Source organism: Mycobacterium ahvazicum (assembly GCF_900176255.2).
GTDB lineage: Bacteria > Actinomycetota > Actinomycetes > Mycobacteriales > Mycobacteriaceae > Mycobacterium > Mycobacterium ahvazicum.
The window spans coordinates 452,581-508,593 of sequence record NZ_FXEG02000003.1 but is presented as its reverse complement, the minus strand read 5'-3'; the positions used below and the strand labels follow the sequence as shown (position 1 = coordinate 508,593).

The window sequence follows — 56,013 nt, the reverse complement described above, 5'->3', positions numbered from 1 at the left end:
TCGTCGCCTCGGTCAACGCCGCCGTGCCGGGGCGGACCTCTTCGACGCTGACACCGATCCCGTGCAGCTGTCGCAGCAGTGGCACATCGGTGGGTGGGCGGGTTTGCTCGGTGCTGACGATTGCGCTGTCCAAGTCGAGGATCACGGCGTCGTGGTAGCGCCTGTCGATCGTGACGGGCCATTGGGTCACGTTTGTGACGATGCCACAGCACCGGTGCGGGTCAAGCCTATTCGCTCGTTGAAGGTCTCTCGTCCATCCAGTTGGGGACGAAAGTCTCATGACCGATGAGTGTTTGGACCATAGCGTTCTCGATGAACGAAGGAGAAGACATGTCAGCGTCCGAGAAGCGTTACGGAATCGTCGTCGGGGTCGACGGATCACCCGCATCGGATTTCGCGGTCTGCTGGGGTGCGCGGGACGCGACGCTGCGTGGTGTTCGGCTGACCCTGGTCCACATGGTGAACCTGGCCGCTCCGGTGTGGCCCCCGATGCCACTCACCGCAGATACTCCGATATGGCAGGAAGACTATGGCCGTCGGATCCTCGAAGAGGCGGAGAAGATCGCCGAAGATGCGTCGAAGCCCCACGGCCGCATCGATATTGCAACAGAGCTGATGTTTGCGGCACCGGTTGCCGCGCTGGTCGAACTGTCCGACGAGGCAGAGATGGTCGTCGTGGGCAGCAACGGACGCGGAGCACTGGCCCGGACCTTCCTCGGTTCGGTCAGCTCGGGCGTCGTGCGCAGCGCAAGGTGCCCGGTCGCGGTCATCCGAGACGAAGATCCGTTGATGCCGAACCCGCTTGACGCCCCTGTGCTGGTGGGCATCGACGGCTCGGCGGCTTCGGAACTGGCGACGGCGATTGCTTTCGACGAAGCGTCCCGGCGCGGCGTCGACCTGACGGCCTTGCATGCGTGGAGCGACGTCGGACTGTTCGAACTTCCAAAGCCGGAGTGGACCGCGGTGCGGGCCCAGGCCGAGGAGATCCTGGCCGAGCGTCTTGCCGGTTGGCAAGAACGCTATCCCGATGTCACGGTGCATCGACTTGTCGTGTGCGACCAACCCGCTCGGCGGCTGATCGAGCAGTCGGAGTCGGCCCAGTTGGTGGTCGTCGGCAGCCACGGCCGAGGTGGATTGGCCGGCGCGCTGTTGGGCTCGGTCAGCAACGCGGTCCTGCATGGGGTCTTTGTGCCGGTGATCGTCGCGCGGCCGGCTGCCGGCCACGTAGATCGGGACTAAAGCCTCATGATCGACGACCGCGCAGGCAATAGCGTTCTCAGTGACTGGAGGAGGACGAAATGACGGCATTTGAGAAGCGCTACGGGATCGTCGTCGGAGTCGACGGATCGGCCGCATCGAATGCCGCTGTGGTCTGGGCAGCACGTGACGCGGCGTTGCGCAATCTCTCGTTGAACCTCGTCCACATGTTCGAGACATTCGTGCGAACTTTCCCGCAGGTACCGATGCCGAGCGGAGTCGCGCTGTGGCAGCTCGACGACGGGCGCCAGGCTCTCGAGCAGGCCGTCAAGATCGCCCAGGACGCCGTGCAAACAGACCGGAAGCTTGTCATCACGAGCGAAGTGAAACCGTCGCCCGCGGTGCCGACGCTGATTGAAATGTCCGAAGATGCGCAGCTGGTGGTCGTCGGCTCCAACGGGCACGGCGCGATGGAGCGGGTCCTGCTCGGTTCGGTGAGTTCGGGCGTGGTGCGCGGCGCGAAGTGTCCGGTAGCGGTCATTCGCGCTGAATCCGGGTCACTTCCGAGCGCCCAGCGCACTCCGGTGCTGGTAGGAATCGACGGGTCGCCGGCGTCAGAGCTGGCGACGGCCATTGCGTTCGATGAGGCGTCGCGACGCGATGTCGAACTGGTAGCCCTGCACGCGTCCAGTGATACCGAGTTCTTGGAACTTCCCGGATATGACTGGACAACGGTCAGGGCCGAAGCGGAGCGAAATCTGGCTGAGTGTCTGGCGGGGTGGCAAGAACGCTTCCCGGATGTGCCGGTGCAGCGGCTCGTCGTCAGAGACCGGCCCGCCCGGCACCTTATCGAGCACTCGGAGTCGGCCCAACTGGTGGTTGTGGGCAGCCACGGCCGCGGCACGTTGTCGGGCGCGATGCTGGGGTCGGTGAGCAACGCCGTCGTTCACTCGATTCACACGCCGGTGATTGTGGCGCGTCCTTCATGAGCCCGAGGAATTCCCGAATCGACAGGACTGTGGAGAGTCATGAACATGACGATTGCCGCTGACCCGCCTAGCACAGCGTCGGTGGCAGTCGCATTGCCCTACATCGATGTCCACGAAACCCACACCGGCATCGTGGTGCTCGCCGGGGATCGCGCCTTCAAGGCAAAGAAACCGATCGCGACCCACTTTCTCGACTTCCGCACAGCCGAACTGCGCGAGCGGGCGTGCCTGCGCGAGGTCGAGCTCAACAGCCGATTGTCACCCGAAAGCTACCTTGGTGTCGCGCATCTCACCGACCCCTGCGGGGGGCCGGCCGAGCCGATCGTCGTGATGCGGCGCTACCGCGAAGAAGATCGCCTGACGGCCTTGATAGCCCGAGGCCCCAACGAAACCGTACGCGACATCTTGGACACCATCGCTGGCGTGCTGGCTCGATTTCACGAACGCGCCGACCGCAGCCCCGAGATCGACGCCGAGGGTAAGTTGTGTGCGGTCGACGGCCGCTGGCGCGAGAATCTGTCGGAACTGAACAGTTTTGTGGGCGAACCACTTTCGGAGATTTCTTTCAAACTGTTGGCACGTGTCCAACGCCTTGCCGCTGAATTCGTTTCGGGTCGGGCCCCGTTGTTTGCCCGACGGGTCGAAGAAGGATGCCTCGTCGACGGCCATGGCGATCTGCTCGCCGACGACATATTTTGGGCTGACGGCAAACTGGCGTTGCTCGACTGCCTCGAGTTCGACGACAAGCTGCGCCATATCGACCGCATCGACGATGCGGCCTTCTTGGCAATGGACCTGGAGTTCCTGGGCCGCAAAGACCTTGGTGACTATTTCGTCCAACGTTACATCGTCCATTCGGGTGACAGGGCTCCGTCATCGTTGTGGGACTTCTACATCGCGTATCGCGCCGTGGTGAGGGCCAAGGTTGACTGCATTCGGCACTCACAAGGCGACGCGGCGGCCGCCAGAGACGCGGGCCGGCACCTGGCCATCGCCGTCCAGCATCTAGAACACGGCAGCGTCCGCATGGCGCTGGTCGGTGGGAACCCAGGAACTGGCAAGTCGACCGTCGCACACGCGCTCGCCGAAACGGTGGGAGCGCAGGTGATCTCAACCGATGACGTACGGAAGGAGCTGGCAGATTCGGGCGTCATCACCGGCGGCACGGGCATCCTCAATGGGGGCTTGTACCGGCCCAGGAACGTCAGGCGCGTCTACGAGCTGGCTCTGGACCGGGCCCGCGCGCTGCTCGGCGATGGCTACTCAGTCATCCTTGACGGGACCTGGCGAGATCCGCATCTACGCACCTACGCCCATTTGCTGGCATCCGAGATGTACTCGGCTGTGGTGGAACTCATGTGCGTCGCGGGCGTCGAGACCGCCGCCAAGCGAATACTGACCCGCCGGCCAGGCAACTCCGAAGTGACGCCGGAAATCGCGGCAGCGCTGGCGCGCGAACAGAACGGCTGGGACACCGCATGTGCCTTGGACACGTCGCAGCCGGTCGAGCAAACCATTCAACAAGCGCATGCCACGTGGCGTCGGTCGATCTACCCGCCCGGGTTGCACCGCGGCATTCCATCCTGATTGATGAGGAGTTATCGTGTCGACGAATATTCTTGCAAGTCAATATGTCTCAGATATCGCTGATCTGCGGCTCTCTGATTCGGAGGAGGCGGGCGGCAAAGGCGCGAACATGGGCGAATTGGTCGCTGCCGGGCTTCCAGTTCCCCCGGGGTTCGTCTTGATGCGAAGCAGCTACTTGACTTCGATGCAGGCAGGTGGAGTCGAGGCGGAATTGGCGGCGTTGCACGCCGAGGCGCTGGCAGAGGTCAGCAACAATTCGCGACTGTCCGAACTCTGCCAGCGCATGCAGAATCTGGTCCTCAAGGCCGGCCTCAGCGAGGAGGTGCGCGGCCCATTGCTCGATTCCTACCGTGCACTGGGGCCGAGCTGCACTGTGGCGGTCCGATCTTCGGCCACTGGGGAGGATGGCCGCGACGCATCGTTCGCGGGAATGAATCAGACACTGACGAACGTGTCGGGTGAAACGATGTTGGTGGACGCCGTCAAGGCATGCTGGGCATCGCTTTTCAGTCCTCGCGTGATCACCTATCGAGCCAGCCGGGGCTTCCTCGCGACGCCCGCAATGGCTGTCGTGGTGCAGCAGATGATCGCCTCCGAGCGGTCAGGGGTCGCGTTCACCTGCGATCCCAGCACCGGGGAGCGCGACCATCTGGTCATCGAAGCCGCTCTTGGACTGGGCGAGGTCGTGGTATCCGGAAAGGTCCAGCCTGATACCTACGTCGTCGACAAGAAGACGCTGGAAGTGCTTGATGTCAAGATCGGCTATCAGGCGTTCAAGATCGAACGTGGCCCTGACGGCCGCGACGTGGTGGTGGATTTGGACCCCGAGCAGGCTCAGGCGCGGGTGCTCGACGACGCGTCCTTGCGGCGTATCGCGGAGCTGGCCATTGCGGTCGAAGCACACCACGGGTGTCCCCAGGATGTTGAGTGGGCGATCGCGTCTGGCGAGAGCTGGCTGGTGCAAGCAAGGCCGATTACGACCCTGCAAACCCACACATCTGATGATCCGGGAACAGACGGCGTCCTGGTTCGCGGGTTGCCCGCGGCACCGGGCTCGGCGTCCGGCCGGGTGCGGGTCCTGCACACGCCGGACGAAGGTAATCGGTTGCTCGACAACGAGATTCTGGTGGCTCCGATGACCAACCCGGATTGGCTCCCGGCGATCCGTCGCTCGACCGCGCTGGTGACCGAAACCGGCGGTATGACGTGCCATGCGGCGATCGTGGCGCGCGAACTCGGCGTCCCGTGCGTGGTGGGAGCCCGCAATGCGACCACCATTCTGCACGACGGTCAGACGGTCACGGTCGACGGCGGGCATGGAAATGTCAGTGCTGGAGGGCAGGGCCAGCAGGTGCGGGCGACGACGGCCGAGCCACCCGCCAGCGCGCCGGAACGCAGCGAGACGACGGGCACCAAAATTTACGTCAACCTGGCGATGCCTGACTCTGCGGAAGCGGTTGCAGCCCAGGACGTCGATGGAGTGGGACTGCTTCGCGCGGAATTCCTACTTACTCAGGCACTTTCGGGAAGACATCCACGTGATCTCATCGCGCGTGGCGAGCAGGCAGATCTCGTGGACGCGATGGTTGCCTCCATCGGGCGGATAGCCGCCGCGTTCGGGACTCGGCCGGTCGTCTACCGGGCCACCGATTTCCGTAGCAACGAATTCCGCGGCTTGCGTGGTGGTGAAGCCTACGAGCCAGTCGAGCACAATCCGATGATCGGGTACCGGGGGTGCTACCGATACGTTAAGGAACCTGACCTGTTCGGCCTGGAGCTCCAGGCCTTGGCCAGGGTGCGCGAACGGAACCCGAACGTGCACTTGATGATTCCATTCGTTCGGACGCGCTGGGAACTGGAAACATGCCTATCCCTGATCGATGTGAGCCCGCTGGGTGCTCAACGAGGTTTGCATCGCTGGGTGATGGCCGAGGTGCCATCGGTGATGTATTGGCTTCCCGAGTACATCGGGCTGGGCGTGGACGGTGTATCGATTGGTAGCAACGACCTGACCCAACTGATTCTGGGTGTCGATCGGGACTCCGACATCTGTGCCGAGCTGTTCGACGAATCCGACGGCGCTGTGCTCGACGCGATCGGACGCATCGTTTCGATTGCTCGCAAGCACGGAATCACCTCCTCGTTGTGCGGTCAGGCGCCATCGACCAATCCCGCTTTCGCTGAGCATCTTGTGCGCATGGGCATCACGTCAGTGTCGGTCAACCCCGACGCGGTTTCCGCGACTCGGCGTATTGTTGCCGCCGCGGAACGGCGGTTGCTGCTGGAATCAGCGCGTGGCCGTGAATAACTGGGCACCCATTCACCCGCAGGAGTAAGGCTGATGGCTCGGCATTGGTTGGTGATGGAGGCATCCGGCGACGGGCCTCCGGCACCGTTCGTCGCCCGGCTGGCGGCTGCCGGCCGCCATCTGCCCGAAACCCACCTGACCACAGACGAACTGATGGCGACCACGCGCCACCGTACCCACATCGATCTGGAACGATTGACCGGAATTCACGAACGGCGCGTTTCGGTGGGGGACGAGGATTCCTACACCCTGGCCACCTCGGCGGCACTGAATTGCCTCGCCACCGCGCAACAGGATCCGGCATCCCTTGACGTGGTTATCAGCTGTAGCATCACGAAACTCCGGGGCGGCCTGACCCAATGGCTCGAGCCGTCGATGAGCGGTGCGATCGCTCGTGGGATCGGGGCACCGCAGGCAATGACGTTCGATGTGTCGAATGCGTGCGCCGGAATGCTCACCGGGGTAACGATTTTGAACAACTGGATCCGGCAGGGCATTGTCGAGCGTGGGCTCGTGGTCAGCGGCGAGTACATCTCCCAACTCGGCCACAACGCAGCCCGGCACATTCGCAACATCATGAGCAAAGAGCTTGCGTGCCTGACTCTCGGGGATGCCGGCGCGGCGCTGCTGTTGGAGCGCGCGCCCGCCGGCTCAGCCGGTATCAGCCTGGCCGGATTCACTACCGTCGCCGATTACAGTAGGCTCTGCCTGGCCTATCCAAAAGGCCATGATCCGGGTGCGCGGATGTTCACCAATTCCCGCGCGATTCAGAAGGCCGCGATCGCCAACACTCCGCTGTTACTGCATGAAGTGCTCGACACCGTCGGTATTTCGATTCACGACATCGACCATGTGATCACCCACCAGACTTCGGCGCGCGCTATTCGCAAAGGAATGGCCCGAATGTCGGAGGCGTTCGGCGACAGTCCCCGGCACGACGCCGTGATCACCGTCGACCGGTATGGCAACACGGCCTCGACGACTCACACGGTGGCCCTCGTCGAGGAACTCGAAGCGGGACGCATCGAGGCCGGAGAAAGGGTCGCGCTGCTTGCCCTGGCTTCGGGACTCGAGATCGGTGTGGTCTTACTGACCCTGGATGAGGATTTGGTGAGCCGTTATGGGCACCGTCATTGAACAAGTCGATATCTCCCAGGCACGGTGGCGTGACCGGCACAGCGCGCTGCGCCTCGCGGTCAGTGCCGCCGAGGATTGCCTGCTGCACGCTGGTTGCGAGCCAAGTGAATTGGATCTCGTGGTCAATGCCGGTATTTACCGTGACCGCAATCTGGGGGAGCCCGCGCTGGCTGCGCTGATTCAGGACGACATCGGCGCCAACCCCGAGGACCCGCACGGTGATGCGCACGGCACTTTTTCCTTCGACATCGCCAACGGTGCCTGCGGGGTGCTGACGGCGCTGCAGATCGTCGACGGATTCCTGCGAACGCACAGCATTCGGCGCGCCCTTATCGTGGCCAGCGACGCCGATCCGGGCCATGGCATGAGCGAACACTTTCCATTCTCGGCCGCCGGTGCCGCGTTGCTCTGCGGATGGACTGACGACAGCTATGGTCTGAGCAACGTGTCCTGGGTTAACGACAGCGGCGCACCATATGAAGACGAAATATTCTCTGCGACAGTAGGATTCGCTGACGCGCGTAATGTTCTTCGATTCAGCCAGTCCGCCGCGCTCGATGAGCGATTCGCTGCGGTTGCCGCAGCGGCGGTGCACGCCTGCCTGGCCGCGCAGTCCGTCCGGCTTTCCGACATCGACGTGATCGTCGCCGCACCCGCGCGGCAGGAATACCGCACCGCGCTGAGCAACCGGTTTGGGCTGCCGGTCGACAGGATCAGCATCGCCGACGACCAACGGATGCATACCGCCGCGCTGGCGGCAGCATTCGAGCGACAGGTTGACCGACTGCCTGGCGGCGCACAGGTGCTGTTCGTTGCCGCCGGTGCCGGGATCACGGCCGGTGCCGCGGTCTACCGTCAGCCGCCGCCAGAAGGGACTGTGTCGCAGTGGAGCATTTGAGCGCTTTCGATGCCACCTTCCTCGAGGTCGAAGACTCCGATCCGCACGTGAGTCTGGCGATCGGCAGCGTCTCGATCATCGAAGGCCCCGCTCCGAGTTACGAGGAGTTCGTTTCGACCTTTGCCGAACGGGCACCGCAGATTCCGCGCTGCAGGCAGGTCCTGCGGACGCATCCGCTAGATCTTGGCTCACCCGAATGGGCCGACGACCCGCACTTCGACGTCTCACGGCACCTGCATCGTCTCGCGCTGCCGCACCCGGGCGACGATGCCGCGTTATTCGAGATGGTCGCGTCGGTGATGGAGCGACGGCTCGATCGTGAGCGCCCACTCTGGGAGTGCTGGATTTTCGAGGGGCTGAGCGAGGACCGGTGGGCCGTGCTGACCAAGGTCCATCACTGCATGGCGGATGGGATCGCGACGACGCAGATCCTGGCAAAGTTCAGCGATAGCGGCGGCGGCGACAGCTTTGCGACCGCCATTCGTGCGGCCAAGGAGCCGGTCCGTCATGGGTTGGACTTTCCGAAGATCAGTTTGAACCCGGCGAACTGGGTCGGCGGGATAGGGCGAAGCGCGTTTGCCGCGGCGGCCGCGCTCGAGCACATGGTGATGGGTGCGGCCGAGCTGACTGCCGGTGTGCTCAGCGCGGCGCCCGATTCGTCGCTGAACGGACCGGTTAAGTCGTTGCGCCGCTACAGTGTGGCCCGGGTTCGGTTGGCTGACCTGCAGAAGGTTGCTCGGGCATTCGGCGTGACGCTCAACGACGTAGCGCTGGCGGCGATCACCGACAGTTACCGCAAGATCTTGCTGGAGCGCGGGGAGCGGCCCGGCCACAACTCGCTGCGCACACTCGTTCCGGTTTCGGTCCGCGCGACGAACCACTTCAATATGGCCGACAATCAGGTCTCGGCAATGCTGCCGTTGTTACCCGTCGACGAGGCGGACCCGCTGAAGCAGCTGCAACTGGTGCACAGTCGGCTCACGCGGGCCAAGGCGAGCGGTCAACGCGAAGGAGGCACGGCGCTGACCGCGGCGGCCAAGAATGTCCCATTCGCGTTCACGGCATGGGCCATCCGTTTGCTGTCCCGACTGCCCCAGAAGGCAGTGGTCGCGGTGGCGACCAACGTTCCCGGTCCCCGGTACGGGCAGAAACTGATGGGCCGGCGGGTGCTGGAGATCCTTCCGATCCCGCCGATCGCGCTCAATGTGCGTACCGCCGTCGCGATGCTCAGTTACGCCGACCAGTTCATCTTCGGCATCACCGCCGACTACGACACTGCGCCCGACATCGACGCACTGGCCGCGGGAATCGAGGATGGGGTCGCGCACCTCGTCGAGGCCAGCGGCACGCATCGAGGCAGCGCGCGCTCCTGATCACGGTGCAGCTGACGAAAGTCCTCCGCGCTAGCGACTTCGGGCCCTTTTCAGGGGGTCTCGTGAATTGCTGAGATCAGAGTCATGAGCATGGCCTTGGGCCATTTTCGCCGGTAGAGGAGTAGCCAATGATGGCTCGCGTTGCAGGGGCGAAAGTAATTGTCCTCGAGTCACACCCGGCTTGGATCTCCGCTCAACAGCTTGCGCGCGAACGTAGCGAATCGATGCGCCGCCATCCCTCATTCCAGTCCCGGGCGAGCGTGGCGATTGACGAGTATCGCCGTCATACACGCACACATATATGTATGGTGACGACTGGTCCAGAGTAGCGTGCCTCGGCTGCAGCCTATTCGGACCCGGATGACGCACCACATGACAGGAGAACACGGTGGCAGAACGGTTGGCGGGCAAGGTGGCGCTGATTAGTGGGGGTGCCCGGGGGATGGGTGCCTCGCATGTGCGGATGCTGGTGGACGAGGGAGCCAAGGTCGTGTTCGGCGACATCCTCGACGACGAAGGCAAGGCAGTGGCGGCCGAGGTGGGCGACTCGGCTCGCTACCTGCACCTCGATGTGACGAAGCCCGACGACTGGGATGCCGCGGTGGCCACCGCGCTGCACGAGTTCGGCAGCATCGACGTGCTGGTGAACAACGCCGGCATCATCAACATCGGCACCTTCGAGGACTACGCGCTCACGGAATGGCAGCGGATCCTCGACATCAATTTGACCGGTGTGTTTCTCGGCATCCGCGCCGTGGTGAAACCGATGAAGGAAGCCGGACGAGGCTCGATCATCAACATCTCTTCGATCGAAGGTATCGCCGGCACGATCGCCTGCCATGGTTACACGGCAACGAAATTCGCTGTCCGGGGGCTGACCAAGTCGGCGGCGCTGGAGCTCGGGCCCAGCGGAATCCGGGTGAACTCGATCCATCCCGGCCTGATCAAGACCCCGATGACCGAGTGGGTTCCTGACGACATCTTCCAGACCGCGCTCGGCCGGGCTGCCGATCCTAAGGAGGTCTCCAGCCTGGTGGTCTATCTGGCCAGCGACGAGTCCAGCTATTCCACGGGTTCGGAGTTCGTGGTCGACGGCGGCACCACCGCCGGCCTGGGGCACAAAGACTTCTCCGCCGTCCAGACGGACGCGCAGCCCGAGTGGGTTACGTAGCGGCGGTTACCGATTCGGGTTCGGTGGCCGGCTTCGGCCATGGCGATGGCACCGGGCGTTGTCGCACCCGTTGCGGCCACCAGAACCACTTGCCCAACAGCGCCGCGATGGACGGCGTCATCAGCGACCGCACGATCAGCGTGTCGAAGAGCAAGCCCAGGCCGATCGTAGTACCCACCTGTCCGATGACGGTCAGCTCGCTGACCGCCATGGTCATCATGGTGAAGGCGAAGACGAGCCCCGCCGAGGTGACGACGGAACCGGTGCCGCCCATCGACCGGATGATTCCGGTGTTCAGGCCGGCGTGAATCTCTTCTTTGAACCGCGCCACCAGCAGCAAGTTGTAGTCGGCGCCCACGGCAAGCAGGATGATGACCGACATCGCCAACACCATCCAGTGCAGCTCGATGCCGATGATGTGTTGCCAGATCAGCACCGACAGTCCGAACGACGCGCCCAGTGAAAGCAGGACGGTTCCGACGATGACCGCCGAGGCCACCACACCTCGGGTGATGATCAGCATGATGATGAAAATCAAGCAGAGTGAGGCTATTCCGGCGATCAGCAAGTCATAGGTGTTGCCGTCACTGAGGTCCTTGTAAATTGCCGCGGTGCCTCCGAGATAGATCTTGGAGCCCTCCAGTGGTGTGCCCTTGAGCGCTTCGTAGGCGGCCTTCTTGATCGCCGCGATATGCGCGATGCCTTCCGCCGACATCGGATCGCCGTCGTGACTGATGATGAAACGCACGGCGTGGCCATCGGGGGAGATGAAGTTCTTCATGCCTTTCTTGAACTCGTTGTTGTTGAAGATCTCCGGCGGCAGATAGAACGAGTCGTCATTCTTGGACGCGTCGAACGCCTTGCCCATCGCGTTGCCGTTCTTCTGGGCCTCGTTCTGCTGATCCTGCAGACCCTTCTGGGTCGAATACATGGTCAGCATCGTCGTTTTCATGGCCTTCATGTTCTCGATCATCGACGGCATCAGCGCCACCATCTGAGGCATCAGGGTGTCGAGATGGTCCATGATCGGAAGCAGGCTCTCGATGTCATCGGTCATCGTGTCAATGCCGTCGAGGCCGTCGAAGACCGAGCGCAGTGACCAGCACACCGGGATGTCGAAGCAGTGCTTTTCCCAGTAGAGGTAACTGCGGATCGGCCGGAAGAAGTCCTCGAAATCGGCCATGTGGTTACGTAATTCGTTGATGTCGATCGTCATGTCGTGCATCTTCTTGACCATCTGATGCATATCGTTGGACATCTGCACGGTGATGCTCTGCATCTTGGTCATGCTGTCGATCGTCGTCTGCATCATGTCGGCCTGCTTGAGCATGTCGGCCATCTGGTCTTCTTGGTACTTCTGATTCATCTGCTGGGTGACGCCCTGCATGCTCATCTGGAACGGGATCGAGGTGTGCTCGATCGGCGTGCCCTCGGGCCTGGTGATGGCCTGCACGCGACCGATTCCCGGCACCCGGAAGATCGTCTTGGCGATCTTGTCGATGACCAAGAAGTCCGCGGAGTTGCGCAGATCGTGGTCGCTTTCGATCATCAGCACTTCGGGATTCATGCGTGCATGCGAAAAGTGCCGATCGGCGGCGGCGTATCCCTCGTTGGCCGGCAGATCGTCGGGCAGATAATTGCGGTCGTTGTAGTTGGTGCGGTACCCGGGCAGTGTCAGCAGGCCGACGAGTGCGATGCCGATCGTCATGACCAGGATCGGCCCGGGCCACCGCACGATAACTGCGCCGATCTTGCGCCACATCCGAATACGCTGCGTGCGCTTGGGTTCGAGCGTCTTACCGAAGCGCGTTGCCACCGTGATGACCGCGGGCCCGAGTGTCAACGCGGCCAGGACCACGACCACCATGCCGATGGCCAACGGGATGCCCAGCGTCTGGAAGTACGGCAGGTTGGTGAAGTGCAGACAGAACGTCGCACCGGCGATGGTCAGGCCCGAGCCGAGCACCACATGCGCGGTGCCATGGAACATGTCGTAATAGGCGTCTTCGCGGGAATCGCCCTTACCTCGGGCTTCCTGATATCGGCCGATCAAAAAGATCGCGTAGTCCGTGGCGGCTGCGATCGCCAACGTGACGATCAGGTTGGTCGCGAAGGTCGACAGCCCAATGATGTTGTAGTAGCCCAGGAACGCGACCATTCCGCGTGCGGCCGACAGTTCCAGTACCACCATCACCAGCGTGAGCAGCACTGTGACGATGGAACGGTAGACCAGCAACATCATCGCGATGATCACGGTGAACGTGCACATCGTGATGATTTGCACGCTGCGGTCACCGGCCACATGCTGGTCGGCTGAGAGCGCGGCGGGTCCGGTGACGTACGCCTTCACCCCGTTGGGTGGAGGCACACTTTTGACGATGTTCTGAACCGACTCGACGGACTCGTTCGCCAGCGACTCGCCTTGGTTTCCGGCGAGATAGACCTGGACATAGGCGGCCTTGCCGTCGTTGCTCTGCGCACCCGCCCCGGTCAGTGGGTCACTCCACATGTCCTGAACGTGCTCAACGTGTTTGGTGTCGGCGTCGAGCTTCTGAACGATTTTGTCGTAGTAGGCGTGGGCATCGGCGCCGAGCGGCTGTTGCCCCTCGAGAACGATCATGATCGAGCTGTTGGACTTGTACTCCTTGAACTCAGCGCCCATGCGCTTTGTCGCGACCACCGATTGCGCATCGTCGGGGGCCATCGAGACCGAGCGCATCTTCCCGACCGTGTCCAGGTCGGGGACGATCGTGCTGAGCACCGCGATCAGTGCGATCCAACCCAGGATGATCAGTACGGCGAATTTCCGGATGAAGCGCGGGATCTTCTCCCGCACCGGCGCTGCGGCGGTCGGGAGCGCGTCGGTGCGGGCGTCGTTAAACGTTGTACTCATGCGGATTTCACCAGGCAGAAGGTCAGGGCGTGCACGCCGGTGGTTATCTTCTCGTCTTTGATTTCGTCATCGATGGTGATGCGGCACCCGAGGTAGTCACCGTCGCTTTGCGCCGAAAGATTTGGGAAGACCGACGGAGCGGTGGTCTTGAGGACCATCGTCCAGGGCAACGGCGCACCGTCGATCCGCTGCGGGTCGGCCGACAGATCCAGGTAGTTCACGTTCGCGTGGCTCGCCGAGCCGAAGACTTCGTACTTGACGACCTTGGGTTTGAACGGCTTGGAGTCGTCGAGCCGCGGACTCGTCAGGACGCCGGTGTCGTTGGCGCCGAAGAAGGACTTGACCCGGACCACGGCGAAACCACCGACCACCACCACCGCCACGATCAAGAGCGGCAACCAGGCGTTGCGCACAATCTTCGATAGCAACAACTACGTGAGTCCTTTTCTCGTCACCATCGTGTGGCCACCGCCCGCATGACTCGCGGACCCTCGAGCGCACCGGCCGCTTGAGTCAGCATCGGGGTCGGCCCTTGCCGGGGAGCGTCCCCGAACACCGCCACCAGCGCATACTACATGATCTGCATATCTTGCAGATCATGCAAGATTTGCCCGCGGTGTTTCAGATCACTCGGTGAAGATGCTGTTCACCAGCGCGGCGGCCCGCTCGACATACGGCATCGGCGTGTCGTCGGGATCCACCGGTTCGCTACTTGCCCACTTTTCGAGGCCGGAACGTACCGCGGTCAGTGCCAGCGCGGAAATCAAGGCGGCCATCTCGTCGTCCGGCTTCATGTCCTGGCGGCGCACGATGATGTCGGTCAGCTGAAGCTGAAAGCGCTCCAGGTCCGCGAGGAACGCGGCCAACACCGCGGGGGAGGTTTTGGCGAGTTCGAGCATGTGGGCCGCCTGCTCGCGCAGTGGCGGCACGTCGCGCAGATGGTGCGCTGCCAGGGTGATCAGCTCGGCCAGCACGACGGAGTAGCGGGCGGGACCGGCCGCGACGAAATCCGCGACCAACTCGGCTGGAATGTCCGAGGGGCCATAGGCGATGGCGGACTCTTTATTCGGGAAGTAGTTGAAGAACGTGCGCGTCGAGATTCCGGCTTCGGCGCAGATTTCCTCGATGGTCACCTTGTCGAAGCCGCGCTCGAGGGCCAACCGCACCGCGGCGTCGCGGATGTCTGCGCTGGTTTCGCGGCGACGCCGCTCACGCAGTCCCATCGGGTTGGCCATACCCCCATAGTTGCACGTTCTGCACATTTTGCAGTCAACTAGCTCGTTAAGAGGCGCGCTTAGCCCGGCTAATCCTCGGCCGGCGACGCCAAAGCGGCCCAGAGATGATCGCGCTGGCTGGCGAAGAACTTCGCCGAGATCGGCGCCTTCTCCACGATGTTGTCGAACGCGTGAAACGCGCCGGGGGCGATTTCCTCGTGGACGGGTACGCCCGCCTCGCGCAACCGCCGCGCGTAATCGAGGCACTCCTGATAGAAGAGGTCCAACGTCCCAACGCCGATCCACGCCGGCGGTAGCCCGGACAGGTCCGTTCGACGCCCCGGGGCCGCCACGATGGGATCCGCTCCGTCGAGGTACCACCGCCACGCCTGCTGGTTATCGTCTTCGGTCCACATGATGCGCTTGCGGCCGTCCCCATTCGCGCCGGTGCGATCGTCGAGCATGGGATAGACCAGCATCTGGTAGGCGATTTTGACGTCGCTGCGGTCGTGTGCGCGTTGGGCCAGTGCTGCGGCGAAATGTCCACCGGCGCTTGCGCCGCCGACAGCGATTCGCTCGGGGTTGACCCACGGCTGGCGGGCGAGCCACCGCAGCGCCGCATAGCAGTCGTCGACCGGTGTCGGGTACGGGTGCTCGGGTGCGAGGCGGTATTTGACGGCTGCCACCGCGACGCCGGTGAGACGAGATAGCTTGCGGCAGAACTTGTCATCCTGGACGGGCGTTCCCATGATGGTGCCGCCGCCATGGATCCACAGCAGCGCGGGTGCCCGCTCGGGGAGGCCCGCCGGACGATGCATGCGGACTTTGACGTGTTTGTTGACCGCGACCACCGGTACATCGCGGAGCCGGCCGGCGTTGCCCAGGACACCCATGACGGCTCGCTGAACCTTGTACCCGCGATGCAGGGCGTATCCCCGGGGCAGCAGGCGGGCCACCTTACGCAGATCGGGATCCACGGCTTGTGGTCCGGTGAAGGCATCCTCGGGCAGGGCATTCGCCATGGGTGTTCTCTGTCCCCTTACGCCGGCAGGCCATTTTGACCATACACAGCGGGAACGTTGTTGCCCCGGGGGGCTAGCGGGCCGCGTCATCAATCTGAACGGGGTATCCGGCGCGCAAGATTCGCACTGTGGACGGCGGGGTGAGCACCGTGGCCTGACCGCTTACGGGCCGAAGTAACTTGTGCCGGTACGTGTTGTCTTGGTCCCAGGCCGCGAGGTGACCGCCGACGACGACGGCTGGACCGGAATCTGTGGCGACGAATGCCCCGTCGGGCAGATCGATCCAACGGGCGCGGTGGCCGGTCTTGTCGCGCCGTTCTCGGTGTAGCTGGGTGTCCATTTCTTTGGCATAAGGTTTTGTCCCGCAACGTGTTTCGACCCATAACGATCGATAGGTCAGGTAGTCGCGTTGCCGGCATTCGCCGCACGGGCGATGTCCGGCAGCCAGCGCCACCGCCTCGTCGAGGAAGAACAGCGGCGTGTAGCGGTTGGGTTCCCACTGCGCCACTCGGCGGCCCCGGAACGACAGCACACAGGTAATCCAGGTCTTGTGCTGATGGTTGCGAACGACGTCGCGGCTGGCGCGGCCTTCGTGCAGACGCCCGCGGTTGCCCATCCAGGCGCCCCGGCCGGGAACGGCGATGATCACGCCCACCGGTGAGACGCGGTTGCGCGCCGGTCCTGCCGTCGTCATCCCCGGTGCTCAAGGTCGAGCAGCAGGCGTTTGGCGACGGGTCCGCCGCGGTAGGCCCCCGCGGCACCGTCGGATCGGATCACCCGATGACACGGCACCACGATCGGGATGGGGTTGGTCGCGCACGCGGTGCCCACCGCGCGCACCGCGTTGGGAGAGCCGGCGAGTCGCGCCAGCGTGGCGTAGCTGGCCGTGGTGCCGTAGCTGACGTCGGTGTTGAGGTGCTCTAGCACCGTGCGCCGAAACCCGCGCGACAGTGACCAGTCCAGCGTGACGTCGAAGGTGTGCCGGCGGCCGGCAAAGTATTCGTCCAGCTGTCGCACGATCGGATCCAGCCGCGCCGGCGCCTCAAGCATCCGCGGACTGATCCGTTCGGAGAGCGTCAGCAGCACGCCGTCTCGGTCCTCGTTCGCGAAAGCCACCCTGACCAGTCCCAGCGGGGTGGCGGCCAGCAGCAGCGGCCCGACTGCGGAATCCATTGTGCGATAGGCGATGTCGAGCAGATCTCCAGCCTGTGCATCCCGTTCCAGGCGGGTGCGCAGGCGTCGCAGATGATTCGCATCGACGGGGTAGAGGTGAGTGAGGTCAGTCGAGGCCATGATGATTCCTTGCGTTGTCGAGAAGGGGATAGGTGCGCCGCAGGGTGGCGATGCCATCGGCTGCGGCCCGGCGGGCAGCGTCGACGCTGCTGTCGAGGATCGTTGCGATCTCGGCGTAGGGCAGGCCCGCCAGATAGTGGTAGGCCACGGCGTGACGTTGCTTGGGCGGCAGTGCACCCACGGCCGCATCCAGGTCGAGGTCGTGTCCATCGGCTCGTTCCCCGGCGGGGGAGTCGGGGGTATCGGCGACCGGGATGGCCCGCCTTGCCGCCGCCCGAGTGATGTCGATGGCCTTGCGGTGAGCAATGGTGACCAGCCACGCCTCGACATTGGCCCCGACCGGCAGTTGCGGGTAGGCCTTCAAGGCGGCCAGGAAGGTGTCCGACCAAGCGTCGTCGGCGTCGCTGTGCCCGACCACGGCGCGCACCACCCGCAACACTGTCGCGCCGTGCTGTGCCACGACGGCCTCAAACGGCATCTTCACCTGGTTGGCCTGCACGGCGATGTCACCGGTTGGTATGGCTGATCATGCGATCTCCTCTTGCTCCCGATGGGAAGACGTCGGCGGATCGTGAAATGTGAGAAATCAATTCGCATCCCATCTCACGCCGCCGGACCGGTCAACGTCTACAGGAATAAAGGAGGTTCAACGATGACAGCACGACACACGATGATCGACAGCCCGTTGGGCGAGCTGACCCTGGTCGCTGACGGCGACGCCTTGACAGGGGTTTATTTTCGGCAGCACTGGCACCCGCCGGCCGCGAATGCTCTGGGCGAGTGCGTCGGATCGGCTGCCGACGATCTGCTCGGTCGCACCGCCGAGCAGCTGAATGAGTATCTCGCCGGAGAGCGCACTCGATTCGATCTTCCGATCGCGTTGGTGGGAGAAATGCGTCGGCGCCGAATCTGGGATCGGCTTGTCGGGATCGGGTACGGCCAGACGAAGACATACGGTGAGCTGGCCGAGGAACTGGCCGACGGCACCACCGCTTATGAAGTAGGCCAGGCGGTCGGGCGCAATCCGCTGAGCATCGTCGTTCCGTGCCATCGTGTCGTCGGAAAGGACGGCGCACTAACGGGTTACGCGGGCGGCCTGAAACGCAAACGATTCTTGCTGGAGCTGGAGGCGCCGGCACCCGCGTTGGCTGGCAAGCTGTTCTGATGGTCTCGACCTGGCGCCAGCGCGTCGATGCCGCCGATTGGGAGCAGTGCACCGCCGACATGAACGACGTCGGCGGTGCACTGCTCCCGGAGCTGATCACGCCTGCCGAGTGCGCCTCGGTCATCGATTTGTACGCCGACGCCAGTCGTTTTCGCGCAATCGTCGACATGGGCCGGCACCGCTACGGGCAAGGCGAGTATCGCTATTTCAAACAGCCCTACCCCGGTCCGATCGAAGATCTGAAACAGGCGCTCTACCCGCGGCTGTTGCCGATCGCCCGGGACTGGTGGACGAAGCTTGGGCGACAGGCTCCGTGGCCCGACACTCTCGACGAATGGCTGGACACGTGCCATCGCGCCGGCCAGACCAAGCCCACGGCACTGCTGCTCAACTACGGCCCGGGTGATTGGAATGCGCTGCACCGAGACCTCTACGGAGAGCTCATCTTTCCGCTGCAGGTCGTCATCAATCTCAACGAGCCGGGCGTCGCGCACACCGGAGGCGAATTCCTGCTCGTCGAGCAGCGGGCCCGGGCGCAATCACGGGGGACGGCCACAACATTGCCGCGCGGACACGGCTATGTCTTCACCGCCAGAGAACGGCCGGTGCGGTCGACCCGAGGATGGTCGGCGGCCCCGGTACGCCATGGGGTGTCCGCCGTCCGCTCCGGCCGGCGCTACACGCTGGGATTGATCTTCCACGACGCGGCCTGAACACGGCTGTCGCCGGTTGCGGCACGATGGTGGGCATGGAGTTGTACGACGCTATGCGTTCTACCGCGGCAGTGCGCGAATTCACCGACGACCCGCTTCCCGATGACGTTCTCGAACGCATCCTGGATAACGCGCGCTTCGCACCGACCGGCGGCAACCGGCAAGGCGTGCGCGTCATCGTGCTGCGCGACCAGGACACCCGGGCTGCGTTGGCTGATCTCGGGCTTACCGCGGCCCGCCGCTATACCGCCCAGCTCGCCAACGGCGAGTCACCATGGAACCCGTTGCAGCCGACCAGCTTAGATGCGGCCACGATCGAGGCGGCGCAGGTGCCTGCTCAGATGTCGGCGCCGTTTCGTGAGGCGCCGGTCGTGTTGATGTTCCTGGTCAATCTCGGCGTTGTCGCCGCGACCGACCAGGATCTCGATCGCATCGCGGTGGTACCCGGTGCCTCGGTGTACCCGTTCGTGTGGAACGTGTTGCTGGCCGCGCGCAATGAAGGATTTGGCGGAGTGCTGACAACGATGGTTGTCGCCGAGGAGCCACGGGCGAAAGATCTTCTCGGCATCCCCGACTCGTATGCCATTGCCGCACTGGTGCCGTTGGGCAAGCCGGTACGTCAAGTTTCGAAGTTGCGACGCCGGCCGGTCTCGGAGTTCGCTACCTGTGACCGGTTCGACGGAGCCCCCTTCGTCGGCTAGTCGGTTGTTCTCTCAAGAGAAAGGGCAACCGGGATTTGGGGCAGGTTGTTGCCTGCCGGCTATTAGGCTGCGACCACCACGTCGTCGCCTCCGCGGATGTATCGTTGCTCAATCGCGAAGTCCGTCAATAGCTTTCGCATGTTTTTGCGCCCTCGGTGGATGCGAGACATGACTGAACCCAGTGGTATGTTCAGGATTTCGCCGATTTCCTTGTACCGGAAGCCTTCGACGTCGGCGTAGTAAACAGCCAGCTGCTGCGATTCTGGAAGCTGCTGAAGTGCCTGGCGGACCTCGGGATCGCCGATCGAATCGAGCACTACGGTCTCAGTCGACAATCGTCCCGCCATCGACTGTGCGGGTCCCGCGGGAAGCAGAAAGTCGCTGATGTCGCCGGCCAGCCACTCCGTTGGACGACGTTTGGCGGTGCGGTAGTGATTGATTCGCGTGTGGTTCATGATCGTGAAGAGCCATGCGCGTAGGTTCGTGCCTTCCCTGAAGGATCCAAATCCGACATATGCCTTGATCATGGTTTCCTGGACGAGGTCCTCGGCGTCGGCGTGGCTTTGGGTATACCTGCGTGCCGCACGGAATAGCTGATCCCGCAGCGGAATGACGTCGCGTTCGAATCGCGTTGCGAGATTATCGAGCTGGGGGCTTCGCGGCGACGGCGACATGATCATCAACCTCGTAATCTCTGAGCTCGGTTGTGTCTCTTCATCAGAGCAACCAAGGATCATCGTGTCCAATGAATGGTTATGATCCGACCCATCAAAATTGGAGATGACGGTTCGAGCAGCCTACGGAAAAGCGAATAGGACCGCTGGCTAAGGCAATTGGGCTGCCGACTGCTGGCCTGGTCGCGCTGCCGACGCCAGGATCAGCTCGGCGAGCTTAGCGGCGGCCGGCGAGACCCGCGTCGGCCCGCTCATGGCGAGATAAATCGGCCACACGATCTCTGGCTGCAGCGGCACCGCCCGGAGGTCCGGAAAGCGGCCGGCGTCGCTGGCGGGCATGAACATGGTGCCCAATCCGTGCTGCACCAAACTGGATGCGACCCCGTAGTTGACCGCCGCTTCGTATCGGGTGCGCGCCGCGATGCCGGCCGCCGTGAATGCGTTCTCCACGATGCGGCGCAGGCCGAATTCGGCGGGGAAACCGATCAGGTTCTCGTGGGCAAGCTCAATGATGCCGACGCGGTCGCGCTGTGCCAAATGATGATCGGCCCTGCAGACAAAGACCATCGGCTCCTCGGCCAGCAGCCGCATGTCAATACCCGTCGGGAAGCGGTCCGGAGCGGAAACGAAGGCAAGGTCGAGCGTGCCGTCGGAGATAGCGGAGAGATGCGGCATCGAACCCGATGGGCTCAGTCGCAGAATGATCTGCACCTGGGGATAGGTGCGGTGAAATTCCCCCAGTACCCGCGGGACGTCCAGCGCCCCAAAGGATACGAGTGAACCCACTTCCACGGTGCCGGACAGCTCACCGAGGTAGTCGTTGATTGAGTCCTTGGCGAGCCGGGCGCTGTGGACGATGCGGCGTGCATGCTCGCGAAACAGCTCGCCCGCCGGCGTCAGTTTGATCTGTTGCTTGGACCGATTGAACAGCTCTACGCCGAGTTCCCGCTCCAGCTTGCTGACTGACGTGGACAGGGCGGATTGGACGACGTGGACCCGCTGTGCCGCGCGCGAGAAGTTCATTTCGTCCGCCACAGCGATGAAGTACTCGAGCTGACGTAGTTCCATCCCGCACACCCTGTCAATGGAGTTGAGGAACATGTCAGTTGTCATCGGTCGGCCTGACGCTGTGCGCATGCTCCAACGAGATGTAACACTCGTCAAGCTGCATTGCGTGCGCTGCCGATCCTTCGGGATTCCTGCCGAAGCGATGATTGACGCTGGCTGGCGGAATGGCGATACTCCAGGGGCCCAGACAGGTGCACATAGGAGACGATGCAGTGACGCGAATCGCGCCTTCCGCAGCCTTTGCCGAGATGCCGACTGAAGACCTCGGTCAAGGGGATCGGATCAACCTCGGCGTTGCCTCCATCGTCAGTCGCCTGCCCGCGGCCGCCGAGGCCCTGGGCGCGTTGACCGCTGCGCTGCGCAGCAACGGGAGTTTGTCGCCGCGGCTCCTTGAATTGGTGCGGCTGCGGATCGCGTTTTTCAACCAGTGCCGAAGCTGCATCGCGGTGCGCTACCAAAGCGCCATCGATGACGGGCTCGACGAGGACGCGGTCTGCTCGCTGGAGCGGCCCGCCGACGCGGACAATCTTTCGGACGCCGAGCGATCGGCTCTGCGCTTCGCCGAGTTGTTCGCGACCAACCACCTCGCCATCGATGACGTGGTCTACGACGAGTTGCGCAAGCACTTCAGCGAAGATCAGTTGGTCGAACTCGGTCTGCACTGCGCAATTGCGCTGGGAGTGGGGCGGCTCTCCGCGACGTGGGACGTCAGTGACGATCTGCCGGAATCGAACGGATCGTCCGAGCGCTTGGCGCCCTGGAACTCCGCGTCCGTCGTCGCGACTGGTTAGACTATAAACGTCACTGTGACGTAATACGTTGGGGCGCTGGCTTTTTCACTGTCACAGGCTGCGTCGGCGATACAGCCTGAGGCGGTGAATATCGGCAAGAGCCGCCGGGCCGGTGACCGGTCGCAGCGCGATCTCAAGCCGAGCTCGGACAGCATCGGTGTCCAGGCCGAGTCCGATCGCCACGAGGCAGTTGGGTGATGCGCCGGGCGGTGCTTTCGCGATGTGGATCGACGTGCCGACCAGATTGACCGCAAAGATGGGTGTGGATTTTCCGCAACTCATGACCACCGCGCCCTTGATTCGATAGGCCCCGGCAGGCGGATCCTCAAGTAAGTCGATCAGCGCGCCGGGGTCGATTTCGCCCTGGCTCGTCGCGGTGACCGACTCGGCGTGCGAGCTGTCGTGGCCATGGGCGACAGGGTCGGTCGTGGCATCGACGAATAGATCGCGCAACGATAGCTGGCCCGTCACCTCGGGCGTTTCCGCTACGTCATACAGCAGTGCGGGATCGACTCGGCCACCGACTGCTCCGACGACGGTCGCACGTGGGTTACGTTCTCGCACGCGGCGTTCCACCCGCTCGATGGTCGCGGCTCGATCTTCGCGGGGGAGTCGGTCGAGTTTGTTGACGACGACGAGAGAGGCTACCCCGTAGCGGGCCGGTGAGGTATGGCCGACGTCGACGGTTTCGAAGTGGGTCACGGCGTCGACGACATCGACAAGTCCGCCGTAGCGCACCCCAGGGACTTCGCTGAAGCCGATAATCCGCGCGACCGACACGGGCTCAGCCAGACCGCTGGCCTCGACGATGACCGCGTCCAGATTCAGCCGGGGGTCGGCGAGCTTGGTCAAAGCCTCGTCGATACCGCCGTCATCCGGCAGGCAGCAGATGCAGCCGCCGGCGATCGAGGCGGGCTCGTCGATCTGCCCGGTCACCAGCATGGCATCGACGTTGAGCTCACCGAAGTCATTGATAATGACCCCGATTCGCGCTCCGGGACTGCGGAGCACGTGATTGAGCAGACTCGTCTTGCCGGCGCCGAGATGGCCCGTCAAGCAGATCACAGGGATCGCTCGCACATTGTCCTTCCGGTCCCACGATCGCATCGTTTAAGCGTAATGCTAATGATTTTCAATAAGCCGTCACGAGGCGGGCCCGGCCGATTGGGTGGACGCTCCGAATTGCGTTGCCGCCCAAATATATTCGTCACAGTGACGTATTGCCGGCACCCAGCGGGGAAGGGGTGGGACCGGCTGCGGGGCCCGCTACTGGGCCGAGACGTCGGCTCCCGGCTATCGGTTGTAGCAATGGGCCGTGGGGGCAGTGTCGCATCCGTGGCTCAGCGACGCTGCCTACGGACGGAAGAATTCGTCACAGTGACGTTTCGGGGGGGTGATCTCTCGTCCGGACGGGGCAATGGGTAACCCGGCTGCGGAGTGTGGCGCTGGCAGCACATGAGTCATCTCAGCGTCGGCCATCCGCTGCGCCGCTAGCCGCCATCGATCGTCCGTGGGCTGGGTAGCGCCGACCGTCGAGGGGCCTTCATGGGGAACCTCGAGCCCGGCCCTCGGCGACGATCCCAGTCGAGCTCGGCCGATGGCTTATGCCGATAAGCGACATTATGTCAAGTCGGGTACGCCCGTATTACCCGCATCGGCCACCTTGACTCTGCAGTCATTGTTTGGTCGGCGCGTCCAGGTCGGGCGCCCACAACGCACCGTTGATGTGGCTGCCGCCATCGACGAAGAGGGTGTTCCCGGTGAGATATCTGGATTCGTCGCTGGCCAAAAAGACTGCTACAGGGGCGATATCGTCGTAAGAATCGCCTAGTCGACCCATGGGATTGGCGGAATCTGCGAGCGCTTCTATCTCAGGGTTGTGATCAATAGCGCGGAAGAATGCCTGGCTCTTGGCCGCCGGGCACAACGCGTTTACCGTCACGCCGGTAGGTGCCCATTCCCGCGCCGCAGTTCGGGTAAGGGCACGCAACGCTTCTTTGGCGGCGTTGTATTCCAGAGTGCCCATGTGAGCGTTGACGCCGTTAAGGCTGCACATATTGATGATGCGACCCCATCCGGCTGATTTCATGTGCGGATAGACGGACCGCATCGCCCAGAACGGCCCGTAGTACCCCACCGCGATACCGAGCATCAATTGTTCGTCGGTTTTCTTCTCGACTCTGCCGATTGCGCCACCACCCCAGGCGTTGTTCACCAAGATGTCGACCGCTCCGAATTCGCTCACCGTGTGCTGCACCGCCTTCTCCACGTCCGCCTTGTTAGAGACGTCGGTTCGTACGAAGACGCCGTTGATTGCGCTGGCGACGCGGCGGCCTGCGTTCTCGTCAAGGTCGGCGACGACGACCCTAGCGCCCTGGTCGGCGAAACGTCGGGCCACGCCCTCGCCGATGCCAGCACCGGCGCCCGTCACCAGCGCCACCCTGCCGTCCAACGGGTTGCTCATTCCCCCATCACCCCGCTGGCGAGCAGTGTTCTGGGCTCTGCCGTCCCGTCGACCGCCTTGGTGACTCGCTGCGTTATCTGCCAGCGATTGTCGATGCGCCGCAGACGAAAATGGTTCGCACCCGCCCGCATGACCGCGAAGCGCTCACCGGTGTGCACGATCAGGATCGATTCGCATACCGCCACTGCGCGGTCGCCACGGAGGGTGACCACTGCGGGCCCCAGGAAGTGGCAACAACCTCGATTGACCAAATTCTGGTGCTGTTCGGACCGCACCATGGCGGCGACGTCCTCACGGCAGCGCATCTGCCAGCCTTCGACCTCATAACTTCCTTCGACAGCCCAGAGTCGTGCTGTCGCTTCGGCTTCGGCGGAGTCGACGAGTGGGCCGTAGGAAGCGATGAGTCGCTCGATTGCCCGCTCATCTTCAATTTTTACCAGTCGGTCATGCAGGTCGACGTGCATTCGGTCTGTCACCAGTTCTGTTTAGCCGGTGTACGGCCTGTTGGGCTATTGCGTCTCGAACAACGGAACAACTACAGTCCAGTAGAATCAATTCTACCTACGGAGAGGCGCCATGTCGGTGGTCGATCGCTTCACCTCAATCATCGACGTGTTCGACGACAGCACCGTGGGTCTGACGCTCGATGAGGTTGCCGTCCGAGCGGAGTTGCCGCGGTCCACTACATACCGCTTCCTGCACCAACTAATCCGCCAGGATTGGGTCACATACTCCGAACGCGCTTACCGACTCGGCGGCCGAGCTCTGAACTGGGGAGCTGGCGCCGCAGCTGACCTCAATCTGCGGTCGGCCGCGGCACCGGTACTTCACAGTCTGCAGGTTGGCACCGGTGCCGTGGTCCAACTCGGGGTGCTACACGGCCGACATATCATCCACATCGATAAGCTCGGTGGCCCCAGTGTGTCCACCGGCGTCGGATCCCGTTTACTTGCAACAGATTCTGCTCTTGGGCTTGCAATTATCGCCGGACGCGCCTGGGACCAAGCAGATTACATGCCGGGGGTTGACCTGCTGCAGATTCGACGCGATGGCGTGGTGGCCTGCCGCGAGAGCCGCGACCCTAGCTTCGTCTCAATTGCGGCAGCTGTCGACCATCGGTCAGCGATCGGTCTGGTTGTCACCCATCCGGCATCACCTCGCCGATATCGCGGAGTGCTCCTGCGTGCCGCCGCCACAATCCGCGGCGCCCTAACCTCGTCGGTCGACGGTGTCAGCGGTCTGAGCCGGGGCTCGAGCCGGTGATCATCGGTGAGCGCATCACACTCGCACCAGTCGATCGCCTGTTCGCTATCGAAGAGATCAAGCGGGTTTTCGCAGATCGCCTTACGGAACTACCACGCATCGGCGGGTGTTCTCCCCGACGCCAGGACCATGCATGACTCGTCAGCTGTCGTGCGATGAACTCATAAGTCGTGACATCATCCGGTGCGCGCCCAACACGACTTTCGTTCGGTCCATGCCGTTGCGGCGTTCGACATCCGCTGCGTTGTCACCGGCGATGTGCACCGGTCCGCGCGCTAGATTCTCCAAGCCTTCGCGAGCTACCACGGCGGGATCGGCGACGCGCAGGCCCGGGACGTCGAAGTTCAATCCGACGCGCTCCATCGCCGGGGTTCGTGTGACGCCCAGAACCAACTCGAGTACGTGAACGTTGTGTTCGCGCAACTCCAGCCAGAGGCTCTCGGCGAAGATTCGGCCGAATGCTTTGACACCCCCATAGACGCTGTGACGCATCGAGCCGACATAGCCCGCCATCGAGCCGACTAGCAGGATTCCACCCCGCCGATGGGCACGCATGGGCCGCCCGAAATGCTGAACCAGAGCCATCATCGTACGGATGTTGAGATCGATCACCTGGGCGAAGTCAGACAGGTCGCCGTCGAGCAGGTCCGCGCTGCAGGTATTGGCGCCGGCGTTGTAGATGAGCAATCCCACTTCGCATTCTGCGGCGGTCTCGGCGATTCGCGTAGGAGCTTCAGTGGAGGTCAGATCGATTGCCAGGGTCCGCACTTCAACCCCGAGGTCTCGGCAAGTCTGCGCCGCGCACTCGAGCGGCCCATGCTTTCGTGCGATTAACACCAGATTAATGCCCTCGCCGGCCAGTAGTCGCGCGAACTCCGCCCCGACTCCTTCGGAGCCGCCTGCGATCACTGCCCAGGGACCGTACATTTCGAGCCGATTCACAGGTCGATACTGGCCGACTAGGCGACGATTGCAAGCTTCGTCTCGTATACCGACATAGCCGCGACTGTCCCACTGGGTGCTTTCATACTTGAGGCATGCCACGCATCGGCCAGCCGCGCCTACCTGTTGCGCCTGTTAACAGCGAGCAAGTCGCTCGCCGTGACGCGATCTTGTCTGCCGGAGCACGCCTCGCTCGATCCAAGGACCTCGATTGCATCAGCGCCCAGGAAATAGCCGCCGAAGCGGGGGTGGCGCTGCGTACGCTGTATCGGTATTACCCGTCGAAGTACCACGTATTCGCCGAACTGCTCACCACCCAGATTGACACGATCAAGCTGCCCGAAAGCAGATCCGGCTCAGCGGTAGCGGAGTTTATGGCCGAAGCGTGCCGAAACATGCTCAGGCACAAACATCTTGCGGGTGCAATGATCATCTCCACGCAGGCCGTACGCGCACAAAGCAAGGCCTCGGGGTATCACGCTATGCGGGATGTCATTCTTCAGGTCGCTGGAGTGCGAGTCCCCACAGAGGACCAGATTCAAGCTGCACGACTCGTCGAGCAAGTGACCTTCGGCGTGCTCATGTGGACGGTGGGCGGAGAACTCGACACCGAGCAAGCTATCGCCGATGTCCGTTTGGCCTGCCGACTGCTTGTTGCTGATGTGTTTCCGGAGCAAGAATCATGATCAGGCCCAAGCCGATGACGATAGAAGGCTTGGCTCCATGCCGATGATGTTGCAAGCCTGTCTTGGGTCGGCTCCCGGGTGGCATCGCTTAGCGATTCCCGACAGGCGATACGCGATGCCGACTATGTCCGATCAGTCATCATGTCCGTCAAGGCTGGCCGCAGCATCGGGATGAGAGTCGACGCGGCAAACCGCTCCCCGATGAGCCGATGTGTGGTCGCGTCCGGATGGAGCTGATCAGGTAGCGGATGAATTGCTTCGTCAGCCGGTCCGTAGAGCGTCAAACCGTTGACATAGTGGATCAACGAGTCGTCGTCACGTCTTCGCGCGACGATGGCGGCGAGCTGGTCACGGATGTGGCGCAGGGTCAATCGGCCCAAGCCGTCCAATCGCGTTGCCTCGGCCGGATCGCCCGTCGCGATGAACCGAACCCTGCCGTGCGCCAGCGCTTCGACATCGAAAGCGCCTGGGCCCGGGGTTATTTCGTGGATCGGGCAGTACAGTGGGCCGACGACGACGAGCGGCGTCCGGGGATGCCCGTCGCGAATGGTGTCGAGGAATCCATGCACAACAGGCCCAAACGCCCGCTGCCGCATCAGGTCGGCATTGACAAGATTGATGCCCAGTTTCACGGATACGACGTCCGCGGATTGGTCGCGAATGGTCCTGGCGACAAACGGATCGAGCAGCGCGCTACCGGAGAGTCCGAGGTTCGTCAGTTCCACACCGGCCAGCGCCGCAGCGATCGCCGGCCACGTGGTACTCGGGCTAGCGGCATTCGAGCCCTGGCTGATCGAACTGCCGTAGTGCACCCAGCGTTTCCGGGAGCTGGACAAGGGCTCGACCGCTGCGTCGGTGCGCAGCGCGACCAGCTCGATCCTCTCGTAGTGCGGCAACCAGATCTCGACGTCTTTCGCGCGAGGAGCTAGGCCGCCGAAACGGATGGTCGCGGTCGGACCCGATTCCCGTCGGCTCGCGCCGGTCACCGGGTCGAACCGCACCGTGTCGCCCTCGTACGTCGGCGCCTGAGCTGTCAGTCGATCGTCGATGACGAGATCAACGGTGCCGTCGGGCCGCTCGGGAACGCCGCTCAAAACGACTCGCGTGCGATGCAATTCGAGCTCGATCGCGGACGCAGCCGTCCGGAATGCCACCCGCACTCCGGAGGGCTGCGACTCGGCCCCGAGTAGCTGTGGGTCGTCACACTGCGCACGGGCACGAGCCGGGAGTCTGTGCGGCAACCAGCCCCGCCGGGTGCGCTCGAGCTCAGCGAGCCCGCGCAATAGCTCAGCCCCAATCTCATGGTGAATCAGTAGAGCACCTCAACCATCCCGTTCGATCCTATTTTCCTGTGGGCCAATGGCTTTGATGCATGGTCGACGCCGGCGCGGTACTTCTCCCCCGTTGTTGCGCGGATCGCACAGCGTCACCTGGCCATAGCCAAGGTATTACCGGCACAAGAGCCATTCGGCCAGCGGGTGCACGAAATAGCGCAACGAGAACGCCTCGTACACCGCGCCGACGACGAGCAAGGCCAGGGCCGGCATTGCCAGCCAGCCGAGGTCCTGCAGCCCGCGCAGGTAGCCCTGCCGGCGGTTTTCGGCTCCGACGGTCCGTGGGCCGACCCAGGACTTGCCGAGCAGGTAGGCACCCAACAGCAGCAGTATGTAGGCCTGGAACTCGACGAGCAGCGTCAACGAGTGCGGGATAAGGGCCACCCAGCCGATGTCGTTCGGCGGGACGAGCGTCATCCCCGTCGTCAACGCCCAGTAGGCGAACAGTGCGATGCCCGCGAACGGCACGATCATCGACGGCACGACGATGGTCAGTGCACCCATCTTCAGCGTGTTCACCCCGAGAATCGTCACTGCGAACAGCCAGGGATGTGTGATCAGTGATTGGACGAGATCGGCTGTGCCGTCCCGCTGTAACCGCGTGTGCTGGGCCTGGCTCAGTTGCGGGAAGAACAGACCGAGGCAGAAGCCGACTAGAAACAAGCCGTAGGCAGCCGCATTGGCCACCAGGTAGACCTTGGCGTTCGCGCCGACGATACGAAACGGACGCCACCGTCGGACGGGCATGCCGACCTTTCTCGTGAGATGTTCAGACGCCAGTACGCCGCGAGCGGACAGGGCGCTGACGGTGGTGTGCCGGCAATGGCTGTTTATCGGCTGGCGGTTCGTGGTCAGCTGCCCCTGCTGCTGATTACCGTCGGGTTGGGGCGATCGCCGCAGGGCCGCCGCCACACCTCAAAAACGGATGACTGCTAGCCCATTGTCAAGATCGCGACCGCGGCGACGCTGATCACCGCCATCAGGGCCACCAGAATCACCGTGATCGACGCGCGCACGATCTCTTCTTCGGTGAGTCGCCAGCGCGGCTTTAGTTCGACCACAACGGAATCCCCAAAACCTGCCTTCGCGTTCACTTTTGCGACTGCCAAAAGGACATCGGCATGCGCGTCGTCCGGATCTATCTCGACTCGGTCGTACGCGGCGATTGCGGTCGTCATATCAGTCCCCCGGGCTTGCGGACGCCATAGGCGTTATTGCAGGGCCGAAAGCTTCGGCCTTCTTGTATATCCAAAGATAAGAGTGCGAGATCACGTTTCCGGTAACGATCCCTAACGGTCACGGCACACGGTCGATCAGTCGTGGATGGCCTCGTATCTCAGCAGGACCGTGCCGCCCGGGAAGGTGCGGTTCTCCAATAGTCGCAGCGAAGTCCACGACGGCAGCCTTGGGAAGAACGGGGTGCCGCCGCCCACGGCCGAGGGCGCCACCACGATCCGGTACTCGTCCACCAGTCCGGCCTGCACGATCGGTGCGGCTAGCGTCGCGCCGCCCACCTCCAGCGTGCCGGGGGTTTCGGCTTTCAGTTTCGTTACCACCTCGACCGGGTCGCCGCGTTCCAGGCGGGAGTTCCAGTCGACGGATTCCAGGGTGCGCGAAAACACGACCTTGGGCATTTCGCGCCAGATGTGGGCGAAGTCGACGATCAGCGGGGTGGCGTCCGGCGCCTTGTCCGCGGTCGGCCAGTACGCGGACATCAGTTCGTAGAGCCGGCGACCGTAGAACGATAGGGCGGTCTCCCGCTCGAAATCGTTCCAATACTGGTGCAATTCTTCGCTCGGCTCAGACCAGTCGATATTGCCCTGCGCGTCGGCGATGTACCCGTCCACCGACACGTTGAAGCCATAGATGAGTTTGCCCATGCGGATAAGACTGCACCGGAGGGTGAAACTCATCGCGACACCAACAGTTTTCAGATGTCGAGGCTCAAGCGCAGGGCACACTGAGGAACACCCATCCGACACTTGGAGGACCGATGCCGGAATGAGCCCGGTTGCCGAATTTGACTTCATCATCGTGGGAGCAGGCAGTGCGGGTTGCCTGCTCGCCAATCGGCTCAGCGCCGACCCCGATCGCCGTGTGCTCCTCATTGAGGCCGGCGGTGAAGATGACTGGTTCTGGATCAAGATCCCGGTGGGCTATCTGTACACAATGGCCAACCCGCGCACCGATTGGTGTTTGACGACCGAGCCCGAGCCAGGTCTGGCCGGCCGCAGCATTCTCTACGCGCGGGGCCGGGTGATCGGCGGCTGCTCGTCGATCAACGCGATGATCCACATGCGCGGACAAGCCAGCGATTACGAGCTGTGGGCGCAGGCTACCGGCGACGAGAGATGGCTTTGGGGTGGCGCGGACCGTCCGGGCCAGACGCTGGCGATCTACAAAGAGTTGGAAAACTACTTCGGTGGCGCCGACGAGTGGCACGGCGCAAGTGGTGAGATCCGCGTCGAGCGGCCGCGGGTGAGCTGGAAGATCTTGAACGCCTGGCAGGCCGCTGCCGCGCAGGTGGGCATCTTTCCAATCGAGGAGTTCAACCGGGGCGACAACGCCGGCAGTGCGTACTTTCATGTCAACCAACGGCGCGGCCGTCGCTGGTCTATGGCTGATGCTTTCCTGCATCCCATCACCCATCGACCCAATCTCACCGTCTATACACGGACCCAGGCTTTGCGGCTTCTGATGGACAACCAGGTCGACGTCGATCAGCGTCGCGGTGCCTGGACCACGGCGCAGCGTCGAGTCACGGGAGTGCAGTTGCTCCGGGGCGGCCAACTCGTCGACGTCCGAGCGTGCCGGGAGGTGATCCTGAGCGCCGGAGCTGTCGGCTCACCGCACCTGATGCAAGTCTCGGGTCTGGGCCCGGGCGGCCTGCTTGCCCAGCATCAAGTGCCGGTGGCGGTCGACCTGCCGGGCGTGGGCGAAAACCTGCAGGACCACCTGCAGCTGCGATCGGTCTACCGGATCCGGGGTGCCCCGACCGTCAACACGCTGTACCGGAATTGGATCACCCGCGCGGGCATGGGACTTCAGTACCTGCTGCTGCGATCGGGACCCATGACCATGCCGCCTTCCACCTTGGGGGCCTTCACCAAGAGTGACCCCACGCTAGGCAGTCCCGATCTGGAGTGGCATGTGCAGCCCTTGTCTTTGGCGAAGTTCGGCGAGCCCCTGCACCCGTTCGCAGCGATCACTCCCTCGGTCTGCAATCTGCGACCCAGCTCGCGTGGCCAGGTGCGTATGGCCAGTGCAGATCCATTGACCAATCCGAAGATTCTCTGCAATTACCTGTCGACTGACGCCGATCGCAAAACCGCCTTGACCGGCCTGCGGATGACCCGGCAGATCATGGCGGCGCCTGCTCTGGCGCGCTACGGCCCGCAGGAGTTGCTTCCCGGCCCGCAACTGGTCAGCGACGAAGAGCTGCAGCAGGCGGCCGGTGAACTCGGTACAACGATTTTCCACCCGGTGGGCACTTGCGCGATGGGAGCCTTTGACGCACAAGGCCGGCCGCGGTCGGCAGCCACGGTGCTCGACACCGACTGCCGGGTGTATCGCGTCGCCGGCCTTCGAGTGGTCGATGCTTCGGCTATGCCCACCATCACTTCCGGTAACACAAACGCGCCGGTGATGCTCATTGCCGAGCGTGCGGCGCGGGCGATCGTGGGGTAAGCCTTTCCGCCGCATGCCCTTTCGTGGGGATAGCCAAATGGTCACCGGTTGGTATCTATTTGGGAATGCACCCGCGTTTCGGCTGGCGCAGGTCTATCCGTAACAACAATCACATCGTTAACATCGCGCGGTGCACATTTTGCCCCCGACGGCCAGTACCGTGCGACCGCGTGTCGTTTCCCGGCGCGACGCGCTGCGCTACGCTGCCGCGGTGGCCGGCGTGGCTGCCGCATCAGTCGCCTGCGGCCTGCCCACGGCAGCTGCCGCCGCTCCCCCGCAACTGATTGACTTTGCCGCGCACCAGATTCCGGCGCAGCAGATTCGCGCTGCCGGCTATAGCGGGGTGGTCAACTACGTTTCGACGTCGCGTCCCGGCTCATCGTTTGGCGCCAAGCCGATCACTCGGTCCTATGCCGACTCGTTGAAAGCCGCAGGTCTGGTGATCGTCAGCAACTACCAATACGGCAAGCCGGGTAGCTCGGCACCGTCGGACTTCACGCGGGGCTATGCCGGCGGCATTGCGGACGGGCGCACCGCCTGGCAGCTGCACACCGCCGCGGGCGGCGGCGAGAGTGCGCCGATTTTCTTCACCATCGACGAGGACATCAATCGCGACACCTGGAATCACACCGCGCTGCAATGGTTTCGCGGAATCAACTCGGTTCTCGGCGTCCAACGCACCGGCGTCTACGGAGGCGTCAGGGTGTGTCAGTGGGCCGCGGACGACGGCGTCGTCGGGTCTTCGAGCACACCTGGCCGCCGGTGGCTCTGGCAAACTCGAGCCTGGTCCGGCAGTCAGGTTCACCCCGCCGCTGTTCTCTACCAGCGCGTGGTGAGTACCGCCTCCAATCCCGGGCCGAAGGTCGGCGGACTCGAAGTCGACGTCAACGACGTCCTGGCCCCCGACTGCGGACAGTGGAACCTCCACGCGGGTCGACCAAGCGGCGACGTGCGGTAGGCGCGAGACCGCAGACCGCGATTCGAATTAGAGCCCGGACGGTACGACCTTGCCGTTGACCGTCACTTCGACCTGACCGGTTGTGGGGTTGTACTCGATCTTGCCGTGCTCGAAGGTCGAGACGAGCAGATCGCCGACGGTGTTCACGTCGCTGGTCGGTAAACCGAGCGGACCCGCCGAACCGTTCGTGCCGGTGGTCGCGGGTGCGCCGTCGGGGTCGCGCGGGATATTCCAGGCCTCCCGGATCTTGCCCGTGGTGATGTACGCAGGCGCGCCGACCTGGTCATTCTTCGCGGTGATCACGCCACCCTGAAACTGTTGGAACACCAGGCCACTCGGCCGTGTGCCCGCATTGCGGTCACCGGTCAGAGGCGTGCCGAGAGCCTTCTTCTGATCATCGGTTGCCGACGCGTACTTGGCCGCGATCGGGCCGGTCAGGGTCACCTCGACGCCGCCCTCCCCGACGAGCTTCACCTCGGTGGGCTGCGTCGGGGCCTTCGACGTGGAGGTCGCGTTCACACTGGTCTGCGGCGGTGCCGACGCGTCGACGCCCTTGCCATTGCTGCAGCCGGCAGTGATCAGCGCGACCGCGGTCAGGCCGACGACTGCCGCGCGGCGGCATGCGATCGTTCTCATGGTTTTCCTCTCAATAGCCTCAATAGCCGAACCTGACTGCGCGATCGCGGATTCGTAGCCCCGAACGAACTTACAATGCCGCCCGCGCCGTCGATCTGGCACCATAGAACTTCCGGGCCGGCAGGCGCACTAGACCGCTACCGCCAATGGCGGCCGGCGCAAAGGAGTTTCGGTGGGCCTATTCAGAAGGAAGAAGCTTCCCGCTGACGCCAAGGTCTATTACTCCACTCCGTTTGGTGATACCAAGGACGGCAAACAAAAGCCGTTCTTGCTGGAACGCGACGGCGTTTGGTTCATGCCCGTTTTTCGCAGTGTGGATGCGATGAAGGCGTTCTACGACCGAACGAATCGAGCCGGGTACCTGATCCTCGAGGGTGATGTAAAGACGGTGTTGGAAACCAACCGCTCAATCGAGCTGATGAAAAACGTGGGAATCGTCATTGAACCCTTGAGCGAGCATCCGGTTGAGATCACGCCTGACACCTGACGGAGGCTGAGCCGCGACTCCCGCGTCAGCATTCGATTACCGTCAACGAGCCATGGTTGAGGTCGCTGGTGACGTAGGCAAAATGCGTCGTCGGATCGACGGCGATGGCGAGCGGACTGTTACCGACGGCCAGTATTCCGGTGACGATGCGCCGAGTGGTGTCCACCGCCGTAGGTTTCCGCCCTGGCGGCCGAAGCTGCTTCGGGTTATCGCCGCTAAAGATGCTGTCCCGCAGCAGGATTACACCGCTAAGAGCGCGCGCCGGGTTGACCGGCGGGGAGCTGAAAGCCGCCGATTCGGCGGCGCCGCTGCTCGTACATGACCTGATCGGCGCGCTCGAGGACGGCATCTATGGATCGGCCATCTCCCGGTCTGTGTGCGGCGGAGCCGATCGTCAGAACGACAGAGATCGCGGTGCCGTCGGCGAGCGTAATCGGTGTCCTTTGCACCCGGTCTGTTATTCGGTTGGTGAGGCGCGTGAGCGCGCGATCGTCAATGGCGTTGGTGATAACCAGGAATTCGTCGCCACCCCAGCGGGCGACCAGATCATCATCCGCGACGGCCGAGAGTAGCCGATCGGCGACCTCGATCAGCAGTTCGTCGCCGGCTCGGTGGCCGCGTCGGTCGTTGACGGACTTGAATTGCTCGATGTCGCAGAACAGAATGCCGTAGCCCGCGTCCGCCGCGTCGAGCTGCTCGAGCTGACTCCAAGCAGCCGAGCGGTTGGCGATCTTCGTGAGGGTGTCGGTGGTGGCTTGGCGGGCCAACTCGGCCTCTCGCATGCGATCCGCGGTGACGTCGAGGATTTGTGAGACGAAGCAGCGAGGCTGGTTTCGATGGCCTTGCACGAGCACGGCGGTGAGGTCGCACCACACGATGCGTCCGTCGGCGGCGACGTAGCGCTTGTCTATGCGGTAACTGCGGCGGCGGCCCGCGAGGCACTCAGCGAGCAGAGCCAGGTCGGCATCCAGGTCCTCGGGATGCGTGATTTCCTGGAAGGTCAGGTCTGCCAGGGCGTTTCGGCTGTAGCCGAGCATCGTTCGCAGTGCCCGGTTGGTGCGCTGGAACGAGCCGTCGAGGCCGACAATGGCCATGCCGATCGGTGAATGCGTCAGCGCCAGCTCGAACCGTCGTTCCCCTAGCAGGTCGAGAACAGCGAAGGGCTGGTCGACCGGTTCGGCGACGGCAGAGCAGGCCGCAAAACCGTGAGAGTGGGACTGGGGCCTGCTGAGGTGGTAACCCTGCGCCCAGAGGATGCCGGCCGCACTGGCCGCGTCCAGTTCGCCCTGGGTTTCCACCCCTTCGGCGATTACGGTCGCGCCGATCTGCGCCGCCAATTCCGCGATGGATTGAGCCAGCCTGCGCCGGGCGTCGTCGGCATCAATGTTGCGCGTGATGGACTGATCGATCTTGATGAATTCTGGTGCCAACTCCAATACGTGAGAAAACGAGGAGAACCCGGCGCCCACGTCGTCGACCGCCACCCGCATACCGCGTGCCCGGCATTCTTCGAGCACGTCGTCGAGAGCGTCGTAATTCTCGACCGCATCATGCTCGGTGATTTCCAGGACCAGACGTGACGGGTCGACCTCGGCGAGCAGCTCGGGCCAGGGAGTCAGCAGCACCGCCGATGGAGAGATGTTCACCGCGACGAACACGTCTTCGGGAAGCTGCGGCAGCAGCGACAAGACACGCGCGATGACCGCGGTCTCCAACTCGATGTCCAAGCCCAACAGCGCTGCTTGGCCGAAGACGAGATCGGGGCGAAAGGGTTCGCACGGGAAGCGCGCGAGCGCTTCGACGCCGACCACTTCGCCGGTCGACACATCGTGCACCGCTTGGAAGATGACCTCGAAGTCACGCTCGGCGACCACGCGGCGGATCCCTTCGCGCTGTTCGGCACGGACATTCGTCGTATCCGCCGGCAATTCCAGCAGGGCGCCGATCAGGTCGGCCATCTTGTTGACGATTTGTAGGTCGATGTGAGCCAGGTGCGGTTTAGGGTGCTGGCTCACCGCACACACCATCCCGACGGTGGAGCCGCCCGGGCCGTGTAAGGGGATGCCTACATAAGCACCCAAACCCATTTCGCGTGTTCTGGGCAGGACGGAAGCGGTTCGATCGGCCGACGTGTCCGGGATGACGGCGGGCAGCCGCCCATCGATAACCCGCACGCCATACGACCCAGACAACGACGATCGGTCTCCCGGCGTGAGACTCAAGGCTGGGGTGTCGCCGTCGACCAACTCGACTACTTGCATGCCCTGGTGGAACGACGCTATCCACGCCGTGTCGAGACCCAGCCGGCGCCGCAACAGGCCCAGCAGGGTTTGAACCAACGCCTCGGAATTTGCTGGTTCGACGCTTGTTGGGTGCGCACCCTGGCCGTTGGCCCCCATAGCGACATGGTAATCCGGCATACGGTGTGATCGGGTGGATTCGCGTGCGTGATTGAGTCCTATTGGCGCAGAGCGATTAATCGAGGGTCCAGCTGAAAATGCCCTCGGTAGATTCCACTACCCATGTCGCAGCAGATGTGCCCAGACACTCGGCGTTACTGTTGTGCAGCAACGGTATTCAGTGTCTCGTGGAAGTGATGGCGAGATCGGTTAGCCCGGATGGGGCCCCGAACAAATAGCCTTGTGCCAATCCGCATCCGGCCATGAATACCGTATCCGCCTGCTCGGGGGTTTCGATCCCTTCGGCGATTACCTTGAGCCCCAGTGCTTCGCACAGGCCGATGACCGACCGGTAGAGCGTGAGGTTTCGTTCCGGACCGACGCCGGCCGCGAGTCCACGGTCGAGCTTGACGATTTGCACGGGCAGTTCATGCAGGTAGGTCAGCGAGTTGTAACCGGTGCCGAAATCGTCCAACGCCACGCCGATGCCCAGTTCGTTCAAACGCCTGATAGCGGCGGCTCCGGCGGCGAGATCAACGATGGGGACCGTCTCGGTGATCTCCAGGATGAGTCGATGCGGCGATAGACCATGCCGCGCGAGAATCCGGCTGATGGCACGTTCGAAGTCGACGCTGCCGAGCCGCGCGGCCCCGATGTTGACGTGAACGTCCAACTCGAGGCCTGCCGCTTGGATCTGCGCGCAGGCCTGATCGAGCACCAGTGCGTCGAGTTGTGCCCCCATGCCATTGGCTTCGGCCAGCGAGACGAAAGTTTGGGGAGGAATTTGTATTCCACTCGGTGCCGTCCACCGGGCAAGTGCCTCCACCGCGACCGGCGTGCCGTCGGGGAGGGCCACCAGGGGTTGATACTTGAGCTGAAAGCCTTGCGGCACAGAGCCATTCGCTTGTCGCAGCGCTGTCGTAAAGTCCTCTGAAACGGTGAACGCCGGGCGGTACACCACGGCCGTGTCCTTGCCGAGCCGCTTTCCGGTGTACATCGAGATGTCGGCTTGCCTGAGCAGATCGTCGGAGGTCAACGCACCCTCGTCGTATCCGGGGCGGACCAGGCCCATGCTTGCTCGCACCCGCACCGAAGTCCCATGCACTGAGAACGGACTTCGAAGAGCGACCCGGAGCTGGTCGGCGATCATCTCCGGTGTGTCGACAGCGCTGGCAGTGAGGATGGCGAACTCGTCTCCCCCGATGCGGGCCAGCGTGTCGGGACGGCCGAGGCAACTCTGTAGGCGCGCGCTGATCGCACGCAGCAACTCGTCGCCGGCCGCGTGCCCGAAACGGTCATTGACTTCTTTGAAGTCATCGATGTCGACGAAGATCAAGACGAACGGTCCATCGCGGATCGCTTCATCCAGCCGCTCGGCCAGCAGCAATCGATTGGGTAGCCCGGTCAGCGCGTCGTGGTGAGCCTGATAGGCCAGCCGGCGTTTGGCGTCAACAAGCTGTGCGGTCAGCATCCGCTGCACCTGCATCGCCACCACGTAGCGGGTCGCGACGAGCAACGCCATCGCCAAATAGGTGCTGGCGAAAAGCGCGTCGATTCCCCGTCCGACCAGGACTTGAAAGGTGAGCAGAGCGGTGCTGCCCATGAAGCCCACATAGGGCAGGGTGAGCCGCGCCCAGTTCGTGGCCTGTTCGTCGTCGTGCGGGCGGGGCCTTGGAGGTAGTACGAGCAAGCTCCACACGATGAACAGCGGGGCCAGGACGAATCCGATGCCGACCCACAGATTGAGCGTGGTGACACCGACGCTTTGAAGATAGGCGAGCAACCTGTCCGAGGAGGCGAGGGTAATCACCGCGGCCGCAAGCAGCATGTAGTTCGCCCGGCCCGGCCGGTACGGCGGATACCACATCGCGAGGAGAACCGCGCCCACCACCGTGATCAGCTCGACACCGGCGATCCCCCAGACGACCCCGGTGTTCGTTGACCGCGGCAGCGCAGCGCCGTCCATCGCGCCCAGGCGGGCGACGTACACCAGGTGGCAAAACGCCAGCGTGCTCACCAGTCCGTCGAGGACGGTCGTGATGACCGCCGACCAGCCGCGCGCTGAGGTGGGGACGTCGCAATTACGGCCCGCGCGCACGAGGAGCAGCATCGCCACGCAGAACAAGAGACCGGCCACAAAGTACCCGACGACGGCAGGCGCTGGCGCGGCTCCGCCGGGGTGGGTGCCGCCGACCAGATGCGCGAGAGACTCGGCAGCCAGAAAGGTGGCGATCGCTGACAGCAGCGATACTCGCCACCATCGCGACAGGCCGGACGCCCGGGCCACAACGACGAGCCCGACGAACAAAGCGCCAGCACACAGGGCTGCTTCGAGGACAAACTGCACCCGTTGCGCCGAAGCCGGTCCCCACAGCGCGAGCGCGTTGAACACCGCCGCAGCGATCACGACGGCAGATAGCCCCAACTGCAGGCGACGACCCTGAAACGACAACGCGCCCCCTCTGCCCCGCGGCGTTGAAGCTCAATATCCTCGCAGATTATTTTGACGGCTGGATCGTTATCGCCTGATCAGGTATTTCCGGGGCATTCGCTTCGCAAATTGGCTATTCGGAATTAAACACTGCCTGAGCTCGGCATTGTTTCCGTTGCATTAGTCGCCCCCTCGCCTGCGAGTATCAGCCCGGCGGCGGTACCACCGGCGGACGGCACACGTTGGCTCCCGGATCCCACCACCAGCCGTTGTCGCACGCCAGCGCTTGTGGGCCCACGCCGAGTGGCCGGCAGATGTTGGCCGTCGGATCCCACCACTGGCCCGCGTCACATGCCAACGGTTGCGGCCCGACACCGAGCGGCCGGCAGACCTTGCCCGTCGGGTCCCACCACTGCCCGTCGGCGCAATCGGCCGAACTCACCGCCGGCGCCACGACCGTCGTGGTTGCGATGGTGGCCAGCGTCAGCATGACGACGGCAGCGAGATGGCGAACGCACGTCCTCAATTCGGGTCTCCCCTCGCGGTGTATTCATCATCGAACCGCGCCCCGGTATAGAGGTCAACCCGTCGTCCTGAGGCGGCGGGAAGCGGGTGCTCATCCGTTGTGCCCTCCTAATATTGCTTCGTCAGCGCCGATCATTTGACTGAGCAGGGAGTCCGTTGACCCGTCGAATGAAGCTTCCTATCCCGATGCTGTTCGCCGTCTGCGTAGCCGGTTCGGTTCTCGCCGGCGCCCCGGCCGGAATCTCGCGGGGCGATACCGCTGAGGCCTACCCTTTCTCGTGCACCCGAGACTCGTTGACGGCGGATTTCGGTAGCCGTGACGCGCTGCCGCAAAGCCCTGTTCCGACGTCGGACTGGTACCGCACGGGTGCCGAGGGCCATTACTTGAATCAGGGCTGGGGACCGGCAGCGGACGCGTTGCCGCCGCCGTCCATCCCGTCGGGGGCGGGTTGTGATGCCGGCACGTGGAAGCGGGAACGGATCCTGGCTACGGCGATGCGCTACATCTACGCCCCCGACAATGCGCTGGGGCTGCAATACCGCCACCATCACATTCCCGGCTGGGACCCGCCGGCCTCGACCCATGCCGGTGCTGCCGAGGAGAATCCGGACACCGACAGCCCGAATGAGATTGCCTGGAGCCCCGGGCGAGGCTTGGACTGTTCCAATTTCACTGCGTGGGTCTACAACTACGGTTTGGGCATCAAGTTCAACGGCGATGTCCACCAGCAATACGACGGCAAGGCGGGCCCGATGGGCACTCGTATCCCCAAAGATGGCAGCTTTGTGCCGGGAGACCTAATTTATCTGCATCCCAATGGAACTGAGAGTCAAGCCTCCCACGTGGTCATTTACATCGACGACCAACACATCATCGACAGCCGTGTGAGTGCCCAGAACGTGATCGGAGTCCAGATTCGAAATCGGCAGGGCTGGTACCGATCCGCTGTCCTCGGTGCGTGGCGGCCGATCGTGTGATGACCGCGAACGATCGTGGGCCCGTTCAGCTGGTCAGGTGCAAAGCGACGGGGCGTCGCACACATTGCCGGGGCAGTACACCGAGTGTGCGGCGTTGACCATCGTTCCGACATCCGGCAGCGTCACGCTGCGCTTGTCCAAGTGTGCGTGTACTTCATCGGCAATCTGTTGTGGCGTCCAACCCCAGGTGAGGTCGTAGCAGATGAGGTGCGCCTCCCCGATGAGTGCCTCTTCCGTCTGCGGCGGCCACGTCAGGCCCACGGCGCGCAACTGATTGAGGTACGCCTCGTCTTGTGGGGTAACGGCATTGGCAGTCGCCGCGCTCGTCACCATTGCAGCGCCAGCCATCATGGGGATCGCGAGTCCAGCAAGCCAGCGAGGTGAAGGCATTTGCTTCCCTTCCGTTCTTTTCCCGTAAGCAAGGGCGCCAGTGCGTGCAAAGCAGCGCAGATATGGAGAATAGCGAATTGCCCGCGCAGTGACTCGTCAAATGGCAACCACCCGACGAAGGGGGCCGGCAACCGCGTCGGGCAGAGCGGTGCACCGCGGGTCCGGCGATGTCGGGAAAGCACGTAGCTGTAGCGTGACGCCGGTGAAGTCTCTCCGGGTGTACTCCTCGATCGTGTTCGCGGCCTGCGCGGCAGTCGTTCCGATGTTCGCTGGATCGGGAACGGCAATCGCGGCGGCCTCGTGCCCCACCGCGGCGCCACCGGCAGGTGGCACACCCGACTGGACGCTGTCAGGGACCACCGGCAGCATCGCCGTCGTTGGACCCACGGATACGACCGCACCCCGGGTGACCGTCACGGCGCCGTTCAGCGTGAACCAGACGCAGGTACACGCGCTGCATGTCGCAGACGGGCCCGTGGTGTCACCGACTGCCAAGGTGTCCGTCTGCTACATGGGGGTCAACGGACGCGACGGGTCCGTGTTCGACAGCAGCTTCGACCGGGGTGCCCCGGTCGACTTCCCGCTTACCGGCGTGGTGCCCGGCTTTCAGAAGGCCATCGCCGGTCAGAAGGTCGGTTCCACGGTCGCCGTAGCGATGGTCCCCGCGGATGGTTATCCGGAAGGCCAGCCCAGCGCGGGCATCCGGCCGGGCGATTCGCTGATCTTCGCGATCAAGATTCTTTCCGCCGCCGGCTGAGCCGTCGGCACTAGATTTGAAAAGCGCTGTGCCGTAACTCCTGTCGCGCGAAACCCAGCGCGCGGGCTGCTGGCCTTTGGTAGCGGATCGTAAAGCACTGCTGTCCAACAGCTTTAGGTTCGCCATAACCGGTCCATGGTTGCTACCGCGTACACGACGTTGATCCCGGCTTCGAGCAGATTCGTCGAAGCGCTGCCAATGAGGCGTTATCACTAAGTGCTGCAACCTCTTTCGATTGCGGTAGCGATGATGCGAGCGTGGCGTGAGCCCAGACGAATACATTCAAGGCGTGCGTTGCTGTCTTGGTGGCCGCGCTCGTGATGGCGTCAACGCCTTCCCGGGCAATAGACGCTGCCCGCAATGGGTTCGACCTCATTGGCCCCTTGCCGCGCCACCACGACGGGAGTGGCCGGGATGCCGTTGAATCTCGATGCCGAGACCATCGTGTAAGCACCCATCAGCGGGCTGACGACCACGTCTCCCACTGCCAGCTGCGGCATTGGGTAGTCACGAGCCACCACGTCGATGCTGTCGCACGTCGGACCGCCCAGGGTGACGGGTTGGTACGGCATCGATCTGTGTCCGTCGAGTTCGCGGAGGGCAAGAATCGGCGGTTCGACGTCAGCCGCCACATTTGAGTAGCTTCCGTACACACCGTCGTCGAGGTAGTGCCACAGTTGACCCTCCCGCGCTGACGTGCCGACGACACTGGTAAGCAGCGTCATGCAGTCGCCCACCAGGAACCGCCCCGGTTCGGCCAGCAGGATGAACTCCGAGCGGCGTGCTCCGAACGCGTCGTCGACGGCCGAAGAGATCGCATCAATCGACGGGATGGGTTCGCGGTAGGTGACCGGAAACCCGCCGCCGATGTTGATAATCCGGGTGTCGGCGCCCAATGTCCGCCGAATGCGGTCGACAAGTTCAAGCGTTGCCCGCACGGCAGCCCGGTACGGCTCGGCCGATGTCGCCTGGCTACCGATATGGAAGCTGAAGCCGGCAAATCCGACTCCAGCGAACATCAGCTGCTCGACCACCAACTCCGCTTGCCCGGGAGTCACGCCGAATTTGCTCGAAAGATCGTATTTGGCAGACGGATTGGGGAACGACAGCCGTACCAGGACCTCGATGTCGCTCGGCCGGCCAATGAATTTCTGGGCCTCCAGTGGATTGTCTACGACGAACGTGCGGATGCCGGCCCGGTAGGCGTAGTCAATGTCAGAAGGCTTCTTGATCGGATGACTGTGAATGCAGCGATTCATCGGCAGTCCCAAGCTGCGAAGCACGTCGATTTCGCCGCTGCTCGCAACCTCAAAGCCGCCGCCACAATCAGCCAGGGCGGTCACGACCGCCGGGTGCGGCAGTGCCTTTACCGCGTAATGCAATGCGAATTCGCGCAAGTGAGTGCTCAGGAGTCGGTACTGCGTCACCACTCGCTGCAGATCGAGTACCAACAGTGGGGTGCCGTGTTCGGCCAGCAGCTGATTCCACCGCTGTGCCGATGCCTGCCGGCGCAGCGAATCACGCAGCTGCGACCGTATAGCGGGATTCATCCTTGAACTCCTCATCGTGCCGGCTGGGGCAGGAACGTCTTAACCGTTCGTAACTGAAGGCTCCACACGAGACACGCGCCCTCAGCGATCCCGGCGTTGAAAGGCCCTCTACGGGAATGGTTTTCGGTCAACTCGAGGTCGTTCGTCTGTCGCGCCAACATTATTTGCCCACGCCCCGCCCTTCGGCACATCGAGCAGGTGTTGGTCAGGTATTCGCCGGCGAGCCCCGCTGTTATACAGCCGTTCATTACCGGCAGCGAAGGCTGTCCTACGTGTGCTTATTCTGTGCAAGTGCCATGGCGTACCGAACCCCGACCGACCACGAGGGTTTGGCATGCGATCGGCCTGACCGCGTTCTTGGTGATGCTCTCCCTTTATGCCGCGGCGGGGTACATCTACCGTGCTGGATTCAGCCCCGGGTTCTTGTGGGTTCTCGGCGGCTGCGCGGTCGCTGCGGTGCTCGTCGCGGTCCTCGGCCGGTGGCGAGGCTGGCAAGAGCGGCGCGCACTGTTGTTCGGCTGGCCGGTGGCGTCATTGCTCGGGACGGTTCTGGTCGGAGCCGTCGAGCCCGGTGCGACCCAGAACCTTCCCGGCATCGTCACCGTCACCTTCGGCTACATCGGTCTCACCTGCGCGCGCTGGCGCTCGCTCGCCTTCGTGCCACTCGGCGTGGCGGCCTTCGTTGTCGGCGGCAGCAAGGCCCTCCCCGGTTCGTTGACCACCGTGGTGTTGGCCGCCGCAATGTGGGTGATCGTCGCGGAGGTCCCGGCGTGGCTGATCGCACAACTCGAGGAGCAAAGCGCACTGCTCCGCAAGATCGCGCAGACCGACGCGCTAACCCAATTGTTCGACCGGAGCACGCTCGCAGCGCAGTTATCGACGCACGCCGATAGTTCGGCCGTGGCCCTTATCGATCTCGATAACTTCAAGAGCTACAACGACGCTTACGGCCATGAGGCCGGCGACGACGTCTTGATCGCCTTCGCCGACGCGATCCGATCGTCGGTCCGTATTGAGGACATCGCCTTCCGCATCGGTGGCGACGAATTCCTGCTGCTGCTCGTGGGCAACGACCGCGCCGAGGCCGAGCAGGTCGTCGATCGGCTCCGTCATCGCTGGGCGGAGCTCGGCGAGCCGGTCGGCTTCAGTGCCGGGATCGCTTCCGGGGAGCAGGATCTCATGCGGCTCGCGGACCAGCACATGTACGCCAACAAGCGCTCACGGGATTTGCCCGCCGACTAAGCCAGGGCGTCGAACATGTGGGCCGCTTCGATGCCGATCTGTTTTGCGACGTGGCTCGTGTCCCAGTATTCACGCCAGTGGGTGATCGCGCCGTCGTGGACTTCGAAGATCGCGACGACATAGAACGTGACCGGCTCGCCGCCGCCCAGTGAATTCACGTCAATTCGTTCGACTACAACCGTGTCACCCGTCGACACGATCGTGCGGATTTCGCTGCCCTCGATCATGCCCGTCGAAAGGCCGTTGTGCTTCTCCAGCTCCGCGCGGGCCGCGTCGCGTCCGGCGATCACGGGCGAGAGCGGCACATGCAGTTGCCACTGGAAGTCCTCCGCCACCAGACCAATTGCCGCGTCGATGTCGATGGTCTGCCCGTAGAAGGCGTGGATGAAGTCGAGCACCAGCTGCTCGGTGTCGTTCTTTGCGGCAGCACCTTGTGACATGTTTCTTCCTTTGCGGTTCGCCGGTCTCATCGATTGCGGCCGGCGGGCTGCCGGCGTGGAAGCTGGTGGAGACTCTACGCCTAAATAAATTGATTGATTTAACAACCTCTAAATCTTCTTCGGACATTAGTGGTTGTCAGCGCATTGATCGGCGGCACAGCGTCGTCGGTGATTCATAAGGTGCCAATATGTATCGTCAGATCCTCGATCCCCTTGCTCACTCTCTGGGTTTGAGTTCACTCGTGGCGGCCTCGCCGCTGGCGATGCTCTTTGTATTGCTCGGTGTTTTGCGACTGCGGGCGTGGATGGCTTCACTGATCTCGCTGGCCGTCGCGATGGCGATCGCAGTTTCCTTGTACCGCATGCCAATTGGCCAGGTGCTGCTCGCCAGCGGCGAGGGCGCCGTCTTCGGGTTCTTCCCGATCCTCTGGATCGTGATCAACGCGATCTGGGTGTATCAGATGACAGTGCAGACAGGACATTTCGATGTGCTGCGACGCAGCTTCGCCGGCATCAGCGACGACCATCGCATCCAGGCGATCATCATCGCGTTTTCATTCGGCGCGCTGCTCGAAGCCCTGGCCGGATTCGGTGCGCCCGTGGCGGTCACCTCGGTGATGCTGCTGGCGCTGGGCTTCAAACCGCTCAAGGCCGCCGTGCTGGCGCTGGTCGCCAACACCGCACCGGTCGCCTACGGGGCGATGGCCACACCCATCATCGTTCTCGGCAAGGTATCCGGGTTGTCGAGTGACACGCTGGGCGCGATGGTCGGGTGTCAAACGCCCATACTTGCCGTCTTCGTCCCGCTGGCTCTGGTCGCAATCGTCGACGGCCGGCGCGGGATTCGGGACACCTGGCCCGTTGCGCTGACCGCGGGCGTCGTTTTCGGCGTCGGCCAATTCGCCACCTCGAACTACGTGTCGGTGCCGCTGGCCGACGTGGTGGCCTCGCTGCTGTCCGCCGGTACCGTGGTGCTACTGCTGCGGGTCCTGCGTGTGCAAACGGCACCGCGTACCGCGGTGGTGGTGGGGGGTCCCGCGGAGTCGCTGACCCCGGAGTTCGCCGAGAGCCCCGGGCGACCCGAGTCGCGCGCCGAGGTGGTTCGCGCCTACGCGCCGTACGCGATCATCATTGCGATTTTCGTGCTCTGCCAGATCCCAATCGTGAAGCAGTATCTCGACTACGCGACCTACACCGTGCATTGGCCGGGACTGCACCTGCTCACTGCCAAGGGCAGCCCATCGACGCTTCCGAACTTCACCTTCAACCTGCTGACCACGCCCGGCACCCAGATGCTCGTCGCGGGCATCATCGCGATGTCGGTGCTGCGTCTGTCGGCGGCCGGCGCGATCAAGGCTTACGGGGCAACGCTGTATCAGCTTCGCTGGGCGATCCTGACCGTAATGGCGGTGTTGGCACTGGCTTTCGTGATGAACGCCTCCGGACAGACCATTACTTTGGGGACATGGATGGCCGGGGCGGGTGGCGCTTTCGCACTGCTCTCCCCCATTCTGGGCTGGCTCGGCGTGGCGGTCACCGGGTCGGATACCTCGTCGAACTCCCTATTCGGTGCCCTCCAGGTGACGGCGGCGGCCAAGGCGGGGCTCTCGCCATTGCTGATGGCCGCCGGCAACAGCTCCGGCGGGGTGCTGGGCAAGATGATCTCGCCGCAGAACCTCGCCATTGCCGCGGCGGCGGTGGAAATGCATGGGAAGGAAGGCGATATCTTCCGCCGCGTGGTCCTGTGGAGCGCGGTGTTCTTGGTATTCATCTGCGTGCTGTCAGGACTGCAAACGTCGGTCCTGTCGTGGATGGTGCTGTGACACTCGCCCCGCTAGGTCCTGGCTTCGCGCCAGCCCCGCTCGAACGGCAACCGCCACGCATTGGGGGCGATCAACTGGTGAATCGCGTTGGGGCCCCAGGTCCCGGGCGGATACACTTTGGCCGGTGGCGGGTCGTTGAGCAGTTCTTTCGAACGCTCCCATAGTGATTCGATGCCCTCGGCAGTGGTGAACAGTGTGTGGTCACCGCGCATCGCGTCGAGAATGAGCCGCTCGTAAGCTTCCAGTGTCTGGTCGGCAGTGTCGATCTCCCTCGAGGAGAACTGCATCGACAACTTGTCCAACTTCATCCCGGGTCCGGGCCGCTTGCCGTAGAAGGACAGCGAAACCTTGGAGTTGTCAGCCAGATCGAACGTGAGGTGATCGGGACCCTGAGTGCCCACTCCCGATCCCGGCGGGAACATGCTGCGCGGGGCTTCTTTGAAGGCGATCGAGATGATGCGGATGCCTTCGGCCATCTTCTTGCCGGTGCGTAGGTAGATCGGTACGCCGGCCCAGCGCCAATTGTCGATGCCGACCTTGAGCGCGATGAACGTCTCAGTGTCGGAATCGTTTGCCACCGCGGGCTCCTCGCGATACCCGTTGTATTGGCCGCGCACCACGTCGGAGGTCTTCACCGGCAGCATCGAGCGGAACACCTTGTTCTTCTCTTCGCTGATGGCATACGGCTCGAGGGCGGTTGGCGGCTCCATCACCACGAATGCCATCACTTGGAACAAGTGCGTGACGACCATGTCTTTGTAGGCGCCGGTGCTTTCGTAGAAATTCGCCCGCTGGTCAAGACCCAGGGTTTCTGGAATGTCGATCTGGATGTGGTCGATGAAGTTGCGGTTCCAGATCGGCTCGAACAGTCCGTTGGCGAAGCGGAAAGCGAGGATGTTTTGCGCCGCCTCTTTGCCCAGGAAGTGGTCGATGCGAAAGATCTGTGATTCATCGAACGTGTCGTGCAGGAAGTCGTTGAGGGCTACCGCGCTTTCCAGGTTGGTGCCGAACGGCTTTTCCATCACCACCCGGGAGCGCTCGACGAGATTCGCGTCGCGCAGCATGACGATGACGTCGCGTGCCGCTTTCGGCGGGACGGACAGGTAATGCAGTCGCCGTACCTTCGGGCCCAGGTTTGCCTCGGCCTCGGCGACCGCGGCGGCCAGTGCCTCGGGTCCGGCACTCTGTGGGACGTAGCGCACGATCTTCGAGAAGTCGGCCCACTGCTCGGGGGTGAGCTTGTGGGTCCCGTACGAGTCGATCGCGTTCTTTGCGAGATCCCGGAACTCGTCGTCCGACATCTCTTCGAGCGACGTCGCGACGACCTGGATATCGGGTGCCAGCTCGGACTGGTCCAGGTAGGCCAGGCCCGAGATCAGCTTGCGCTTGGCCAGGTCCCCCGTGGCGCCGAACAGCACGATGACGTGGGGGTCCAGCGGGTCGTAGTCGTGGCGGCGCGGACGCGATTCCGGCGCCGGGTAAGAGATCGTTTGCGGTTTCTTATCGGCCACGCCCGTGATACTTCCACTGATGCGCCCGGTCCGCAGCCCTCGGGCTGCCATCGATTACCGATCGCGCCAGGCGAGCATCGTCTCCAGCTCCGCGAAGTCGTACCCGTTGTCGTCGGGATGGATTTCAGTGGTGAACAGTGTGACGCCCTCGTCGAGGAAGGCGTCGGCGGTCTTGGCATCGGTCCACGCCATCGCACGTTCGATGCCGGCTTCGTCGCGGCCGGCCTGGGTGGCGAGCCGTTTGAGGAGATCGTTCTTGCGACGGAATTCCTCGATGGGCTCGAAGCTGTGCCAGATGTGGGCGTGCCGTGCGGCGGCGGGAATGGTGCGCCGCTCACCGCCTCCGCCGATCAGGATCGGGATCTGGCGCAACGGGCTGGGAGTCAAATGGTTGAGCCGATACTCGATGCGCTGCAAGCCTTCGTCGAACTGATCCATCCTCGATCGCACCGTGCCGTACTCGTAGCCGTACGCGATGAAATCCTGCGGATACCAGCCGGCCCCGAGCCCCAGGATCAAGCGCCCTCCGCTGATGTGATCGACGGTGCGTGCCATATCCGCAACCAGGTCGGGGTTCCGATACGGCATCCCGCTGACCAGCAGGCCGATTTCGGCGCGGCTGGTGATCTCACCCCAGGACGCCAGGGCCGTCCACGCTTCGAAGTTGTTGACCTCGGGCTGCTCATCCTGGAGCTGCGGAGTGCCGTCGACGATGTCGACAAACGGCTTATGAAAGTGGTCGTAGCCGAAGATGGCGTCAGCACCGAGCTCCTCGGCATGCAGCACCGCCTGCCGCCACGTCCGGTAGTCGGGCGTTCCGCCAGCCCACAGCTGAACGCCGATCCGTACCGGATGCTTGGCGGACGCTGTGGCGTTCTTGGCTCCGCTCGTCGGGTCGGTCACGCTTCCTAGCCTTTCGACACCCAAGGTGGATCGTTACGGCGTCGCCGGGTTACCTACGCTCAAACTGAGCGAACATGCAGTTCCTTCCCAGCGGCAAGTACCTCATTTTTTATAGGTGGCCCCTCAGCTCCTCCGCACCCGGGTAAAGCGAGCCGCCGGTACGGCCGTCTCGGTCGGTATGTCAGCATTTGAGAATGAGTGCACTCAGGCTTGTTCGAATTGTCGGCGTCGCTGCAGCGATGATGTGGGCGCTGGTTGGTGCGCCGATTTCACCTATCGCGTCGGCCGATCCCTGCTCTGACGTCGAGGTGGTGTTCGCTCGAGGCACGCACCAGGAGCCCGGCCTCGGGAACATCGGTCAAGCATTCACCGACTCCCTGACGTCGCAGCTCGCCGGGAAGTCCGTCGGGGTCTACGCGGTCAACTACCCGGCCAACGACGACTACCACGCCAGTGCTCCGGCCGGCGCCGATGACGCAAGCGGGCACATCCAGGGCACCGTAGCCAGCTGCCCCAAGACGAAGATCGTGCTCGGTGGATACTCCCAGGGATCGACGGTGATCGACCTCGCCACTCAGGCGATGCCGCCCACGGTCGCCGACCATGTCGCCGCGGTCGCCTTGTTCGGCGAACCGACCAGCCAGTTCTCCAGCGCGCTGTGGGGCGGTCAACCGCTGCCGACCATCAATCCGATCTACAGCGGCAAAACCATCAGCCTGTGCGCGCAAGACGACCCGATCTGCTCGGCGGGCGGCAACATCATGGCGCACGTCTCGTATATCCAGTTGGGGATGACCAATCAGGCCGCGACCTTCGCTGCCAACAAGATCCGTTAACCGGGCCGTCGCGCAGCGCCGCGAGTGAGGTTACGCCGATGAAATGCGTGCTGGCCGGTTATGGGAGTCGTGGCGATGTCGAGCCGCTGGCTGCTGTCGGCCGGGAGCTGATGCGACGTGGTCACGAGGTGCAGATGGCTGTCGCGCCCAATATGGTGCCCTTCGTCGAATCCGCGGGGCTGGCCGCGGTCGCGTATGGCAGGGACACGCGGGAACAGATGGACTTCGCCGCGGCCTTCGTCGGCAAGATCTCGAACCCGGTCACGATGTGGGCCGACATTGCCCAGCATGTCAACGAGATCAAGGCCGAGAAGAGTGCGGCGCTGGCGGCATTGGCAGACGGAGCCGACCTGCTGGTCGCGGCCTTCAACGAGCAGGGCCTGGCCGCCAATGTCGCGGAGTATCACGGCATTCCGCTCGGCGCGCTGCACTATTTCCCGGCCCGGATTTTGGCGTCCGGCGAATTCGGTCCGCAGATCACCAAGCAGACCGACGACGCGCAGCGCCACGCGCTCGGCTTGTCGGAGGTCGCCGGGGATGCGGCCCGGCCGACTGTAGAGCTCCAGGCATATGACGAGATCTGCTTGCCGGGGACGGTCGCCGAATGGCTGGACTCGGAGGTGCCGGCGCTGTTCGTCGGCGCGCTGACGCTGGGACTGTCCGCCGATTCCGACGACGAGGTGCTCTCCTGGATCGCCGACAGCACGCCGCCCATCTACTTCGGCTTCGGCAGTACGCCGCTTGCCTCGCCCATGGAGACCGTCGCCGTGATCACCGAGGCCTGCGCGCGGGTCGGCGAGCGGGCGCTGATTTGCACGGGCCCGAACGACGTCGCCGGCCTCCCGGACGTCGAGCACGTGAAGGTGGTGGCCGCGGTAAACCACGCCGTCGTCTTTCCGCGGTGCCGCGCCGTCGTCCACCACGGCGGCGCCGGGGCCACGGCCGCCGGGCTTCGGGCCGGAATGCCCACCTTGATCCTGTGGTTCTGGCTCGATCAGCCAGTCTGGGCGGAAGGGGTCAAACAACTGAAAGTTGGCTCCGGACGGGCCTTTATGGAAAGCACCCTGGACTCGGTGGTGGCCGACCTGCAGGGCATCCTCACCCCTGAACGCGCGGCTCGGGCCCGCGAAGTTGCCTCGCTGATGAGCACGGCTGACGAAAGCCTTGCGCGCGCTGTCGATTTCCTCGAGCGGGCGGCCGTCAAGCAACCGCGATAGCACGGCCTACGTGATGATGACATCGTCTTCGTTAGCATGCGGTGTGCCAACATCTTTGGCGGCCGGATGGCTCACACCGGGTGCCTGGTCGCGTGCCAGCGCGACGGTAGATGCCACCATCGCGACGACGGCGACGAGCAGGCCGATCGCTGCCGAGCCACGCACCGCTAGATGTTCGCCGAGCACGATGACTCCGAGCAGCACCGCGACGACAGGCTCCCCCACCAGCATCAGCGGCACCGAGGCCTGTAACGCGCCGGCGTGAAATGCCGAGCTCTGCACCATGGTGACCGCCACTGCCAGCACGACCAACAGGTACGGGGCCGGCACGGTCAGAAGTCCGTGCCATCCGCCGATGGCGTAGCGGTGCGTGCAGATCTTCGTCAGCACGGCCACCATGCCCAGCAGGACCGCCACCGTGACCGCCAGCAGCATCGCGCGGGTCCGGCCGTGGGTGCGCCGGGCCGCGACGAGACACACGATGACCAGCGGCGCGGTGAGCATCACCGCCATCGTCCAGGACGGGATCGGCGAACGGTGATGGCCCTCGCGGGGCTGACCGACGAGCACGAACGCCGCCAGCGCCACGGTCAACACAATCGCCCAAGCCCACTCGGCTCCGGTGATGTGCTGATGGCAAAGCCGCGCGCTGAGCGGCAGGGCAAACAGCAGCGACGACACCAACAGCGGCTGCACCAGCAGCAGGGATCCGTTGGCCAGGGCCAGGGCCTGAAACACGTAGCCGGCGATGGCGGCGAGAATCCCGGCCCACCACAACGGCTGGCGAACCACGCTCGTCACCGTGGGTCGGGACTGGTCCCCGTCAGTCGGCACGCTTTGGGCGACGCGTTGTCGAACGACGATGCCGACTGCTGCCCAAAACGCGGCGAGTAAACCGCAGAAGATCGCGACGGCGTGCGAGATCACCCACCCCATGTTTCGGACTGGTACCCCGGATTGCAACGCCGCTAACTCTGGCCACACGAGATGCAGCCTTCCGCACCCGCGATCGGTGGCGGTCGCCGGGGCGCGACGGACTAGTCTGGCGGGCATGGCAATCGAGTCGACAATGCTCGCCCTCGGCACGCCCGCGCCGCCGTTCACGTTGCCCGACCCCGCAACGGGTGCCCTGGTCAGCCTCGACGAGCTCACCGGTCCGGCGCTGGTCGTCACCTTCATCTGCAACCACTGCCCGTACGTCAAGCATGTTGCTGCGGGGCTGGCCGCTCTGGGCAGAGACCTCGCCCAGCAAGGCGTCGCAATGGTGGGAATTTCCAGCAACGACGTCGTCACCTACCCGCAGGACGGGCCCGACGAGATGGTCACCGAGGCTCGCCGCCACGGCTGGACATTTCCGTACCTGTACGACGAGACGCAAGACGTTGCCCGCGCCTTCTCGGCGGCGTGCACGCCGGACACGTTCGTGTTCGACGGTGAGCGCCGACTCGTCTACCGTGGCCAGCTCGACGACTCCCGCCCCAAAAACGGCCTGCCGGTAACGGGCGCCGACGTCCGGGCAGCCGTCGACGCCGTGCTGGCCGGACGGCCGGTCAACGCGGATCAGCGGCCGTCGATAGGCTGCGGCATCAAATGGCGTTGAGCCGACTTCACGCCGACAGCCCGCGATAACTCCACCCTGTTCTGGCCGGTGCTAACTACTTCCATCCTCGGGGCGTGAATTCGACTGCGGCTGTGCGCTGTTCGCACGGCGGATACGCCACTGCAGTTTAGCTCGGCGCGTTTGCTGCGAACGCGTGTGGAATATCACTCGTTTGGTGATCGGCCGAGATGGGCATTTATTTGGACATGATTGCCGGTTACGTCATTCGCGTGGTGGGTGCTGCGGCCGCAGCAACTGCGAGTCTTGGTGCCTCTGTCCTCTTTTCACCCGTCCCCTCGTCCGCTGAGCCATGCCCCGACGTTCAGGTGGTGTACGCCCGCGGTACCGGCGAGCCCGAGGGGGTCGGCGCGACCGGGCAGGCCTTCATCGACAACCTGCGCGGACGCGAGGGTGGAAAGTCGGTCGACGTCTACGCGGTCAATTACCCCGCCAGCAATGAGTGGAACACCGGGCTCGACGGCATCCGGGACGCGGGCGCGCACGTCGTGTCGATGGCGGCCAGCTGCCCCAAGACCAAGATGGTGCTCAGTGGATTTTCCCAAGGCGCGGCCGTGATGGGTTTCGTGACGTCGGATGCGGTGCCCGCAGGTGTCGACCCGGCAACCGTGCCCAAGCCACTGGCGCCCGAAATCGCCGACCACGTCGCCGCGGTGGTGCTTTTCGGTATGCCCAACGTGCGGGCCATGAACTTCCTGGGTGAGCCGCCGGTCGTCATCGGACCGACCTATCAAGCCAAGACGATCAAGGTGTGTGCGAACGAGGACCCGGTGTGCTCGGACGGTATGAACTTCGCCGCTCACAACACCTACGCCGACGACGGCACCATGATCGACAAGGGCGCGTCCTTTGCCGCCAGCCGGATCGACGCGGGCCCCGCCGGGCCGGCCACCGTGGTGCGCACGCCCCCCAGTAGCTTCGGCAACTAGGCGCCTACGGGTCGAGGGTGACCTGCTCGCCTACCCGGATGATCCCCGGAGTCGTGGCTTTGAAGTAGATCCCCGCGCAGGCGGCCACGCCGCAACTGCCTGCTAGCAAACGATTTTCGGCGGCGGGCGTCCGCAGTGCCTGCGGCGCCTTCGGCAGTGGCCCGTGCTCGAGTGTCGGCACGACACACCGTGGGGTGAGTTCCAGGCCGCGCAGCCGCACCGATCCGATGCCCAATTCGCGGTCGACCCAATCATTTTCGACATATGGCGGCCAGTCGGCCGGTGTCGCGATCACGAGATTCGGTCGGTAACGCAAGGCCTCCACCCCGATGTGGTCCAACGTGGCGGTGGTGATCGCGTGCAGCGGAGCATCGTCGGTAAACGAATCCCCCGGCGTGCCCAACCCGATCTCCAAGATGCGGCCGGCGACGTCGGCGTCCAAACCGAGCTCGAGTAGCTTTTCCGGGTCCGGGCGCTCGACCGTCGCGCCGTTCGGACGCTTACCGACCAGTCGGACCGAGCGCCCCAACAACTTCGAGAGCACCTCGTTGGCGTCCGGATCATCGGCGGCGACCGTTGTACCGTCGGGCAGCCCGATGCTGACGTGACCGACATCCCCGATGGCAGTGCACTTCAGCAGGTCGCGCCATAGCCGGGCCTGTTTGGCGCTGGCCACGTGCCCCGTCGTGGTGTCCACGAGTGCGAGCCGCCGGTCTCCCTCGGCGCCACGTTCGTCTACGAACAAGCTCTCGACGTCCTCGCCAAGCATTGATTTCACCGGATAGCGGCGCACACTCTCGACCTGCATAGCGACCATCTTCCATCAGCTCGACACGGCTCATCGCCGCGGTTGACCGGCGGAGCCGCGAACGCGCCCGGTGAAGAGAACCGATATCACCCGCCGGGCGTCAGCGCGATCTGCAGGACGAACCGCGGCTTTCGGCCGCGGGCGACGAGGGCTTCGATGAAGGTCACTACGCGAAACTCCAAGCCGTACTTGCGTTTGACGAGCGATTCGACGCGCGTGACCGCCGCCGGGTCGGTGATCACCTCGGCGGTCCCGGAGAAGACGGGCTGACCGGAGGCGACCTTGCCGGTTCGACCGCACACGGCCAGCGTGACCCGGGGATCGCGTCGAACCCGCTTGACCTTCCACGAGTCTGCCGGCGTCCACACCAAGAGCCGTGCGCCGTCGCCGACGATCCACATCGGCGACGCGACCGCATCGCCGTTGCGCTTGAACGTCGTCAAGGACACGAATTTCTCGGCACCCAACTGGGCGGTCGCATCGTCGCTCATCATCTCCCCTTCTCGGCCGCGATCGGCTCGCCGGCTATCCCGCGCCCCATTGTGCAGCCAGCGACTCGGTCGTGTACAAGAGTCTGATGGAGGATCGCGACCGCAGATCTTTCGACCCGGCGACGCTGCGCGACGCGATGGCCCGTCGGTTACACCGACGAACGATGTCGGAAGGGCGGCTCCATGTACCGGCCGTTCCCGGCATGCTCGACGAATACGTCAGAATGTGTACGACCGTCTTCGCAGGATTGGGCATACCGTACACAGACGAAGAGACCGTTCAGCTCAGAGCGGTGCTGGAAGGCGAGTTGGCGAAAGCCTTTAAGGCTTCGTCTCGTTCGAACATCGTCATAGAGTTCAATTCACCGTTCGGTACGACGCTGAATTACCGCGTCAAACCTCAGTGGGCGACGATCGGGGCTGATTACGACAGCTGGGTCGACACTCGCGAGGGGTCGCTGTTCGGCACCGAACCCGATGCTCGTGTCTGGTCGCTCGCCATGGCAGCCGACGA

Annotated in this window: 57 protein-coding genes (2 of these 57 cut by a window edge); 26 read left to right on the top strand and 31 right to left on the bottom strand. The window is 63.7% G+C overall.

Annotated features, from left to right (window positions below; translation table 11 throughout):
• A protein-coding gene (otsB, locus tag MAAFP003_RS15085) for a trehalose-phosphatase (protein WP_243394065.1) crosses the window boundary here: on the bottom strand, positions 1-190 show its 5' portion. 3,404 nt of this gene lie to the left of the window's left edge; the window shows 190 of its 3,594 coding nt (coding positions 1-190); it begins with the start codon at positions 188-190; the stop codon falls past the left edge of the window.
• Between the two features lie 140 nt (positions 191-330).
• Between otsB and MAAFP003_RS15080 the strand changes: the two genes are divergently transcribed.
• The 8 genes from MAAFP003_RS15080 (at position 331) to MAAFP003_RS15045 (ending at position 10,660) form a co-directional block, all read left to right on the top strand.
• Positions 331-1,239 carry a universal stress protein gene (locus MAAFP003_RS15080; protein WP_096291174.1) on the top strand — a complete coding sequence of 303 codons (909 nt, stop codon included), beginning with the start codon at positions 331-333 and terminating at the stop codon, positions 1,237-1,239.
• Positions 1,240-1,298: 59 nt separating this feature from the next.
• Complete coding sequence (locus MAAFP003_RS15075) at positions 1,299-2,186, top strand: universal stress protein (protein ID WP_096288160.1); 888 nt, start codon at positions 1,299-1,301, stop codon at positions 2,184-2,186.
• 45 nt (positions 2,187-2,231) lie between these two features.
• Positions 2,232-3,773 carry a bifunctional aminoglycoside phosphotransferase/ATP-binding protein gene (locus MAAFP003_RS15070; protein WP_096291173.1) on the top strand — a complete coding sequence of 514 codons (1,542 nt, stop codon included), beginning with the start codon at positions 2,232-2,234 and terminating at the stop codon, positions 3,771-3,773.
• 16 nt (positions 3,774-3,789) lie between these two features.
• Complete coding sequence (gene ppsA, locus MAAFP003_RS15065; protein ID WP_096288158.1) at positions 3,790-6,081, top strand: phosphoenolpyruvate synthase; 2,292 nt, start codon at positions 3,790-3,792, stop codon at positions 6,079-6,081.
• 33 nt (positions 6,082-6,114) lie between these two features.
• Entirely contained in the window at positions 6,115-7,218 is a 1,104-nt protein-coding gene (locus MAAFP003_RS15060) for a 3-oxoacyl-ACP synthase III family protein (protein ID WP_096288156.1), read from the top strand.
• Positions 7,202-8,116, top strand: coding sequence for a 3-oxoacyl-[acyl-carrier-protein] synthase III C-terminal domain-containing protein (locus tag MAAFP003_RS15055; protein WP_096288154.1), 915 nt, complete (start codon positions 7,202-7,204; stop codon positions 8,114-8,116). The genes MAAFP003_RS15060 and MAAFP003_RS15055 overlap by 17 nt, the downstream gene beginning before the upstream one ends.
• Complete coding sequence (locus MAAFP003_RS15050; RefSeq protein ID WP_096288152.1) at positions 8,104-9,489, top strand: WS/DGAT/MGAT family O-acyltransferase; 1,386 nt, start codon at positions 8,104-8,106, stop codon at positions 9,487-9,489. The genes MAAFP003_RS15055 and MAAFP003_RS15050 overlap by 13 nt, the downstream gene beginning before the upstream one ends.
• A gap of 388 nt (positions 9,490-9,877) precedes the next feature.
• Entirely contained in the window at positions 9,878-10,660 is a 783-nt protein-coding gene (locus tag MAAFP003_RS15045; protein ID WP_096288150.1) for an SDR family oxidoreductase, read from the top strand.
• On the opposite strand, the gene MAAFP003_RS15040 is transcribed toward MAAFP003_RS15045, so the two are convergent.
• The 7 genes from MAAFP003_RS15040 to MAAFP003_RS15010 form a co-directional block, all read right to left on the bottom strand.
• Complete coding sequence (locus tag MAAFP003_RS15040) at positions 10,653-13,553, bottom strand: MMPL/RND family transporter (RefSeq protein WP_096288148.1); 2,901 nt, start codon at positions 13,551-13,553, stop codon at positions 10,653-10,655. The genes MAAFP003_RS15045 and MAAFP003_RS15040 overlap by 8 nt on opposite strands.
• Positions 13,550-13,966, bottom strand: a complete 417-nt coding sequence (locus tag MAAFP003_RS15035) for an MmpS family transport accessory protein (protein WP_096288146.1) — start codon at positions 13,964-13,966, stop codon at positions 13,550-13,552. Before MAAFP003_RS15035 ends, MAAFP003_RS15040 begins: the two co-directional genes overlap by 4 nt.
• A 213-nt stretch (positions 13,967-14,179) precedes the next feature.
• Complete coding sequence (locus MAAFP003_RS15030) at positions 14,180-14,788, bottom strand: TetR family transcriptional regulator (protein ID WP_096288144.1); 609 nt, start codon at positions 14,786-14,788, stop codon at positions 14,180-14,182.
• Between the two features lie 68 nt (positions 14,789-14,856).
• Positions 14,857-15,789: an alpha/beta hydrolase gene (locus tag MAAFP003_RS15025; protein WP_096288142.1), complete on the bottom strand. Its 933-nt coding sequence runs from the start codon at positions 15,787-15,789 to the stop codon at positions 14,857-14,859.
• Between the two features lie 73 nt (positions 15,790-15,862).
• Positions 15,863-16,483 carry a hypothetical protein gene (locus tag MAAFP003_RS15020; RefSeq protein WP_096288140.1) on the bottom strand — a complete coding sequence of 207 codons (621 nt, stop codon included), beginning with the start codon at positions 16,481-16,483 and terminating at the stop codon, positions 15,863-15,865.
• Positions 16,480-17,082: a methylated-DNA--[protein]-cysteine S-methyltransferase gene (locus tag MAAFP003_RS15015; RefSeq protein WP_096288138.1), complete on the bottom strand. Its 603-nt coding sequence runs from the start codon at positions 17,080-17,082 to the stop codon at positions 16,480-16,482. The genes MAAFP003_RS15020 and MAAFP003_RS15015 overlap by 4 nt, the downstream gene beginning before the upstream one ends.
• Positions 17,069-17,560, bottom strand: a complete 492-nt coding sequence (locus MAAFP003_RS15010) for an RNA polymerase sigma factor (RefSeq protein ID WP_096291172.1) — start codon at positions 17,558-17,560, stop codon at positions 17,069-17,071. Before MAAFP003_RS15010 ends, MAAFP003_RS15015 begins: the two co-directional genes overlap by 14 nt.
• A 174-nt stretch (positions 17,561-17,734) precedes the next feature.
• Here MAAFP003_RS15010 and MAAFP003_RS15005 point away from each other — a divergent pair, with 174 nt between their 5' ends.
• The 3 genes from MAAFP003_RS15005 to MAAFP003_RS14995 are packed head-to-tail and all read left to right on the top strand — an operon-like array spanning position 17,735 to position 19,661.
• A complete protein-coding gene (locus MAAFP003_RS15005; RefSeq protein ID WP_096288136.1) occupies positions 17,735-18,247 on the top strand; it encodes a methylated-DNA--[protein]-cysteine S-methyltransferase in 513 nt (170 codons plus the stop codon).
• Entirely contained in the window at positions 18,247-18,960 is a 714-nt protein-coding gene (locus MAAFP003_RS15000) for a 2OG-Fe(II) oxygenase (protein WP_096288134.1), read from the top strand. The genes MAAFP003_RS15005 and MAAFP003_RS15000 overlap by 1 nt, the downstream gene beginning before the upstream one ends.
• A gap of 35 nt (positions 18,961-18,995) precedes the next feature.
• Complete coding sequence (locus MAAFP003_RS14995; RefSeq protein WP_096291171.1) at positions 18,996-19,661, top strand: nitroreductase family protein; 666 nt, start codon at positions 18,996-18,998, stop codon at positions 19,659-19,661.
• 62 nt (positions 19,662-19,723) lie between these two features.
• Here MAAFP003_RS14995 and MAAFP003_RS14990 read toward each other — a convergent pair whose 3' ends face one another.
• Both MAAFP003_RS14990 and MAAFP003_RS14985 read right to left on the bottom strand, forming a co-directional pair.
• Entirely contained in the window at positions 19,724-20,341 is a 618-nt protein-coding gene (locus tag MAAFP003_RS14990) for a sigma-70 family RNA polymerase sigma factor (RefSeq protein ID WP_096288132.1), read from the bottom strand.
• A 144-nt stretch (positions 20,342-20,485) separates the two neighbouring features.
• Positions 20,486-21,403, bottom strand: coding sequence for a LysR substrate-binding domain-containing protein (locus MAAFP003_RS14985; protein ID WP_096288130.1), 918 nt, complete (start codon positions 21,401-21,403; stop codon positions 20,486-20,488).
• A 248-nt stretch (positions 21,404-21,651) separates the two neighbouring features.
• On the opposite strand from MAAFP003_RS14985, the gene MAAFP003_RS14980 reads away from it, so the two are divergent.
• Positions 21,652-22,194 (top strand): carboxymuconolactone decarboxylase family protein, encoded by a 543-nt coding sequence (locus MAAFP003_RS14980; protein WP_243394055.1) that lies wholly within the window; start codon positions 21,652-21,654, stop codon positions 22,192-22,194.
• A 51-nt stretch (positions 22,195-22,245) separates the two neighbouring features.
• Here MAAFP003_RS14980 and MAAFP003_RS14975 read toward each other — a convergent pair whose 3' ends face one another.
• From MAAFP003_RS14975 to MAAFP003_RS14965, 3 genes are all read right to left on the bottom strand, one after another.
• Complete coding sequence (locus MAAFP003_RS14975) at positions 22,246-23,301, bottom strand: CobW family GTP-binding protein (RefSeq protein WP_243394054.1); 1,056 nt, start codon at positions 23,299-23,301, stop codon at positions 22,246-22,248.
• A 568-nt stretch (positions 23,302-23,869) separates the two neighbouring features.
• A complete protein-coding gene (locus MAAFP003_RS14970) occupies positions 23,870-24,658 on the bottom strand; it encodes an SDR family NAD(P)-dependent oxidoreductase (RefSeq protein WP_096288126.1) in 789 nt (262 codons plus the stop codon).
• Positions 24,655-25,122: a nuclear transport factor 2 family protein gene (locus MAAFP003_RS14965; RefSeq protein ID WP_096288124.1), complete on the bottom strand. Its 468-nt coding sequence runs from the start codon at positions 25,120-25,122 to the stop codon at positions 24,655-24,657. Before MAAFP003_RS14965 ends, MAAFP003_RS14970 begins: the two co-directional genes overlap by 4 nt.
• Positions 25,123-25,234: 112 nt before the next feature.
• On the opposite strand from MAAFP003_RS14965, the gene MAAFP003_RS14960 reads away from it, so the two are divergent.
• Complete coding sequence (locus MAAFP003_RS14960) at positions 25,235-25,921, top strand: IclR family transcriptional regulator (RefSeq protein WP_096288122.1); 687 nt, start codon at positions 25,235-25,237, stop codon at positions 25,919-25,921.
• 141 nt (positions 25,922-26,062) lie between these two features.
• Here the strand turns inward: MAAFP003_RS14960 and MAAFP003_RS14955 are convergent, their stop codons facing one another.
• Complete coding sequence (locus MAAFP003_RS14955) at positions 26,063-26,848, bottom strand: SDR family NAD(P)-dependent oxidoreductase (protein WP_096291169.1); 786 nt, start codon at positions 26,846-26,848, stop codon at positions 26,063-26,065.
• A gap of 110 nt (positions 26,849-26,958) precedes the next feature.
• On the opposite strand from MAAFP003_RS14955, the gene MAAFP003_RS14950 reads away from it, so the two are divergent.
• Positions 26,959-27,549 carry a TetR/AcrR family transcriptional regulator gene (locus tag MAAFP003_RS14950; RefSeq protein ID WP_096288120.1) on the top strand — a complete coding sequence of 197 codons (591 nt, stop codon included), beginning with the start codon at positions 26,959-26,961 and terminating at the stop codon, positions 27,547-27,549.
• A gap of 122 nt (positions 27,550-27,671) precedes the next feature.
• Here MAAFP003_RS14950 and MAAFP003_RS14945 read toward each other — a convergent pair whose 3' ends face one another.
• From MAAFP003_RS14945 to MAAFP003_RS14930, 4 genes are all read right to left on the bottom strand, one after another.
• Positions 27,672-28,709, bottom strand: coding sequence for an SGNH/GDSL hydrolase family protein (locus MAAFP003_RS14945; RefSeq protein WP_243394053.1), 1,038 nt, complete (start codon positions 28,707-28,709; stop codon positions 27,672-27,674).
• Between the two features lie 288 nt (positions 28,710-28,997).
• Positions 28,998-29,630, bottom strand: a complete 633-nt coding sequence (locus tag MAAFP003_RS14940; protein ID WP_096291168.1) for a stage II sporulation protein M — start codon at positions 29,628-29,630, stop codon at positions 28,998-29,000.
• Between the two features lie 185 nt (positions 29,631-29,815).
• Complete coding sequence (locus MAAFP003_RS14935) at positions 29,816-30,061, bottom strand: hypothetical protein (RefSeq protein WP_096288116.1); 246 nt, start codon at positions 30,059-30,061, stop codon at positions 29,816-29,818.
• Between the two features lie 135 nt (positions 30,062-30,196).
• On the bottom strand, positions 30,197-30,763 hold the full coding sequence (locus MAAFP003_RS14930) for a dihydrofolate reductase family protein (protein ID WP_096288114.1): 567 nt from the start codon (positions 30,761-30,763) through the stop codon (positions 30,197-30,199).
• 121 nt (positions 30,764-30,884) lie between these two features.
• Between MAAFP003_RS14930 and MAAFP003_RS14925 the strand changes: the two genes are divergently transcribed.
• Together MAAFP003_RS14925 and MAAFP003_RS14920 are read left to right on the top strand one after the other, a co-directional pair.
• A complete protein-coding gene (locus tag MAAFP003_RS14925) occupies positions 30,885-32,570 on the top strand; it encodes a GMC family oxidoreductase (RefSeq protein WP_096288112.1) in 1,686 nt (561 codons plus the stop codon).
• A 130-nt stretch (positions 32,571-32,700) separates the two neighbouring features.
• Entirely contained in the window at positions 32,701-33,528 is an 828-nt protein-coding gene (locus MAAFP003_RS14920) for a DUF1906 domain-containing protein (protein ID WP_096288110.1), read from the top strand.
• A 27-nt stretch (positions 33,529-33,555) separates the two neighbouring features.
• On the opposite strand, the gene MAAFP003_RS14915 is transcribed toward MAAFP003_RS14920, so the two are convergent.
• Entirely contained in the window at positions 33,556-34,164 is a 609-nt protein-coding gene (locus MAAFP003_RS14915; protein WP_096288108.1) for an LGFP repeat-containing protein, read from the bottom strand.
• A gap of 172 nt (positions 34,165-34,336) precedes the next feature.
• Between MAAFP003_RS14915 and MAAFP003_RS14910 the strand changes: the two genes are divergently transcribed.
• Complete coding sequence (locus MAAFP003_RS14910) at positions 34,337-34,651, top strand: hypothetical protein (protein WP_096288106.1); 315 nt, start codon at positions 34,337-34,339, stop codon at positions 34,649-34,651.
• A gap of 25 nt (positions 34,652-34,676) precedes the next feature.
• On the opposite strand, the gene MAAFP003_RS29175 is transcribed toward MAAFP003_RS14910, so the two are convergent.
• The 4 genes from MAAFP003_RS29175 to MAAFP003_RS14895 all read right to left on the bottom strand — a co-directional run bounded on the left by MAAFP003_RS29175 (position 34,677) and on the right by MAAFP003_RS14895 (position 40,007).
• The gene (locus MAAFP003_RS29175) at positions 34,677-34,817 is read right to left on the bottom strand and encodes a hypothetical protein (protein WP_165796410.1); all 141 of its coding nucleotides are present in this window, start codon (positions 34,815-34,817) and stop codon (positions 34,677-34,679) included.
• Positions 34,818-34,899: 82 nt separating this feature from the next.
• Positions 34,900-37,050, bottom strand: a complete 2,151-nt coding sequence (locus tag MAAFP003_RS14905; protein ID WP_096288104.1) for an EAL domain-containing protein — start codon at positions 37,048-37,050, stop codon at positions 34,900-34,902.
• A 178-nt stretch (positions 37,051-37,228) separates the two neighbouring features.
• A complete protein-coding gene (locus MAAFP003_RS14900) occupies positions 37,229-39,502 on the bottom strand; it encodes a putative bifunctional diguanylate cyclase/phosphodiesterase (RefSeq protein ID WP_096288102.1) in 2,274 nt (757 codons plus the stop codon).
• Positions 39,503-39,686: 184 nt separating this feature from the next.
• Entirely contained in the window at positions 39,687-40,007 is a 321-nt protein-coding gene (locus MAAFP003_RS14895; RefSeq protein WP_096288100.1) for a hypothetical protein, read from the bottom strand.
• A 155-nt stretch (positions 40,008-40,162) separates the two neighbouring features.
• On the opposite strand from MAAFP003_RS14895, the gene MAAFP003_RS14890 reads away from it, so the two are divergent.
• Positions 40,163-40,984: an NlpC/P60 family protein gene (locus tag MAAFP003_RS14890; protein ID WP_133160861.1), complete on the top strand. Its 822-nt coding sequence runs from the start codon at positions 40,163-40,165 to the stop codon at positions 40,982-40,984.
• 33 nt (positions 40,985-41,017) lie between these two features.
• Here the strand turns inward: MAAFP003_RS14890 and MAAFP003_RS14885 are convergent, their stop codons facing one another.
• The gene (locus MAAFP003_RS14885; RefSeq protein ID WP_243394052.1) at positions 41,018-41,332 is read right to left on the bottom strand and encodes a DUF732 domain-containing protein; all 315 of its coding nucleotides are present in this window, start codon (positions 41,330-41,332) and stop codon (positions 41,018-41,020) included.
• Positions 41,333-41,567: 235 nt separating this feature from the next.
• Between MAAFP003_RS14885 and MAAFP003_RS14880 the strand changes: the two genes are divergently transcribed.
• Positions 41,568-42,131, top strand: a complete 564-nt coding sequence (locus MAAFP003_RS14880; RefSeq protein ID WP_096288094.1) for an FKBP-type peptidyl-prolyl cis-trans isomerase — start codon at positions 41,568-41,570, stop codon at positions 42,129-42,131.
• Positions 42,132-42,457: 326 nt separating this feature from the next.
• Here MAAFP003_RS14880 and MAAFP003_RS14875 read toward each other — a convergent pair whose 3' ends face one another.
• A complete protein-coding gene (locus tag MAAFP003_RS14875; protein WP_096288092.1) occupies positions 42,458-43,681 on the bottom strand; it encodes a type III PLP-dependent enzyme in 1,224 nt (407 codons plus the stop codon).
• A 291-nt stretch (positions 43,682-43,972) separates the two neighbouring features.
• On the opposite strand from MAAFP003_RS14875, the gene MAAFP003_RS14870 reads away from it, so the two are divergent.
• Complete coding sequence (locus tag MAAFP003_RS14870; protein WP_243394050.1) at positions 43,973-44,923, top strand: GGDEF domain-containing protein; 951 nt, start codon at positions 43,973-43,975, stop codon at positions 44,921-44,923.
• Here MAAFP003_RS14870 and MAAFP003_RS14865 read toward each other — a convergent pair.
• The gene (locus tag MAAFP003_RS14865) at positions 44,920-45,363 is read right to left on the bottom strand and encodes a limonene-1,2-epoxide hydrolase family protein (protein ID WP_096288090.1); all 444 of its coding nucleotides are present in this window, start codon (positions 45,361-45,363) and stop codon (positions 44,920-44,922) included. The two genes, MAAFP003_RS14870 and MAAFP003_RS14865, sit on opposite strands and share 4 nt — an antisense overlap.
• A gap of 188 nt (positions 45,364-45,551) precedes the next feature.
• Here MAAFP003_RS14865 and MAAFP003_RS14860 point away from each other — a divergent pair, with 188 nt between their 5' ends.
• Complete coding sequence (locus MAAFP003_RS14860; RefSeq protein ID WP_096288088.1) at positions 45,552-47,186, top strand: L-lactate permease; 1,635 nt, start codon at positions 45,552-45,554, stop codon at positions 47,184-47,186.
• An 11-nt stretch (positions 47,187-47,197) separates the two neighbouring features.
• Here the strand turns inward: MAAFP003_RS14860 and zwf are convergent, their stop codons facing one another.
• Positions 47,198-48,697, bottom strand: coding sequence for a glucose-6-phosphate dehydrogenase (gene zwf / locus MAAFP003_RS14855; RefSeq protein WP_096288086.1), 1,500 nt, complete (start codon positions 48,695-48,697; stop codon positions 47,198-47,200).
• Positions 48,698-48,751: 54 nt separating this feature from the next.
• Entirely contained in the window at positions 48,752-49,600 is an 849-nt protein-coding gene (locus MAAFP003_RS14850) for an LLM class F420-dependent oxidoreductase (protein WP_096288084.1), read from the bottom strand.
• Positions 49,601-49,794: 194 nt separating this feature from the next.
• Here MAAFP003_RS14850 and MAAFP003_RS14845 point away from each other — a divergent pair, with 194 nt between their 5' ends.
• Complete coding sequence (locus MAAFP003_RS14845) at positions 49,795-50,436, top strand: cutinase family protein (RefSeq protein ID WP_096288083.1); 642 nt, start codon at positions 49,795-49,797, stop codon at positions 50,434-50,436.
• Positions 50,437-50,474: 38 nt separating this feature from the next.
• Positions 50,475-51,653, top strand: a complete 1,179-nt coding sequence (locus tag MAAFP003_RS14840; RefSeq protein WP_096288081.1) for a nucleotide disphospho-sugar-binding domain-containing protein — start codon at positions 50,475-50,477, stop codon at positions 51,651-51,653.
• Positions 51,654-51,659: 6 nt separating this feature from the next.
• Here the strand turns inward: MAAFP003_RS14840 and MAAFP003_RS14835 are convergent, their stop codons facing one another.
• Positions 51,660-52,589: a DMT family transporter gene (locus MAAFP003_RS14835; protein ID WP_165796409.1), complete on the bottom strand. Its 930-nt coding sequence runs from the start codon at positions 52,587-52,589 to the stop codon at positions 51,660-51,662.
• Positions 52,590-52,704: 115 nt separating this feature from the next.
• Here MAAFP003_RS14835 and MAAFP003_RS14830 point away from each other — a divergent pair, with 115 nt between their 5' ends.
• A complete protein-coding gene (locus tag MAAFP003_RS14830; RefSeq protein ID WP_096288079.1) occupies positions 52,705-53,253 on the top strand; it encodes a thioredoxin family protein in 549 nt (182 codons plus the stop codon).
• A gap of 188 nt (positions 53,254-53,441) precedes the next feature.
• A complete protein-coding gene (locus tag MAAFP003_RS14825; protein WP_096288077.1) occupies positions 53,442-54,200 on the top strand; it encodes a cutinase family protein in 759 nt (252 codons plus the stop codon).
• A gap of 4 nt (positions 54,201-54,204) precedes the next feature.
• Here the strand turns inward: MAAFP003_RS14825 and MAAFP003_RS14820 are convergent, their stop codons facing one another.
• The gene (locus tag MAAFP003_RS14820; RefSeq protein ID WP_243394048.1) at positions 54,205-55,017 is read right to left on the bottom strand and encodes an MOSC domain-containing protein; all 813 of its coding nucleotides are present in this window, start codon (positions 55,015-55,017) and stop codon (positions 54,205-54,207) included.
• A gap of 77 nt (positions 55,018-55,094) precedes the next feature.
• Positions 55,095-55,499 (bottom strand): PPOX class F420-dependent oxidoreductase, encoded by a 405-nt coding sequence (locus tag MAAFP003_RS14815; protein ID WP_096291166.1) that lies wholly within the window; start codon positions 55,497-55,499, stop codon positions 55,095-55,097.
• Positions 55,500-55,585: 86 nt separating this feature from the next.
• On the opposite strand from MAAFP003_RS14815, the gene MAAFP003_RS14810 reads away from it, so the two are divergent.
• Positions 55,586-56,013: the 5' portion of a class I SAM-dependent methyltransferase gene (locus tag MAAFP003_RS14810; protein ID WP_096288073.1), read on the top strand. The gene runs 616 nt beyond the window's last position; only the first 428 of its 1,044 coding nucleotides appear in the window; it begins with the start codon at positions 55,586-55,588; its stop codon lies beyond the right edge, outside the window.

What these genes read in the sequence shown, in the direction of transcription:
- MAAFP003_RS15000 (WP_096288134.1), top strand. Translation starts at nt 18,247, where the DNA reads ATGGTCTCGACCTGGCGCCAGCGCGTCGATGCCGCCGATTGGGAGCAG.
- MAAFP003_RS14965 (WP_096288124.1), bottom strand. Translation starts at nt 25,122, where the DNA reads ATGCACGTCGACCTGCATGACCGACTGGTAAAAATTGAAGATGAGCGG.
- MAAFP003_RS14865 (WP_096288090.1), bottom strand. Translation starts at nt 45,363, where the DNA reads ATGTCACAAGGTGCTGCCGCAAAGAACGACACCGAGCAGCTGGTGCTC.
- MAAFP003_RS15075 (WP_096288160.1), top strand. Translation starts at nt 1,299, where the DNA reads ATGACGGCATTTGAGAAGCGCTACGGGATCGTCGTCGGAGTCGACGGA.
- MAAFP003_RS14955 (WP_096291169.1), bottom strand. Translation starts at nt 26,848, where the DNA reads ATGTACGGTCCCTGGGCAGTGATCGCAGGCGGCTCCGAAGGAGTCGGG.
- MAAFP003_RS14885 (WP_243394052.1), bottom strand. Translation starts at nt 41,332, where the DNA reads ATGGCTGGCGCTGCAATGGTGACGAGCGCGGCGACTGCCAATGCCGTT.
- MAAFP003_RS15015 (WP_096288138.1), bottom strand. Translation starts at nt 17,082, where the DNA reads ATGGCCTCGACTGACCTCACTCACCTCTACCCCGTCGATGCGAATCAT.
- MAAFP003_RS15040 (WP_096288148.1), bottom strand. Translation starts at nt 13,553, where the DNA reads ATGAGTACAACGTTTAACGACGCCCGCACCGACGCGCTCCCGACCGCC.
- MAAFP003_RS15025 (WP_096288142.1), bottom strand. Translation starts at nt 15,789, where the DNA reads ATGGCGAATGCCCTGCCCGAGGATGCCTTCACCGGACCACAAGCCGTG.
- MAAFP003_RS15010 (WP_096291172.1), bottom strand. Translation starts at nt 17,560, where the DNA reads ATGCCGTTTGAGGCCGTCGTGGCACAGCACGGCGCGACAGTGTTGCGG.
- MAAFP003_RS14950 (WP_096288120.1), top strand. Translation starts at nt 26,959, where the DNA reads ATGCCACGCATCGGCCAGCCGCGCCTACCTGTTGCGCCTGTTAACAGC.
- MAAFP003_RS15060 (WP_096288156.1), top strand. Translation starts at nt 6,115, where the DNA reads ATGGCTCGGCATTGGTTGGTGATGGAGGCATCCGGCGACGGGCCTCCG.
- MAAFP003_RS14860 (WP_096288088.1), top strand. Translation starts at nt 45,552, where the DNA reads ATGTATCGTCAGATCCTCGATCCCCTTGCTCACTCTCTGGGTTTGAGT.
- MAAFP003_RS14935 (WP_096288116.1), bottom strand. Translation starts at nt 30,061, where the DNA reads ATGACGACCGCAATCGCCGCGTACGACCGAGTCGAGATAGATCCGGAC.
- MAAFP003_RS14820 (WP_243394048.1), bottom strand. Translation starts at nt 55,017, where the DNA reads ATGGTCGCTATGCAGGTCGAGAGTGTGCGCCGCTATCCGGTGAAATCA.
- MAAFP003_RS15030 (WP_096288144.1), bottom strand. Translation starts at nt 14,788, where the DNA reads ATGGCCAACCCGATGGGACTGCGTGAGCGGCGTCGCCGCGAAACCAGC.
- MAAFP003_RS14990 (WP_096288132.1), bottom strand. Translation starts at nt 20,341, where the DNA reads ATGATCATGTCGCCGTCGCCGCGAAGCCCCCAGCTCGATAATCTCGCA.
- MAAFP003_RS14995 (WP_096291171.1), top strand. Translation starts at nt 18,996, where the DNA reads ATGGAGTTGTACGACGCTATGCGTTCTACCGCGGCAGTGCGCGAATTC.
- MAAFP003_RS14985 (WP_096288130.1), bottom strand. Translation starts at nt 21,403, where the DNA reads ATGGAACTACGTCAGCTCGAGTACTTCATCGCTGTGGCGGACGAAATG.
- MAAFP003_RS14940 (WP_096291168.1), bottom strand. Translation starts at nt 29,630, where the DNA reads ATGCCCGTCCGACGGTGGCGTCCGTTTCGTATCGTCGGCGCGAACGCC.
- MAAFP003_RS14980 (WP_243394055.1), top strand. Translation starts at nt 21,652, where the DNA reads ATGCCGACTGAAGACCTCGGTCAAGGGGATCGGATCAACCTCGGCGTT.
- MAAFP003_RS14840 (WP_096288081.1), top strand. Translation starts at nt 50,475, where the DNA reads ATGAAATGCGTGCTGGCCGGTTATGGGAGTCGTGGCGATGTCGAGCCG.
- MAAFP003_RS14825 (WP_096288077.1), top strand. Translation starts at nt 53,442, where the DNA reads ATGGGCATTTATTTGGACATGATTGCCGGTTACGTCATTCGCGTGGTG.
- MAAFP003_RS14975 (WP_243394054.1), bottom strand. Translation starts at nt 23,301, where the DNA reads ATGCGATCGTGGGACCGGAAGGACAATGTGCGAGCGATCCCTGTGATC.
- MAAFP003_RS14835 (WP_165796409.1), bottom strand. Translation starts at nt 52,589, where the DNA reads ATGGGGTGGGTGATCTCGCACGCCGTCGCGATCTTCTGCGGTTTACTC.
- MAAFP003_RS14960 (WP_096288122.1), top strand. Translation starts at nt 25,235, where the DNA reads ATGTCGGTGGTCGATCGCTTCACCTCAATCATCGACGTGTTCGACGAC.
- MAAFP003_RS15055 (WP_096288154.1), top strand. Translation starts at nt 7,202, where the DNA reads ATGGGCACCGTCATTGAACAAGTCGATATCTCCCAGGCACGGTGGCGT.
- MAAFP003_RS14830 (WP_096288079.1), top strand. Translation starts at nt 52,705, where the DNA reads ATGGCAATCGAGTCGACAATGCTCGCCCTCGGCACGCCCGCGCCGCCG.
- MAAFP003_RS14915 (WP_096288108.1), bottom strand. Translation starts at nt 34,164, where the DNA reads ATGAGAACGATCGCATGCCGCCGCGCGGCAGTCGTCGGCCTGACCGCG.
- MAAFP003_RS14970 (WP_096288126.1), bottom strand. Translation starts at nt 24,658, where the DNA reads ATGAGCAACCCGTTGGACGGCAGGGTGGCGCTGGTGACGGGCGCCGGT.
- MAAFP003_RS14930 (WP_096288114.1), bottom strand. Translation starts at nt 30,763, where the DNA reads ATGGGCAAACTCATCTATGGCTTCAACGTGTCGGTGGACGGGTACATC.
- MAAFP003_RS15005 (WP_096288136.1), top strand. Translation starts at nt 17,735, where the DNA reads ATGACAGCACGACACACGATGATCGACAGCCCGTTGGGCGAGCTGACC.
- MAAFP003_RS15020 (WP_096288140.1), bottom strand. Translation starts at nt 16,483, where the DNA reads ATGACGACGGCAGGACCGGCGCGCAACCGCGTCTCACCGGTGGGCGTG.
- MAAFP003_RS14815 (WP_096291166.1), bottom strand. Translation starts at nt 55,499, where the DNA reads ATGAGCGACGATGCGACCGCCCAGTTGGGTGCCGAGAAATTCGTGTCC.
- MAAFP003_RS14845 (WP_096288083.1), top strand. Translation starts at nt 49,795, where the DNA reads ATGAGTGCACTCAGGCTTGTTCGAATTGTCGGCGTCGCTGCAGCGATG.
- MAAFP003_RS15080 (WP_096291174.1), top strand. Translation starts at nt 331, where the DNA reads ATGTCAGCGTCCGAGAAGCGTTACGGAATCGTCGTCGGGGTCGACGGA.
- MAAFP003_RS14875 (WP_096288092.1), bottom strand. Translation starts at nt 43,681, where the DNA reads ATGAATCCCGCTATACGGTCGCAGCTGCGTGATTCGCTGCGCCGGCAG.
- MAAFP003_RS15070 (WP_096291173.1), top strand. Translation starts at nt 2,232, where the DNA reads ATGACGATTGCCGCTGACCCGCCTAGCACAGCGTCGGTGGCAGTCGCA.
- MAAFP003_RS14905 (WP_096288104.1), bottom strand. Translation starts at nt 37,050, where the DNA reads ATGGGGGCCAACGGCCAGGGTGCGCACCCAACAAGCGTCGAACCAGCA.
- MAAFP003_RS14925 (WP_096288112.1), top strand. Translation starts at nt 30,885, where the DNA reads ATGAGCCCGGTTGCCGAATTTGACTTCATCATCGTGGGAGCAGGCAGT.